The sequence below is a fragment of the Micromonospora sp. NPDC047730 genome (assembly GCF_043204765.1).
Taxonomy (GTDB): Bacteria; Actinomycetota; Actinomycetes; order Mycobacteriales; family Micromonosporaceae; genus Micromonospora.
Window position 1 is genome coordinate 112,908 of the sequence record NZ_JBIDCU010000016.1, and the last position, 54,367, is coordinate 167,274.

The 54,367-nt window shown below is 69.5% G+C and carries 48 protein-coding genes, 1 tRNA gene and 4 pseudogenes (1 of these 53 running past the window's edge); 31 read left to right on the forward strand and 22 right to left on the reverse strand.

Going from position 1 to position 54,367, the window contains the following annotated elements; translation table 11 throughout:
* The 6 genes from ACGF5G_RS28250 to ACGF5G_RS28275 form a co-directional block, all read left to right on the forward strand.
* Positions 1-13 carry the final stretch of an SDR family oxidoreductase gene (locus ACGF5G_RS28250; protein ID WP_393268175.1) on the forward strand. 779 nt of this gene lie to the left of the window's left edge, so the window shows 13 of its 792 coding nt (coding positions 780-792); the start codon falls outside the window, past its left edge; its stop codon occupies positions 11-13.
* A gap of 775 nt (positions 14-788) precedes the next feature.
* Complete coding sequence (locus ACGF5G_RS28255) at positions 789-2,489, forward strand: substrate-binding domain-containing protein (protein ID WP_393268178.1); 1,701 nt, start codon at positions 789-791, stop codon at positions 2,487-2,489.
* 277 nt (positions 2,490-2,766) lie between these two features.
* Complete coding sequence (locus ACGF5G_RS28260; RefSeq protein ID WP_393268180.1) at positions 2,767-3,411, forward strand: dihydrofolate reductase family protein; 645 nt, start codon at positions 2,767-2,769, stop codon at positions 3,409-3,411.
* Positions 3,412-3,745: 334 nt separating this feature from the next.
* A complete protein-coding gene (locus ACGF5G_RS28265; protein WP_393268182.1) occupies positions 3,746-4,171 on the forward strand; it encodes a hypothetical protein in 426 nt (141 codons plus the stop codon).
* Between the two features lie 340 nt (positions 4,172-4,511).
* Positions 4,512-5,126, forward strand: a complete 615-nt coding sequence (locus ACGF5G_RS28270; protein WP_393268185.1) for an RNA polymerase sigma factor — start codon at positions 4,512-4,514, stop codon at positions 5,124-5,126.
* The gene (locus ACGF5G_RS28275) at positions 5,119-6,027 is read left to right on the forward strand and encodes a CU044_5270 family protein (RefSeq protein WP_393268188.1); all 909 of its coding nucleotides are present in this window, start codon (positions 5,119-5,121) and stop codon (positions 6,025-6,027) included. The genes ACGF5G_RS28270 and ACGF5G_RS28275 overlap by 8 nt, the downstream gene beginning before the upstream one ends.
* Positions 6,028-6,098: 71 nt before the next feature.
* Here the strand turns inward: ACGF5G_RS28275 and ACGF5G_RS28280 are convergent.
* A pseudogene (locus ACGF5G_RS28280) lies at positions 6,099-6,221 on the reverse strand (ArsR family transcriptional regulator); the annotation flags it as partial.
* 519 nt (positions 6,222-6,740) lie between these two features.
* Here ACGF5G_RS28280 and ACGF5G_RS28285 point away from each other — a divergent pair.
* On the forward strand, positions 6,741-7,268 hold the full coding sequence (locus tag ACGF5G_RS28285) for a hypothetical protein (RefSeq protein WP_393268191.1): 528 nt from the start codon (positions 6,741-6,743) through the stop codon (positions 7,266-7,268).
* A complete protein-coding gene (locus ACGF5G_RS28290) occupies positions 7,244-7,387 on the forward strand; it encodes a hypothetical protein (RefSeq protein WP_393268193.1) in 144 nt (47 codons plus the stop codon). Before ACGF5G_RS28285 ends, ACGF5G_RS28290 begins: the two co-directional genes overlap by 25 nt.
* A gap of 109 nt (positions 7,388-7,496) precedes the next feature.
* Here the strand turns inward: ACGF5G_RS28290 and ACGF5G_RS28295 are convergent, their stop codons facing one another.
* From ACGF5G_RS28295 to ACGF5G_RS28325, 7 genes are all read right to left on the reverse strand, one after another.
* Positions 7,497-7,898 carry a hypothetical protein gene (locus tag ACGF5G_RS28295; protein ID WP_393268195.1) on the reverse strand — a complete coding sequence of 134 codons (402 nt, stop codon included), beginning with the start codon at positions 7,896-7,898 and terminating at the stop codon, positions 7,497-7,499.
* A gap of 189 nt (positions 7,899-8,087) precedes the next feature.
* Positions 8,088-8,234, reverse strand: a complete 147-nt coding sequence (locus ACGF5G_RS28300) for a hypothetical protein (protein ID WP_393268198.1) — start codon at positions 8,232-8,234, stop codon at positions 8,088-8,090.
* A 70-nt stretch (positions 8,235-8,304) separates the two neighbouring features.
* Positions 8,305-10,668 (reverse strand): transglutaminaseTgpA domain-containing protein, encoded by a 2,364-nt coding sequence (locus ACGF5G_RS28305; RefSeq protein ID WP_393268301.1) that lies wholly within the window; start codon positions 10,666-10,668, stop codon positions 8,305-8,307.
* 152 nt (positions 10,669-10,820) lie between these two features.
* On the reverse strand, positions 10,821-11,993 hold the full coding sequence (locus ACGF5G_RS28310; protein WP_393268200.1) for a DUF58 domain-containing protein: 1,173 nt from the start codon (positions 11,991-11,993) through the stop codon (positions 10,821-10,823).
* A 12-nt stretch (positions 11,994-12,005) separates the two neighbouring features.
* The gene (locus tag ACGF5G_RS28315; protein ID WP_357700432.1) at positions 12,006-13,001 is read right to left on the reverse strand and encodes a MoxR family ATPase; all 996 of its coding nucleotides are present in this window, start codon (positions 12,999-13,001) and stop codon (positions 12,006-12,008) included.
* A 27-nt stretch (positions 13,002-13,028) separates the two neighbouring features.
* Positions 13,029-15,653 carry a fibronectin type III domain-containing protein gene (locus ACGF5G_RS28320; protein ID WP_393268203.1) on the reverse strand — a complete coding sequence of 875 codons (2,625 nt, stop codon included), beginning with the start codon at positions 15,651-15,653 and terminating at the stop codon, positions 13,029-13,031.
* A 155-nt stretch (positions 15,654-15,808) separates the two neighbouring features.
* On the reverse strand, positions 15,809-18,760 hold the full coding sequence (locus ACGF5G_RS28325) for a tetratricopeptide repeat protein (RefSeq protein ID WP_393268205.1): 2,952 nt from the start codon (positions 18,758-18,760) through the stop codon (positions 15,809-15,811).
* Positions 18,761-18,982: 222 nt separating this feature from the next.
* Between ACGF5G_RS28325 and ACGF5G_RS28330 the strand changes: the two genes are divergently transcribed.
* From ACGF5G_RS28330 to ACGF5G_RS28345, 4 genes are all read left to right on the forward strand, one after another.
* Positions 18,983-19,069: transfer RNA gene (locus ACGF5G_RS28330), tRNA-Leu, on the forward strand.
* Between the two features lie 329 nt (positions 19,070-19,398).
* On the forward strand, positions 19,399-19,701 hold the full coding sequence (locus tag ACGF5G_RS28335) for a hypothetical protein (RefSeq protein ID WP_393268207.1): 303 nt from the start codon (positions 19,399-19,401) through the stop codon (positions 19,699-19,701).
* Positions 19,691-20,176, forward strand: coding sequence for an integrase (locus ACGF5G_RS28340; protein ID WP_393268318.1), 486 nt, complete (start codon positions 19,691-19,693; stop codon positions 20,174-20,176). The genes ACGF5G_RS28335 and ACGF5G_RS28340 overlap by 11 nt, the downstream gene beginning before the upstream one ends.
* Before the next feature lie 22 nt (positions 20,177-20,198).
* Positions 20,199-20,807 carry a tyrosine-type recombinase/integrase gene (locus ACGF5G_RS28345; RefSeq protein ID WP_393268304.1) on the forward strand — a complete coding sequence of 203 codons (609 nt, stop codon included), beginning with the start codon at positions 20,199-20,201 and terminating at the stop codon, positions 20,805-20,807.
* Here the strand turns inward: ACGF5G_RS28345 and ACGF5G_RS28350 are convergent.
* The gene (locus ACGF5G_RS28350) at positions 20,770-21,645 is read right to left on the reverse strand and encodes an alpha/beta fold hydrolase (RefSeq protein WP_393268210.1); all 876 of its coding nucleotides are present in this window, start codon (positions 21,643-21,645) and stop codon (positions 20,770-20,772) included. The genes ACGF5G_RS28345 and ACGF5G_RS28350 overlap by 38 nt on opposite strands.
* 71 nt (positions 21,646-21,716) lie before the next feature.
* Positions 21,717-22,943 (reverse strand): epoxide hydrolase family protein, encoded by a 1,227-nt coding sequence (locus tag ACGF5G_RS28355; RefSeq protein ID WP_393268213.1) that lies wholly within the window; start codon positions 22,941-22,943, stop codon positions 21,717-21,719.
* A gap of 383 nt (positions 22,944-23,326) precedes the next feature.
* Here ACGF5G_RS28355 and ACGF5G_RS28360 point away from each other — a divergent pair, with 383 nt between their 5' ends.
* The 6 genes and pseudogenes from ACGF5G_RS28360 (at position 23,327) to ACGF5G_RS28385 (ending at position 29,602) form a co-directional block, all read left to right on the forward strand.
* Positions 23,327-24,496, forward strand: a complete 1,170-nt coding sequence (locus ACGF5G_RS28360; protein ID WP_393268215.1) for a low temperature requirement protein A — start codon at positions 23,327-23,329, stop codon at positions 24,494-24,496.
* Positions 24,497-24,951: 455 nt separating this feature from the next.
* Complete coding sequence (locus ACGF5G_RS28365) at positions 24,952-25,770, forward strand: alpha/beta hydrolase (protein ID WP_393268216.1); 819 nt, start codon at positions 24,952-24,954, stop codon at positions 25,768-25,770.
* Positions 25,771-26,038: 268 nt separating this feature from the next.
* A pseudogene (locus ACGF5G_RS28370) lies at positions 26,039-27,410 on the forward strand (IS1380 family transposase); the annotation flags it as partial.
* Between the two features lie 221 nt (positions 27,411-27,631).
* Positions 27,632-28,096, forward strand: coding sequence for a peptide-methionine (R)-S-oxide reductase MsrB (gene msrB, locus ACGF5G_RS28375; RefSeq protein WP_393268218.1), 465 nt, complete (start codon positions 27,632-27,634; stop codon positions 28,094-28,096).
* A gap of 47 nt (positions 28,097-28,143) precedes the next feature.
* Complete coding sequence (gene msrA, locus ACGF5G_RS28380; protein ID WP_393268306.1) at positions 28,144-28,611, forward strand: peptide-methionine (S)-S-oxide reductase MsrA; 468 nt, start codon at positions 28,144-28,146, stop codon at positions 28,609-28,611.
* 379 nt (positions 28,612-28,990) lie between these two features.
* On the forward strand, positions 28,991-29,602 hold the full coding sequence (locus tag ACGF5G_RS28385) for an alpha/beta fold hydrolase (RefSeq protein ID WP_393268221.1): 612 nt from the start codon (positions 28,991-28,993) through the stop codon (positions 29,600-29,602).
* Positions 29,603-29,836: 234 nt separating this feature from the next.
* Here ACGF5G_RS28385 and ACGF5G_RS28390 read toward each other — a convergent pair whose 3' ends face one another.
* Entirely contained in the window at positions 29,837-30,253 is a 417-nt protein-coding gene (locus tag ACGF5G_RS28390) for a hypothetical protein (RefSeq protein ID WP_393268223.1), read from the reverse strand.
* Positions 30,254-30,455: 202 nt separating this feature from the next.
* The gene (locus ACGF5G_RS28395; RefSeq protein WP_393268309.1) at positions 30,456-31,208 is read right to left on the reverse strand and encodes a GNAT family N-acetyltransferase; all 753 of its coding nucleotides are present in this window, start codon (positions 31,206-31,208) and stop codon (positions 30,456-30,458) included.
* A gap of 1,024 nt (positions 31,209-32,232) precedes the next feature.
* Between ACGF5G_RS28395 and ACGF5G_RS28400 the strand changes: the two genes are divergently transcribed.
* A complete protein-coding gene (locus tag ACGF5G_RS28400) occupies positions 32,233-33,762 on the forward strand; it encodes an RtcB family protein (protein ID WP_393268226.1) in 1,530 nt (509 codons plus the stop codon).
* Positions 33,763-34,173: 411 nt separating this feature from the next.
* Here ACGF5G_RS28400 and ACGF5G_RS28405 read toward each other — a convergent pair whose 3' ends face one another.
* The gene (locus tag ACGF5G_RS28405) at positions 34,174-35,604 is read right to left on the reverse strand and encodes an MFS transporter (protein WP_393268229.1); all 1,431 of its coding nucleotides are present in this window, start codon (positions 35,602-35,604) and stop codon (positions 34,174-34,176) included.
* Positions 35,605-35,629: 25 nt separating this feature from the next.
* A complete protein-coding gene (gene wrbA, locus ACGF5G_RS28410; RefSeq protein WP_357464053.1) occupies positions 35,630-36,310 on the reverse strand; it encodes an NAD(P)H:quinone oxidoreductase in 681 nt (226 codons plus the stop codon).
* A 76-nt stretch (positions 36,311-36,386) separates the two neighbouring features.
* On the opposite strand from wrbA, the gene ACGF5G_RS28415 reads away from it, so the two are divergent.
* The gene (locus ACGF5G_RS28415) at positions 36,387-36,851 is read left to right on the forward strand and encodes a MarR family winged helix-turn-helix transcriptional regulator (RefSeq protein WP_357464056.1); all 465 of its coding nucleotides are present in this window, start codon (positions 36,387-36,389) and stop codon (positions 36,849-36,851) included.
* Positions 36,852-37,184: 333 nt separating this feature from the next.
* Here the strand turns inward: ACGF5G_RS28415 and ACGF5G_RS28420 are convergent, their stop codons facing one another.
* Positions 37,185-38,156, reverse strand: coding sequence for a LysR family transcriptional regulator (locus ACGF5G_RS28420; RefSeq protein ID WP_393268232.1), 972 nt, complete (start codon positions 38,154-38,156; stop codon positions 37,185-37,187).
* A 105-nt stretch (positions 38,157-38,261) separates the two neighbouring features.
* Between ACGF5G_RS28420 and dnaE the strand changes: the two genes are divergently transcribed.
* The 3 genes from dnaE (at position 38,262) to ACGF5G_RS28435 (ending at position 43,057) form a co-directional block, all read left to right on the forward strand.
* On the forward strand, positions 38,262-41,807 hold the full coding sequence (gene dnaE / locus ACGF5G_RS28425) for a DNA polymerase III subunit alpha (protein ID WP_393268312.1): 3,546 nt from the start codon (positions 38,262-38,264) through the stop codon (positions 41,805-41,807).
* Positions 41,804-42,124, forward strand: a complete 321-nt coding sequence (locus tag ACGF5G_RS28430) for a DUF6300 family protein (RefSeq protein ID WP_393268234.1) — start codon at positions 41,804-41,806, stop codon at positions 42,122-42,124. The genes dnaE and ACGF5G_RS28430 overlap by 4 nt, the downstream gene beginning before the upstream one ends.
* A gap of 348 nt (positions 42,125-42,472) precedes the next feature.
* Positions 42,473-43,057: a suppressor of fused domain protein gene (locus ACGF5G_RS28435; protein ID WP_393268237.1), complete on the forward strand. Its 585-nt coding sequence runs from the start codon at positions 42,473-42,475 to the stop codon at positions 43,055-43,057.
* 152 nt (positions 43,058-43,209) lie between these two features.
* Here the strand turns inward: ACGF5G_RS28435 and ACGF5G_RS28440 are convergent, their stop codons facing one another.
* The 3 genes from ACGF5G_RS28440 to ACGF5G_RS28450 form a co-directional block, all read right to left on the reverse strand.
* The gene (locus ACGF5G_RS28440) at positions 43,210-44,373 is read right to left on the reverse strand and encodes an IS110 family transposase (RefSeq protein ID WP_393268239.1); all 1,164 of its coding nucleotides are present in this window, start codon (positions 44,371-44,373) and stop codon (positions 43,210-43,212) included.
* Between the two features lie 310 nt (positions 44,374-44,683).
* Positions 44,684-45,088: an alpha/beta fold hydrolase gene (locus tag ACGF5G_RS28445; protein ID WP_393268242.1), complete on the reverse strand. Its 405-nt coding sequence runs from the start codon at positions 45,086-45,088 to the stop codon at positions 44,684-44,686.
* Positions 45,089-45,120: 32 nt separating this feature from the next.
* Positions 45,121-45,381, reverse strand: coding sequence for an alpha/beta fold hydrolase (locus ACGF5G_RS28450; RefSeq protein WP_393268243.1), 261 nt, complete (start codon positions 45,379-45,381; stop codon positions 45,121-45,123).
* Positions 45,382-45,406: 25 nt separating this feature from the next.
* Here ACGF5G_RS28450 and ACGF5G_RS28455 point away from each other — a divergent pair.
* A pseudogene (locus tag ACGF5G_RS28455) lies at positions 45,407-45,565 on the forward strand (IS5/IS1182 family transposase); the annotation flags it as partial.
* 290 nt (positions 45,566-45,855) lie between these two features.
* Here ACGF5G_RS28455 and ACGF5G_RS28460 read toward each other — a convergent pair.
* Positions 45,856-46,023 carry a hypothetical protein gene (locus ACGF5G_RS28460; RefSeq protein ID WP_393268245.1) on the reverse strand — a complete coding sequence of 56 codons (168 nt, stop codon included), beginning with the start codon at positions 46,021-46,023 and terminating at the stop codon, positions 45,856-45,858.
* Between the two features lie 318 nt (positions 46,024-46,341).
* On the opposite strand from ACGF5G_RS28460, the gene ACGF5G_RS28465 reads away from it, so the two are divergent.
* Positions 46,342-46,716, forward strand: coding sequence for a hypothetical protein (locus tag ACGF5G_RS28465; RefSeq protein ID WP_393268248.1), 375 nt, complete (start codon positions 46,342-46,344; stop codon positions 46,714-46,716).
* Between the two features lie 430 nt (positions 46,717-47,146).
* Here the strand turns inward: ACGF5G_RS28465 and ACGF5G_RS28470 are convergent, their stop codons facing one another.
* Positions 47,147-47,920 (reverse strand): transposase, encoded by a 774-nt coding sequence (locus ACGF5G_RS28470; RefSeq protein WP_393268249.1) that lies wholly within the window; start codon positions 47,918-47,920, stop codon positions 47,147-47,149.
* A 378-nt stretch (positions 47,921-48,298) separates the two neighbouring features.
* Between ACGF5G_RS28470 and ACGF5G_RS28475 the strand changes: the two genes are divergently transcribed.
* The 4 genes from ACGF5G_RS28475 (at position 48,299) to ACGF5G_RS28490 (ending at position 51,789) form a co-directional block, all read left to right on the forward strand.
* The gene (locus tag ACGF5G_RS28475; RefSeq protein WP_393268251.1) at positions 48,299-49,333 is read left to right on the forward strand and encodes an IS110 family transposase; all 1,035 of its coding nucleotides are present in this window, start codon (positions 48,299-48,301) and stop codon (positions 49,331-49,333) included.
* A 315-nt stretch (positions 49,334-49,648) separates the two neighbouring features.
* The gene (locus ACGF5G_RS28480) at positions 49,649-50,215 is read left to right on the forward strand and encodes an RNA polymerase sigma factor (protein ID WP_393268254.1); all 567 of its coding nucleotides are present in this window, start codon (positions 49,649-49,651) and stop codon (positions 50,213-50,215) included.
* A complete protein-coding gene (locus tag ACGF5G_RS28485) occupies positions 50,212-50,976 on the forward strand; it encodes a hypothetical protein (RefSeq protein WP_393268257.1) in 765 nt (254 codons plus the stop codon). Before ACGF5G_RS28480 ends, ACGF5G_RS28485 begins: the two co-directional genes overlap by 4 nt.
* Before the next feature lie 333 nt (positions 50,977-51,309).
* Positions 51,310-51,789: a GNAT family N-acetyltransferase gene (locus tag ACGF5G_RS28490; protein WP_393268260.1), complete on the forward strand. Its 480-nt coding sequence runs from the start codon at positions 51,310-51,312 to the stop codon at positions 51,787-51,789.
* A gap of 108 nt (positions 51,790-51,897) precedes the next feature.
* On the opposite strand, the gene ACGF5G_RS28495 is transcribed toward ACGF5G_RS28490, so the two are convergent.
* Together ACGF5G_RS28495 and ACGF5G_RS28500 are read right to left on the reverse strand one after the other, a co-directional pair.
* Positions 51,898-52,575, reverse strand: a complete 678-nt coding sequence (locus ACGF5G_RS28495; RefSeq protein WP_393268263.1) for a hypothetical protein — start codon at positions 52,573-52,575, stop codon at positions 51,898-51,900.
* Between the two features lie 239 nt (positions 52,576-52,814).
* Positions 52,815-53,234 carry a hypothetical protein gene (locus ACGF5G_RS28500; RefSeq protein WP_393268266.1) on the reverse strand — a complete coding sequence of 140 codons (420 nt, stop codon included), beginning with the start codon at positions 53,232-53,234 and terminating at the stop codon, positions 52,815-52,817.
* A gap of 96 nt (positions 53,235-53,330) precedes the next feature.
* On the opposite strand from ACGF5G_RS28500, the gene ACGF5G_RS28505 reads away from it, so the two are divergent.
* Positions 53,331-53,891, forward strand: coding sequence for a hypothetical protein (locus tag ACGF5G_RS28505; protein ID WP_393268268.1), 561 nt, complete (start codon positions 53,331-53,333; stop codon positions 53,889-53,891).
* Between the two features lie 43 nt (positions 53,892-53,934).
* A pseudogene (locus tag ACGF5G_RS28510) lies at positions 53,935-54,367 on the forward strand (IS5 family transposase); the annotation flags it as partial.

Sequence of the window (54,367 nt, forward strand, 5' to 3'; positions counted from 1 at the left end):
CCTGCGGGGGTAGTACCGCGACGGCAGTCATGGCGGGACTAATTGTGGTGACGAATGAGCGTTGTCGACGGCGCGGCGGGTTGTGGGGGCCTTATGGTGGCGGCACGGTCTCTACCGTCGACCAAATCGCCGAAGTCGTCGAACGACACGCCGAAACGCGAGTGGTTTTCGTGCTGGTGGAGCCGTGACATCATGCCTGTGTCGTCCGTCGCATCGGCGCGGCTCATAAGGGTTTCGGTGGAGCCACAATGACCGGGCTGACAGGGGCAGCGATGCCTGGTACCACGCCGCTGAGTTCGCATGATCCACGAACGGCGGGGCCCTACCAGCTGCTCGGGCGGCTGGGTGCGGGCGGCCGGGGCGTCGTCCACCCGGGCAGGGACGTGAACGACAACCGGGAGGTGGACGCGGACCCACCGTACGTGGTCAGCGAGTTCATCGATGGCCCGACCCTGGAGCGGCACGTCCGTGAGCGTGACCCGATCTCCGGGGAGGCACCGCACCGACTGACCGACCGTTGGCACCGCCACCGCGTCGACCGCGACCCGCCCGTCCGGCCTGGTCCATCGCGACCTGATGCCGGCCACCGTCAGTCCGGATGCGACGGTCCCGCGTGATCGACTTCGGCCGGTCCGGGCCCTGACCCACGAACACGATCCGGTCGGCCCGCAGGGCGGCTCGGCCGGGCTGGTGGCTGATGTCGACGCCGTCAGCCGACACTCTGGAGGGACCACATGGTTTCAGGTCGACCGACTGCTCGGCCGTGGCTGCCGTACACCGCAGCCATCGTGGCCGGATTCGCGGTCGTCACGGCGGCCTATCTGATCGTTCGGCCGGCGGCGGACGTCGGGTGCACGCCGCTGGAGGTCAGCTCGTCGATCGAGAAGGACGTGCTGCTCGGCGAGTTGGCGGAACGCTACAACAAGAGCGATCGGCGGTTCGGTGGCCGGTGCGCCGCGGTGACCGTACATGGGCTCTCGTCCGGTGCGGCGACGGACGCGCTGGCCGGCGAATGGTCGGTCAAGCAGCCCAACCTGCCACGGCCGCAGGTGTGGTTGCCGACGTCCACCCTGTGGACCGGGCAGTTGAAGTTGCGGGACGAGGCCGCCGGGCGTCCGGCGCAGACCCCCGGCCGGTACCCGTCGATCGCGAACAGCCCGCTGGTCATCGCCATGCCGCAGCCGAAGGGAGAGCTGCTCCAACAGCAGGGTCCCCTCGGCTGGGGCGAGATCCTGGGCTCGTCCGGGCGCTCGGGCTGGGCCACCTTCGGTCGCCCCGAGTGGGGGCGGTTCACCTTCGGCAAGGTCAACCCGAACCTGTCCACCTCCGGGCTGGCGGCCACGATCGCGAGCTACTACGCGGCCATCAACCGGGCCAGTGACCTTACCGAGCGCGATATCGCGAATCCGACGGTGACCCAGTTCGTCCGTCGCATCGAGGCCAACGTGTCCCACTACAGCGACGACATCGTGGATCTGCTGAAGGACCGCGCCGAGGCGGACCTGTCCGGCACGGCGGCCCCGACGGACATGAGCGCGGTGGTGACGCAGGAGGAGTTGGTCTACCAGTACAACGAGGGGGAGCTGAGCCCGACCCGGGGCGAGAAGCCGAGGGTCCCCCTGGTCGCGCTGTATCCGAAGGAGGGCACGTTCAACCTCGACCACCCGTACGTGGTGCTCCCCTCGGCCAGCCCGGAGCAACGTGACGCCGCTGCCGATTTCCTGGCGTTCCTCCAAGAGGCGCCGCAGCAGGAGAGCTTCAGCCGGCTGGGGTTCCGCGACCACCAGCAGAACGCGGCCCGCCCGCTGATCGCCTCCGTCGGCGGGCGCGGGGCCCAAGATCTCACCTACTTCGACCCGCCGGATCCCACCGTGGTCAAGGCGATCCTCACCGGCTGGGGCACGCTGCGCAAGAAGGCGAACATCCTCGTGGCCGTCGACACGTCCGGTTCGATGAACGCAAGGATCGGTGACCGGACCAGGTTCCAGGTGGCGACCAGGGCCGCCGCCAAGGGCTTTGGCCTCTTGAACTCCGAGGACCAGGTTGCGCTCTGGTCGTTCTCGTCCGAGACGAAACAGCGGCCGAAGTCGCCGTACAGCGAGGAGGTCCGGCTGTCGGCGTTCGACCAGAAGGCGCTCACCAATAAAATCAACAACCTCCACGTCGAGGGCGGCACCGCTCTGTACGCCACCGTACGGGCGGCACACCGTCACATGCTCGACCACTATGACCAGTCCCGGATCAACGCGGTGGTCGTACTGACGGACGGCAAGAACGAGTACAACAAGGACAGCAACCTCGCCCGGCTGCTCCAAGACGTCGCGTTGGATCCGGAACGACCGATCAAGATTTTCTGCATCGCCTTTGATGAGCAGTCCGATTTCGGGACGCTGGACCGGATCGCCAAGGCGTCCGCGGGCAAGGCGTTCGACGCCCGTGACCCGGCGAAGATCGACGACGCGTTCGTCAAGCTGGTCAGTAGCTTCTAGTTGGAATGCCCGGCACCGTTGTTGACGCGGGTGATCGGTGGTTTGCCGCCGAGTGAGGCGTGGCTGCGATGTTGGGCCATGAGACCTCCGTTTTGGTCGTGGGCGTCAGCACCTCACACCTCGCCGGAGGTCTCATCGTTTCAACCCGCCACGCCGTCAACAACGCTCATGGTCACTACTACGAGGTAGCTCAATTTCTGGCCGGGCACGGACGCAGCGATGAGTTTCTCCGGCCCGGAGAGTCTCACCAGCATCATCGACAACACAGGAGGAACGCGTGGCTCAACTACTGAGAGTGCAGAATTTCAACGTGTCGAGTGACGGAATCGGTGCCGGTGAGGGCCAGAGCCTCGAGCGTCCGTTCGGCCACGCCGACCCCGAGAGGCTGTTCGCCTGGGCCGGCGCCACGGCGAGCTGGCCCATGCGCACCGCCCCCGGGGGAAGTCGGGGCCTCGACGACTACTTCACGCGGGACTACGCACGCAACATCGGCGCCGAAATCATGGGCCGCAACAAGTTCGGGCCCCAGCGCGGGCCCTGGAGCGACCATGAGTGGCGCGGCTGGTGGGGTGACGAGCCCCCGTTCCGCACCCCGGTGTTCGTCATGACCCACCACAAACGTCCTTCGATCACGCTCTCCGACACCACGTTTCACTTCATCGACGGAGACCCGGCCACGGTCCTCGAGCAGGCGCGGGAGGCGGCGCAGGGCAAGGACATCCGACTCGGCGGTGGGGTTACCACCATCCGGCAGTTCCTCGACGCGGACCTCGTCGACACCATGCATGTGGCGGTTTCGCCGGTGAAGCTCGGGTCCGGACTACGACTCTGGGAGTCCCACGATGAGCTGCTCGACCGGTTCCATCTCGAGGTCGTGCCCAGCCCGAGCGGCGTGACACACCACCTGTTCTGGCGAAAGTGACCCGACGGCACCTGGGCAGCGGCTGCTTGGCTGCTCTGCGGTCCCGTTCGAGGGCAGCGCCCAGCTGAACAGGTGCGGACACGGCCCGTCGCGAACCGCGATCTGCCACCGCCGCTGCCCGCCTGATCCGCCAGCCTGACGACCACAGAGAGGCCATGGGCGGCATTCATGCCGCAAGGACGAACGGCACGACTCCGCCGAACCGACTTACGCGTCCTGCTCGGCGGGGACGGAGTCGGGCGTAGGGTCGACAGCGGCGCGGGCGGGCCATGCCCGACCGGAACGGGGGCCAGTGGGCGCGACGCGGCAGACATCGCTCCGGCGGTGGGCCGGCGTGCCCCGGTGGGTTCGGGTCGTCGCGATCGCCGCCGTCTGCCTCTTCGCGTACGGCGGGATCGTGCACCTGGGCGACCTGCTCGGCATCCGGCCGGGTGGTCCGAGCCAGTCCATCCCCACCTGGCTGACGCTGTACTTCACCTCGCTGACCGTGTTCGATCCGCTCGCCGGGCTGTTGCTGGTGCTGCGCCGGATCGAAGGGCTGCTGCTCGGCTGTGTCTTGTTGGGCAGCGACGCGGCGGCGAATGGGTACGCCAACTACGTGCTGGACACCGCGCCGGGCATCACGCCCGGCCGGATCGGGCAAGCGGTGATCACGACACTCGCGGTTGCCCTGATCGCGGTGGCGCCCCGGGTCGCGCCCTGGCTGCACCGGCCGCGACGTGCTGGCGAGTGCGCTATCCATGAACGTCGTCGGGTCTGATCGGTGCGGGGTCGGCCCCAGCGTTGTCGGCGTTCGCTGCCCGTGTCCCCATCAGCGGTCCACCGACGCCACCCGACCCGGCGACAACACCCCCACGGATCGTCGAACGACAGGGGCAGTAAGTCGTACCGGGCCGGGCGACCGAGGAGTCCCCGGCTGGGGACGATCAAAAGGTGACGGGGCAGTAGCGGCTCCCACTCCGAGTGTTGGCTCCTCGCTGGGTGCCGGCAACACTCCACCCGCCGGATAGGTTCACCCGGCACGAGCGCCAGCCTGTGAACCGTTTTCCCGCGACCTGCGGATAACAGGTGATGAATCCCGGCTCCGCGGAAGGTCGTGCATGAACCGTTTTAGACGAGTGAAGGCTGTCGACGTCGGCACGTTGACGGATGGGGCAGTCATCGAGCGATCCATCCGGGATGCTGAGAGCTTCGCGGTGATCTTCGACCGGCACGCCCCGTACATCCACCGCTACCTGGCGAGGCGGCTTGGTGCCGGGATCGCGGACGACCTGGCCGCCGAGACGTTCCTGGTGGCGTTCCGTCGCCGGGAGCGGTACGACACCGCCCGTCCGGACGCCCGGCCATGGCTCTACGGAATCGCGACCAACATCGTCAGCCAGCACCGACGCGAGGAGGAGCGCGAGTACCGGCTGCGGCAGGCGTACGTCCCCGCGACAAACGAGGCGTCGCACGACGACCGTGTCGCCACTGTGGTCACCGCGCAGTCGCTGCGCCGAATGCTGTTCGGCGCCCTGGCCGAGCTTTCCACCGGCGACCGGGATGTGCTGCTCCTGATCGCCTGGGAGGAGTTGACCTACGACGAGGCGGCCGCCGCGCTCGGGATTCCGGTGGGCACCGTGCGATCACGACTCAACCGCGCCCGCAGGCTGCTCCGCGACGCGCTGGGCGGCGATTCCACCATCACGATCGAGGAGGCAATGAGCAATGGATGACATGCGACTGCTCCAGCAAATTGGCCAGGAGACCCCGCCGGCCACCCCCGAACAGTTGGCCTCGGCCCGCGGCCGGCTTCTGGCCGCGATGACCGCCACGTCCCCTGCTCCCACGACGATTCGCCGCTCGAACCGACGGAACTGGCGACTCGTACTCAGCGGGATGGTGGCGGTGGGCGTCGCGGCGGCGGTCACCTCGGTGGTCGTGCTCGCTCCGGATCAGCTCGGCGGTGACGCGCCGGTTGCCAGGGCCGATGCCAGCCAGGTGCTGCGGAACGCGGCGGCCGTTTCGCTCCGGATGCCTGACCTCACCCCCCGATCCGACCAGCTCATCTACCAGCGCACTCAGAACCGCCAGTCGATCCGTGAGAGCTGGATGTCGGTGGACGGGACCCGAGACGGACTGGTCAGAGAAACTTCCGCTGGCGGCACCACGGAGACGGTCATTCCGGGCTGCCGGAACGGGCGGATGGCCGCGGTGAAGGGCGGCCAGGTGGTTCCGGGCCGGACCGAGCAGTGCGCCCCGGAACCCGCGTACCGCTCCGACCTGCCTACCGACGCGGCCGCCATGCGGACCTACCTGGCCGAGCACCGCAGCGGCGAAGCCGGTGACGTGAATGCCGCCGGCAAGGACGTGCTCTTCCTCGCCGAGAGCTATCTACGACCGCAGACGCGGGCGGCGCTGTACGAAGCCGCAGCAGCAGTCCCGGGTCTACGCGCCGTCGAGCACGTCACGGATGGCGCGGGCCGGCCGGGCATTGGAATCGCCTGGCCGTCCACGAACGGAGCGGAGCAGATGGTCCTCGTCTTCCACCCCGAAACCTATGCCTACCTTGGCACCTCGCGATACACGGCGGTGATCACCCACACCGTCGTCGACGAAGTCGGTCAGACCGGCTGACCTCCAGTACCACCCGGGCGGGCCGCCCGGCGCGGCCCGCCATCGGTGCCCGGCTGGTATCCCAGGTCCAGCAGTTCCGGCCGGGTCAGTGCGTAGAACGACCGGCGGCCCTCGGTCCGGTAGTCGATCAGCCCGCAGTCACGAAGGCATGCCAGGTGCTTCGACACCGTCCCCGGAGTGCAACCAATCGCCATGAGGTGATGACAGCGCCCAGGAAGGATGCTTCCTGATCGTCTACCCTGTCCCGATGCTCGCCGGACTGGAAGAGGTCGACTGGGCGGCCTACGAGGGTGCCTACGGCCCGGCCGAGGAAGCGCCGCACATCCTGCGCGCCATCGCCTCACCTGATCCGGAGACCGCCCGCGAAGGCCGCTACGAGTTCGCCTCCTCGCTGTGGCACCAGGGCACGGTCTACCCGGTGACGGTGATGGCCGTACCGTTCCTGGTCGAGCTGGCCACCACACCGGGAGTGCACCAGCGACCCGAACTGCTCCACGTGCTCGGCGCGCTCTGCGACCCCGAACAGAGCGACCCCGAACAGAGCGACCCCGAACAGAGCGACCCCGAACAGAGCGACCCCGAACAGAGCGACGGCGACCACCAGCCGGCGGTGTGGGCGGCCGTCGCCGAGCACAGCGACGTGCTGCTGCCCCAGCTGGCGGACGCAGACCCGGAGGTACGCGAGTGCGCCGCCTACGCGCTCGCGCGCTGCGGTGCCGCTGGTGCATTCTTGGGGGCCAGCCGCGGCCGACGCGGTTCCCGATCTCCTCGCCGCCCTGCCCGTCGCGCCGTGGGTGACGCCGGCCGCGCTTGCCGAGATCGGGCCAGCCGCGTTGGACGCCGTGCCAGCGCTGCGCGAGGCCGCCCACACCGGCCAGATACGGGCGGGCCACGCGGTGTGGCGCCTCACCGGCGATGCCGGACCGCTCATCTCGGCGGCTTCTGCCCGGCTGGCCTCGTCCCGGTCGAACCTGGCCTGGGAACTGGACCTCGTCGCGGACGCCGGGCCGTCCGCCGCGCCCCTCGTTCCGGCGCTGCGTGGCCGGTTGACCGGTGCGCCAGGGGCGATGTACCCCGAACGCGATGAGCAGATCGCCGCCGCGCGGCTGGTGTGGCGGGCGACCGGAGACATCCGCCCGGTACGGCAGCTGCCATCGATCCACCACCTCGTCGCCGATGAAGAGGTGCTCACGCCCACGAACAATCCGGAGGTCTCATGGCCCACCGTAACGCCCGGCTGACCGTGCACGGCCGGCGGCTGCACGCGGGCCGGTGCGTCTGGGCCGGCGACGCGGTGTATCTCGACGCGGCGGCGACGGGCGCGTGGATCGCCCACCCCGACTTCCACGTGGTGAAGTGACCGCAGCGGCCACGGCAGGGGTGCGGTGACGGCGTTCTGAGCAGGTGGTGCGGTGGTGGCTGGGCACGAAGACAACCCGCTGCCCATTGAGGGGGGCGCCGCCCGGTCGTCAGCGGGCCGCGCGGCGGCCACGCGCCCTGGCCGCCTGGCCGTACGTCGACAGCACCAGCGCGGTAGCGCCCCAGAGGACGATCGCCCAACTCGTCGGTGGAGTCCAGGCCGACAGCCAGCCCGCACTGTCCGCGGTGTTCAGCGGAGCACGCGGCTGCACCGACATGGCCGCCGTAGCGAAGCCGGCCGCCGCAAGGCCACACAGTACCGGCACCACCGCGCGGCGGAACACGACTGCGGTGAGCAAAGCCGTTACCAGCCATAGAGACGCCCCGGACAGGACAGCGGCGGTGGTGGTGGCGTGGTCGGTCGGAGAGGGCTGCTCACCGAAAAATGCCGCGGAGGAGATGAGGCCCGCGTACAGGGACCATGCGGCGCCGGGCAGCGCCAGGATCAGCATCAACCAGGGGTACGCCCAGTGGCCTGGCTCTCGGGGAGGGGAAGAGCCCGCAACGGCACCGTCGTGCTGGTCGTCATCCCCTGCGTTGGTCATGCCCCTGATCCTGGCCTGGCACGTGCCAGCCCGCCTGAGTCGCGGTACTCAACCTGGTGGCCCTCGTCAGGGAGCAAGTGTGGTTCCTCGATCGTGTTACGACGATCGCGGCGCAGGTCGCGCCTGGTGGGTGAGCGTGACCGTCAGCCCCTCATTCTCGGCCCGCCAGCCGCCGCACCAGGAGCCGACGTACAGGCCGACCGTGCCCAGCAGCAGCGCGACGAACCGCAGACGATGTGCCACCGGCCCTCCTGTCACGGTGCGGCACATCGTAGCCCCGGTCATTCATCCGTGGTGGCCTGCGTGACAGAGCTCAGCGCCGCCAGCGGAGGGGGCCGGGGCGGACCGACCAGAGGACGCGGCGCCACCAGGGGCGGGCGGCCCGCAGCGCGGTGACGTAGTCGTTGGCGATCGCGCCGGCCCGGGTGGCCTGCTCGGGCGTGACCGTGCCCGGGGCGAAGGCCGCCTGGTTGAGCAGGCCGGCCAGCTCGTCCACCCGGGCGTCGGGATCCCCGCCACCTGTCGTGGTGCGCGGCGGGCCGGTGTCTGCCGGTGCGGGACCGGCGGTGCCGACCGGATCGGCCGGGGCCCCGGAGATGCCGGCCCGGCCGTCGGTGAGGGCCCGGCGGGCGTGGGCGGCGACCTCGGTGGCGGCCAGGTCCCCGCCGACCGGCCGGCCAGCCAGCCGCAACGCGTCGGTGACCTCCCGCCAGGCGCCCGCGATGCGCTGGCCGGGGTCGCCCCGCTCCAGCCGCGCCCGGGTCTGCGCCCGGCGCATCACCAGCAGGACGACCAGCGCCGTAACGACCAGCAGCAGGGTGCCGCCCGTACCGCCGCCGACGAGCAGCGCCGTGGACGGTCCACCGGCGTCGGTCGGCCCACCCGGCGCGGCCACCGGCTCCGGCGGGGCGGTCGGCTCGACCGTCGGCTCCGGCACCTCCGACGGGGGCGGCTCGTCGGGCGTCGGGCGGAAGTCCTCCTCCACCGGGCGCGGCTCCTCGTCGGGTCGGGGCAGCGGGTCGAACGGCACCCAGCCGAGACCGTCGAAGAGGACCTCCGGCCAGGCGTACGCGTCGCCGGCCCGGACGGGGCCGTCGCCGGTGGACCGGAAGCCGACCACCACCCGGGTCGGCAGCCCGGCCAGCCGGCCCAGCACGGCGAACGCGGCCGCGAACTGCTCGGAGGTGCCGCGCTGGCCGCCGGCGTCGCGCGGTCCGAAGAGGAAGAAGTTCAGGTTCGGGTACGCGTGCCCGCTCGGCGCGTCCGCGACGAGGCGGTAGTGCTCGGCGAGGAACTGTTCCACGGCGGCTGCCCGCGCGTACGGGGCGCCGTTGGACTCGGCGAGCTGGGTGGCGAGCCGGCGCAGCGGCTCGGGCACCCCGTCGGCGATCCGGAGCACCCGGGCCACCTCGTCGCCGGCGGGCACGTCCGCCGTGCTGAGCAGGTTTCCGTCCGGCGTCTCCACGGCCGAGGTCACGGTGTAGCTCAGGCCCGGCGTCAGCCCCTCCGGCCGGATCAGCGTCCCGGTCGTCGGGTCGTACGCCACCCGCGCCCCGGTGACCTCGCGCGGCGTGGCGACGGCGGGCAGCAGCCGGCCGCTCAGTTCGGCGACGGTGATCTCCTGTCGTACCGTCCGCACGGTGCTGTCCGGCGCGGATGCCGTCGCCGGCAGGATCCGTCCGGCGTTGCGGTACGTCGCGCCGACCCGCCAGGTCACGCCGTCGTAGTCGCTGAGCACGGCCAGCCGGATCGGTGCCGGCCGGCCGCCGGTGTCCGGCCCGGAGTCGGGGGCGGGGTCGGGCGTCCCGGTCGGCGCGGGCGCGTCCGGGGAGTCGGTGCGGACGTCGAGCAGCTTCTGTCCGGGGTTGAGCGCCCACCCGGAGATGCGGATGAGGGGGCTCTCGTCGAGCGCCTCCACCTGCGGCGGCTCGACGTACCGGCGCGGGTCCACCGGCCGGCCGTCGACCTGGCCGGCGAGCGCCGGGCCGAGCAGGGCGGCCAGGCCGACGACCACCGCCAGCCCGGCGGCGGAGGCGGCGGCGAGCCGGGCCCGCACGGCGGCGCGGACCGCGGGTGCCAGCCCGGCGGTCGGGTCGTCGCCGGGCGTCGCCGCGCCGCCCGATGGTACCGCCAGGCCGAGCACCGCCACGGCCACGAAGGCCAGGGTGGGCCCGATCGCCGGGTCGGCGTTCGGGCCGACCACGTAGAGCGCGGCGGCGTAGAGCAGCACCGGCGGCAGGTAGCCGAGCAGCACCCGGCCGGCCCGCAGCGCCACCTCCGCCGCGGCGAGCCCGGCCAGCCAGGCGGCGACCAGCGGCACCAGCACCGTGTCCGGGGTCGGCTCGACCGGGATCATCGCCGTCAGCAGCCGGGGGATGCCGTTCGTGGCGGCGTCCGCGGTCACCTCGGCGAGACCGCCGGGCAGCTCGGCCCGGGTCCCGGTCAGCCGCAGCGACCAGGCCGTCCAGCCGGCCATCGCGGTCACCGAGACCGGCGCGACCAGCCACGACGGCAGCCGGCGGGCCGCCATGCTGACCAGCACCGAACCAATCGCGGCACCGAGCACCAGCCGGGTCAGCAGCGGGCCGGCGTAGACCCGGCCGAGCACCGCGCCGGCCAGGCCGATCATCGCGATCAGCGCCAGCGGCACCGGCACGGCCCGCAGCGCCCGCAGCATTGCCCGCCCCGGCCCGGCGGTCCCGCTGCCGCCGGTGCCGTCCCGGTCCGGCCCGGCGCTGCCCGCGGCCTGGCCGTTGCTGCCCGTGGCCTGGCCGCCGCTGTCGGCCGGCGGCGGCACCGCCGTGCCGGCGCGGACTCCGCCGGTCGCCCTCACCACCTGCGCACCCCGTCCCACTCGGCGGCGAACGCGGCGCCGTCCGGGGCGTCGATCACCACCAGGCCGGCCGCGCCCGACGGCGCCGGCTCCGCCGCCCCGAAGATCCCCACCACCACCGACGGGTACGCGGCGCGCAGCGCGCCCACCGCACCCAGGTCGCCCCGGCCGCCCGGACCGGTGAGGAAGACGAGCGTGTCGCCGAGCCGTTCCCGCCGCAGTCGGGCGGTGGCGGGCTGGAGGACGTCGTCGTCGGCGAGTTGTGCCGCCGCGAGTCGGTCCAGCGGCCCGCCGCCGTGCCCCGTCTCGTCGCCCGTGGTGTCCGGCCCGGACGGTTCCGGGGCGACCACCAGCAGCACCACCGGCAGGTCCTCGCGGACCGCGGCGGTCACCACCGAGGCGGCGGCCTCGCACGCCGACTCGAACGACTCGGCCACCCCGTCGACCCGCTCCGGGTGGGCGACCGCCCGGTTGTCCAGCAGCACCACGATCCGGGGCAGGCTGGTGTCGACGTTCTCCCGCACCATCAGCTCGCCGACCCGGGCGCTGGTGCGCCAGTGCACCCGGCGCAGCTCGTCGCCGACCACGTACTCGCGCAGCGAGTCGAAGGTGATCGACCCGTGCGGCACCTTGTCCACCCGGCCGTCCAGGCTGCGTCCCGCCCCGGTGGGCACCGCGTGCAGCGGATGGATGCGCGGGTGCACCCAGACCGGCACCGTGCCGCCGTACGGGCGGGCCAGCGCCACCAGGCCCAGCGGGTCGCGCCGGGTCACCCGTAGCGGCCCGACCGGCACCACGCCGCGGCGGGAGGTCGGTACGTCGTAGCGGACCGTGGTGTCGCGGCCCGGTCGCAGCCGCAGCAGCGGCACCGGGACCGACCGGTTCCCGCACCGGTCCTCGGCCACCAGGCTCGCCGCCGGCAGCCGGCCGGCGTTGCGGACGGTCAGCGTCATCGCGGCCGGCTCGCCCCGCGCCACCCGGTCGGGGTCCGCGCTGCGGGTCACCTCCAGCCGGGGCCGCCAGGCCGCGGTCGCCAGGGCGTAGCCGACGGCGGTGCCGGCCGCCGCGCCGAGCAGCGTCAGCTCGGGGTACGCGAAGCGGAAGCCGGCGCCGAGCAGCACGACGGCGGCGACGAGCAGCCCGACGCCTCGGGCGGTGAGCGCGGACACCGGCGTTGCCGGTCAGCCCTGGACCGGGGCGGGCTGGCCCGAGGGAAGCGGCACCGGCACCGAGGCGACCGCCTGGCGCAGCACCTCGGCGGCGGTCACCCCGCGCACCTGCGCGTCCGGGGTGAGCAGCAGCCGGTGCGCGAAGACCGGCTCGGTCAGCGCCTTGAGGTCCTCCGGCATGATCCAGCCCCGCCCGTCGATCAGCGCGTACGCGCACGCCGCCCTGGTCAGGGCGATCACGCCCCGGGGGCTGACCCCGACGCGCACCTGCGGGTGGGCGCGGGTGGCCGCGGCCAGCCGCACCGCGTACGTGTAGAGCGGCTCGGCGATGTGCACCCGGCGGGCCATGCGGACCATCTCCCCGACGGTGGCCGTGTCGGTGACCGCGGTGAGCGCCTCGGGGGAGCGGACCGTCGCGCCGCGCAGCACCTCCACCTCGACCGCCTCGTCGGGGTAGCCGACGGAGAGTTTCACCAGGAACCGGTCGAGCTGGGCCTCGGGCAGCCGGTAGGTGCCGTCCATCTCCACCGGGTTCTGGGTGGCCACCACCAGGAACGGCTGCGGCACGGGGTGCCGGACGCCGTCGACGGTGACGGTGCGTTCCTCCATCACCTCCAGCAGCGCCGACTGCGTCTTCGGCGAGGCCCGGTTGATCTCGTCGGCGATGACGATGTTGGCGAAAACCGGCCCCGGGTGGAACTCGAAGCCCCGGGTGGCCTGGTTGAAGATGGTCACCCCGGACACGTCCGAGGGGAGCAGGTCGGGGGTGAACTGGATGCGCCGCCACTGTCCCTTCACGGTGGCGGCGATGGCCCGGGCCAGGGTGGTCTTGCCGACCCCGGGCACGTCCTCCAGCAGCACGTGTCCCTGGGCGAAGAGCGCGGTGAGCGCCAACCGGACCACCTGTGGCTTGCCCAGCACGACCGCGTTGACGTTCTCGGCCAGCCGGGCGGCGAGGGCGGCGAAGCCCTGCACCTCCGGCTGGGTGAGCGGCTCGTGGGTGTTCACGGTCGGTGGTGCTCCTTGCCTGGGCGGTCAGCAGGTGGGCAGGACGTTGATGTTGTCGCCGCCCTCGAGGTTGAGCCAGGCCCAGGGGATGTAGTTCTTCCCGCTGTACTCGACCTGCACCCACCAGGTGCTCTGCTTCTGGTTGTTGTAGATCCAGGAGTCGACGTTCTCGCCCGACTTCTTGCAGTACGCCTTGAGCCGGGTGCCGGGCTTCGCCCAGCCGACCTGCCGGTTGTTGTCCTGCCGGGGCACCGAGAAGATCTCGTTGCCGTTGCGGCCGTCGACGTCGGAGTTGCAGTACGTCCGCTGGTCGCCGTCGGGGCCGTTGTTGCAGGTGGCGATCCCGTAGAGGGCGTCGGTGGCCTGGGCGCGGGTGGCGGTGCCCTTGCCGGCGGCGTTGCTCGCGGTCACGGTGAAGGTGTACGCCGTGCCCGGGGCCAGGCCCGTCATCGTGATGCCGGAGCAGTTCCCGGTTTTCGTCGGCTCGCCGTTCGTGCTCAGCGAGCAGGTCGCCTTGCCGCCGCCGGCGTCCACGGTGAACGTGACCGTCGCCGAGGTGGCGGTCGCCGACGAGCCGGTCACGGTGATGCGGGGCTCGGCCACCGTGCGGGCCGTGGCGGTGGCCTCCGGGCCGGGACCGGCCTCGTTGACCGCCTTCACCTTCACGGTGACGTTCTGGCCGTTGCCCAGCCCGTCCACGGTGGCCCGGGTGTCGGTCACCTCGCTGGTGCGCCCACCCACGTCCACCAGGTACTTCGTCACCGGGCGGCCGTTCGCCCCGGCCGGCGACCACTGCACGGCGACCGTGCCCGGCCGGTCGGCGACCGTGGTCGCCCGCAGGTCGGCGGGCCGGTCCGGCGCCGCGTACGGCACGACGGTGTTGCTCACCGGGGAGGCCGCCGAGCCGGCGCCCCGGTCGTTGACGGCGACGACGGTGAACGCGTACTGCGTGCCGTACTCCAGCTCACCGGCGGGCACCACCAGTTCCGTCTTGCGGGACTCGCCGGCCGGCGCGTTGGTGCCCGCCGAGGTGGCCGTCACCACGTACTTCGCGATGGTGTTGCCCTGACCGTTCGCCGCCGGCCAACGCACCAGCACCGTGCCGTCCGGCCGTTCCTGGGCGGTGACGCTGGCCGGCGGGTCGGGCACCGCGGCGGTCGGCGTCACCGGGTTGCTGGTCCGCGCCGGGCCGTCGCCCTTGGCGTTGACCGCGTGCACCGAGAACCGGTACGTCTCGCCGTTGGTCAGACCCTTGATCTCCACGGCCCGCTGGTTGGCGCCCACCTGCACCCGCTGGCCGGCACCCTCCACCACGTACCGGGTGATCTCCGCGCCGTTGGTCGGGGCCGGCCGCCAGCTCACCCGGGCCTGCGCATTGCCGGCGGCGGCGGTCACGCTGCGCGGCGCGCCCGGCTTGCCGACCTTGGGCTTCTTCGGCGGGGGCGGCGGCGGGGGAGCCGGCGGCGGGTCGCCACCGAGCACGTCGTTGGCGTACTTGTCGACCTCGCGGACCTGGTGCTTGTCGTCCACCACCCGGGCGGTCGCCGAGTCGGGGGCGTTGACGAAGAGGTGGTTCTCCCGCACCTCCAGCTCCAGCGGCCCCGTCCCCTTGCCGCGGATGGTGTCGACCAGTTGGCCGTTCGCGTCGAAGGCGTAGACCGTGCCCGACGCCTCGTCGGCGCAGTAGAACCGGCCGGCCCACGCCACCGCCGGGCTGAGCCGGTCGCCCGTGCCCGGCACGGTGAACACGCGCACCTCGCCGCCGTCGCCGACCACGTATACCCGCCGCTCGCCGGGCACGGTCACCGGCACCGCCGGCCCGCTGGTCCGCGCCGGCAGCGCGCCCGGGGCGCTCATCGTCAGCGGCGTTGGACGGACCTGGCCCCGCTGCACGGTGACCAGCGCGCCGGCGGTGCGGTCGAGCACCGCGACGCCGTCGTCCAGGGTGGAGACGACCAGTTCGTGACTGGCCTCCGCGACGTCGTACGTCTCGACCTGCTTCGGGCTGAGGCCGGCCCCGGCGGCGGCCGAGGCGGGCGCGGAGGGCAGCGCGGCGGCGGTGATCGCCGAGACGGTGCCCTCGCTGGGCACCGCGATCCAGAGCCGGCCCTCCCCGTCGAAGGACCCGCCGGTGATGCCCGGCGGGTAGCGCACGGGCTCGCCGACCGGCGTCAGGGACCGCGGGTCGAGCTGCCGGACGATGCCCTGCACGGCGTCGACGACGAACGCCGCGTCCTCGTGCAGGGCGACGCTGACCCCGAGGCCCGGGGTGGTGCGGGTGGTCGCGGTGATCTGCAGGGTGGCCAGGTCCAGCGAGCTGACCTGGCCGGTGTTCAGGTCCCGCAGGATCAGCAGCCGGTCGGTCTGGGTGACCTGCATCGGGTGTCGGCGGGCGGCCGGGATCTCGACCCGGGTGTCGACCCGCGCGGTGACCCCGTTGACCCGGGCCATCTCGCTGCGGGCGGTGCTCCACAGCCAGGAACTCGCGTCGTAGCTCGCCACCGCGTTGTCCGCCGCGCCGAGACCGAGGACGGTCAGCCCCATCGCGGCCAGCAGCGCCGCCACCGTCCCGATGGTGACCAGACCGCCCCGCATCCGGCGGGAGCGGGGACGCGGACCGCCGGCGTTCGCGGCGTCGTCGATGGTGGCCACTACCGGCTGCCTCCCGTGTCGTCCTGGCAGGTGGCGCGCCCTGACCGGCGACCCTCCCCTGAGCCGGGTGCCATCATATGGCCCGGCCGGGGGCGGGGGAACCCGCGCTGTCCCGCTGTGGACACCGAGCGTGCGCGCCGCGCCGGGGGTCAGCCTCAGGTCGTCGGCGTGTCGCCCTCCCGCTCGGTGCAGACCTGCCCCGACGTGGCGAACGAGTCCGTCGAGTAGACCGCCAGCACCGTGAAGCAGTAGTCCACCCGCGAGTTGAGGCCGTTGACCGTGTAGCTGGTCTGGCCGGGGTCCACCGTGGCCATCACGCCCAGCTTCTGCCCGGCCCGGCCGCCGGCCACCATGAACGGCACGCCGCCGCGCGCCGGGTCCGTCCAGCTCAGGGTGATCGTCGCCGAGTCGTCCCGCAGCGCCAGGTCGCCCGGCGGCGGGCCGGCCGCGTTCGGCGAGGCCGCCGCGGTCGTCGACGCGGTCGGTGAGGCGGGCCCGGCCGGCGGCGCCGCCTCCCGGCTGAGCACCAGCACGCCCACCCCGACGAGCGCCGCCACGGCCAGGACCGCGACGACCACGGCGACGACCACCGCCGTCCGGCTCCGGCCGCGCTCCTCGGGCTCCGCGACCATCGGGTACGCCGCCGGCGGCGGCGGGAAGGCCGGCACCTGGTAGGCCGGCCCGGGCACGGTGGACGGCGACGGGACCTCCTTCATGGGGAACGTCTCGTCGATGTCGAGGTACGCCGGCGCCTGCTCTCCGGTCCCCTGCTCCCGGCCCGGCTTCCGCTCCAGCGCGGGTTCCTGGTCCCGCTCGTCCTCGACGTCCTGGTCGCGGCCGCTCCCGGTGGCCGGCGGCTCGGTCAGCGCCTGTGGGGGAGCCGTGCTGCTCCACGGCGGCGCGGTCATGCTCCACGGCGGCGCCGGCGCCCCGCTCACGGGAGGCGAGGGCTGCGGCGGTGCGCTGACGGGCGGGTACCCGGGAGGCGCGCTGACCGGCGGTCCGCTGATCGGTGGCGCGCTGACCGGGGGAACCGGCGGTGCGCTGACCGGCGGCGTCGGCGGGGCGCTGACGGGGGGCGCGGGCGGCACGGCGACCTGTGGCGCAGGTGGTGCGCTCACCAGTGGTGCGCTGACCGGAACTGTGGGCGGGGCGTTGACCGGTGCCGTCGGCGCAGGCGGGTGCGGGGCCGTGGCGGCGACTTCGGACGTCCCGGGTGAGGCGGGGGCGGCCTCCGACGTACCAGGTGGCGCGGTGGTGGCCGGCGTGGCCGCAGCGGCCTCGGCCTGCTTCGCGTTGGCGGTGCGGGCGGCCTCCTCGGCGAGCAGGGGCTCGATCTGCCGTACCTGGATCGTGGGGTTGTCCCACCTGGGCCCGCGCGTCGACTGTTCCGGCGCCTCCGGCCCGGCCGACGCCGCGTCGTCCGGCACGGCCGGACGCGGTGCCTCGGCGTCGGGCGCCGGGCGTGCGGCGGCCGGGGCGGACGTCTGGGCGGTGGGGACCGACGGCGGGGTGGGGGGTGTCGGCGTCCTGTCGCCGGACGTCGGTGCCGCGGTCGGCCGACCGCCGGATGCCGGGGACGCGGCCGGTTCGGCGGTGGGTTCCGGTGCCGTGGAGGGCGTGGCGTCGGCCGTCGCCCCGTGGGCCGTCCGCTGCCGCGGTGGCACGGCGGGGACCGGCCGCGACGGCGCGACGGTGGGCGGCGTGGGCGGCACCGACACGGCGGCGGGGGCGGGAGGCGCCGCGTGTCGCGGGCTCGACGTCGCGGTCGTCGCCGCAGGCGGGGGAGACGAGACGGCGTGCGCCGCGTGCGGCGGGACCGGCGGCGGTGGCGGGATCGTCCTGGCGGACGGGGAGGTGCCCTCGGCCGCCGGTGCGGCGGGATGAGGCGGGCTCTGCGGCGCGGGCGCCGACGGACCATGCGCCACGGGCGGCTGCGCGGGGGCAGGGGCAGGGGCCCACGGAGACTGCGGCGGCGCTGCTGTACCGCTGGCGTGGTGCGGCGGTACCGCCGGAGGCGGCGGGATCTGTTGCGCCGGGACGGCGTGCGGAGTGGCCTGTCCGGTCGCGGCGGCGTGCGGCGGTACGGGCGGAGCCGGCACCCGGGCGGCGTGCGGCGGGTTCGGCACGACGGGCGGGGCCGGGGGAGCCCATCCGCTGTGCGGCGGGCTGGGCACCACCGGCGGGGGCGGAACCGGGGCGGCGCCGGTGTGCGGCGGGACGGGCACCGCCGGGGGAGGCGGCACCGGGGTGGCGTGCGGCGGCGCGGGCACCACCGGCGGGGGCGGCACACGGCCGGCATGCGGCGGACCCGGGTAGGGCTGGGCCGGCGGCTGGTGCGGCACCGGCGCGGCGCCGGTGTGTGGCGGGTACGGCGGCGCGGGCGGCGGGGTGGCGGTGGCCCGAGCCGGACCCGGCGGAGCCGGAACGGTGGGCGGCGGCGGGATCGGCTGGTGGTACGGCGGAGCGGGCGGCACCGTGGGTGGGCCAGCGGTCGCCTGCGGCGCGGGCGGAGGATGCACCGTCGGGGGCTGTGCGGCCGGAAACCGGGGTGGCTGGGGGATCGCGGTCGGCTCGTGGGGCCGCCACGCGGTGGAGAGGGCGGCCAGCGAGATGGTCGGCTCCGACAGGGCCGACAGGTCCGGCCGCGGGCCCGGCGCGGCCTGCTGAGGGGCGGGAGCGGCATCGCCGAGATACTGCCGGGCCGTGCGTACGGCCGGGTGGTCGACACCGAGCACGGCGGGGCCCAGGGAGGCGACGAGGCGGTAGTTGCGGCGGGCCTCGTGCCGGTTGCCCAACTCATGCGCCACCGAGGCCAACTCGAAGGAGAGCGCCAGCATCAGCGGGTCGGCGGGCGGCCAGCGTCGCTCGCCGGCGGCGTACGCCTCCTCCAGTGTCCGACGGGCAGTGCCCGGGTCGTCCGCCTCCCGGTGCAGGCGGGCCAGCAGGTGCGCGGTGCTCAGCACATCCGGGTGATCCTCGCCGTACGGCGGCCGGGCGGATCCGACGGCGTCGGCGAGCAACCGGCGGGCGGCGGTGAGATCGCCCGCGGCGCGCAGGGCGAGGGCCCGGTGCTGGACGGCGGCCAGGGGAGAGGGATGGGACACGTGGTCATGCTGCCGGGTCGGACCCGCCGGACGCTACCCGGGCCCGCCGGTCGGCGTCGGTCGTCCCGCGTCGTGGACCGGCCCGACCTGCACGGACGCACCGGCCGGAAGCCGATGTGCATGATCCACCCGGGGCGTGTACAGTAACTCCTCGTGCGGCCCGCCAGAGCGGCCTGCGGGTGATGAGATCCCCCAGGTCGGCGCGGTAGGCTGGACGAGTAAGTCCGGGTGGCGGAATGGCAGACGCGCTAGCTTGAGGTGCTAGTGCCCGTATAGGGCGTGGGGGTTCAAGTCCCCCCTCGGACACCATTTTGGTGGAGTTTCACCGAGTTTGAGTCAGGCTCGGTTCCGTGGTGGCGCACAGACGGCACCCATGCTGTAACAAGTGATCGTGGGCGCCGGCGAGCGGTACGTTGCTGCCGGCGTGTAGCGGCGTGTTCGCAGTTGGACCGGCCATGACACCACCTCGCCGCCGCGATCCAGAGCAGCTCATCGGCGTGCTCATCGCGGCCCCGCTTCCCGACCGACCGCGATCCCGCCAGGCCCCCATGCCGGTGCTACCCGCACCGCGTCCGCCAGCAAGCGCCTCGCCGGACGAGGTTCTGCTCGGTATGGCTTGCCCGGATCGTTCCGGCCGGGTGACCGAACGCGGCCTCATGCGCGCGCTGGGCTGGAACCCGGGTCACCGGATCAGCATCGGTCCGCGCGCCGGGATGTTGGTCGTCGCCTCGGCGCTGCCCGGGCCGCATGGGGTGGGCAGTCGGGGGGAGCTGCCGCTACCGGCCAGCGCGCGGCAGATGTGCGCTATCGCGCCTGGGCAGCCGCTGCTGCTCGCCGCCCTGGTCGCTCATGACGTGCTGGTGATCCATCCGGCCGGGATGGTCGCGCGGCTGCTGGCCGACCTGCATGCCCAGGTGATCGGAGGCCGTGGTGACAGCTGATCCTGCCCGCGTCGCCGCAGCCCGGCAGCTGCTGGCTCACCTCGGCGTCACCCTCGCCGATTTGCAGGCCGACCCCGGCCCGAGCCTGCCGACTCTCGCCGAGTACCTGCCCCATGTCATCGCGGCGGCTGGGCCGGGTGCCCGTCGCACCTACGGGACTTACTGGAACCGCATGGCCGCCGCTTGGGGCGATCTCCCGTTGGATGCCATCGCGGCCAGCGACATCGAGGCCGTGCAACGACAGGTCGCCGCGACGGCCCGGTCACGGCGTAACAGCCGCAGCGGCCGCCACGCCGGTGAACATGCCATCGCCGCTGCCCGCGCCATCTACAACCGGGCCATCGCCGACGGGCTCATCGACGCCGCAGCCAGCCCCGCCCACCGGGTGGTCAAGCCCCGCCGGCTGCCGAACACCCGCCGCGCCCTCACCCCCGACGCTCGAACAGATCAACCTCGCCGCCCGAACCAGCGGTAACGACGTCCTCCTCGACGCGCTTCTGCTGCGGCTGCATACCGAGACCGCCTGCCGCCGCGGCGGCGCGCTCGGGCTACGGCTGGCCGACCTGGACACCGACTGCGGGCTCCTGCGGCTGACCGAGAAAGGTGCCACCCTGCGCTGGCAGCCGATCACCCTCGACCTCGCCGCCCACCTCGACGAACACGCCCGCGCCCGAGGCGCGGTCCTGCCGACCGACCTTCTGCTGCGCTACCGCAACGGGCGGGCGATCACCAGCCGCCGCTACGACCACCTGTGGAAACGCATCGGCCAGCAGTTGCCGTGGGTGGCCGCCCAAGGAATCTCCACCCACTGGCTGCGCCACACCACCCTGACCTGGGTCGAACGGCACTTCGGCTACGGCATCGCCCGCGCCTACGCCGGGCACACCGACTCCCACCGGGCCGGCCACCACCACATACATCAAAGCCGACCTCCATGCCGTGGCGGCCGCGCTAGCCGCCATGGCCGGCCAACCACACCCGCTCGCCGCCGCCGCGGACCGCGCCTCCGAGCCGTGACGGCCAACGGAAAACTGCCGGCTACGGCCGGCCGGAGTCGAACGGGTCAGGTCAGGCCGGTTGGAGGAACTTCAGCAGTTGGCTCGTGAGTTCTGCGGGGCGTTCCTCGAAGATCCAATGGCCACAGTCCTCGATGACGCCGCCGCTCACGTTGACGGCGTAGTGGGCGGCTTGTCGGGATACCGCGTCCCCTAGGCTCGCCCGGGCGCCGAGGGCGAGCACCGGCATCGCAAGTTTCGTCTTGGCGTACTCGGCGTTGTCGGCGATGTCCTGTGGAAGGGCGCGAAAATACTCGAAGCTCGCCCGCAGGTGGGCATCGTCCTGAAGGTATCGGGCGTACTCGGCAACCTCGTCCGCGCCGATGCCGGTCTTCTGCACCTCCATCGAGTCGGTGAACCGATCGACCCAAAGCTCCTCCCGGCCGGCCACGATCTGCTCCGGCAGCCCGTTCGGGAGGCTGAAGAACCCGAAATTCCACAGGCCCGGCCCGCTCGGAGTGAGTGACGGAGCCTGATACAGGCCCTGGTCGGGGATGGGCGCCTCGGTGAGGACGAGCTTGCTCACCTGATCGCTATAGGCGGCGGCGTACGCGTACGCCGCCATGGCGCCGACGTCGTGGCCGACCAGGCAGATGTCCCGTTCGAGCCCGAGTTGGGCGAGGAGGTCGTGTACGTCCCGGGCGAGGGTCTTCTTGTCGTATCCGCTTGCCGGGGCGTCGCTCCCGCCGGCGCCGCGCAGGTCGGGCGCGATGACGGTGTACCGCTTGGCAAGCTCCGGCAGAACCTTGCGCCACATGAACCACGTCTGCGGATAGCCGTGCAGCAGGACCAATGTCCCACCCTGACCACCCCGTACATAATTGATGGTGATCTGACTGACCCGCGCCGTCTGTTCCGTGAATCCGGGTGGGATCCGTGCGCCGTCCATGCCTCCCCCTCGCAGTCGTCAGTCCGTTTCGCGTACCCGACACCACGGTCGGCATACTCGAACCGCATCGGCTAGCGGAGCGGGCGGAAACCGGCACGAAGCTCTTCGGTGAGGAGCTGCGGTTGTTCCCAGGCCGCGAAGTGCCCGCCCCGGTCGAGCCGGTTGTAGTGGATGAGATTGGGGTACGCCCGCTCCGCCCAGCTCTGCGGCGCCTGATAGAGCTCGTCTGGGAAGACGCTCACGGCGGTCGGCACGGAGACGCCCTTCGCGGACAAGAAGGACAGCTTGTTCTCCGCGTAGAGACGAGCCGCGGAAACCCCGGTGTTCGTCAGCCAGTAGAGGGTGATGTTGTCGAGGATGTCGTCTCGCGTGAGGCCGCCGGGTTGGCCGGCGAAGGCCCGGCAGATCAGCTCCAGGCTGGCTGCGTCATGGTCCAGCATGAAGCTCGCCAGAGCGATGGGCGAGTCCGCGAGTCCAGTCAACGTCTCGGGGCGCGTCCCCATCACGAGGGCGTACGCACCATGTTTCCAGAAGAAGTCGAGCTGCCGGCAGGCGCGCCGCTCCTCTTCTGAGAGGTTGGAGGGCAGCTTGCTGAGTGCCTTGTTTATCCCGGTGATGTCGGACTGGATCAGTGCATCGATGTCGGGGGGAACCGTACCGGGCATGTTGGTGTGAATGCCGAGCAGTTCCGGGGGCGCCTGCAGACCGATGAGGTCGGTGATGAGCGCGCCCCAGTCGCCGCCCTGGGCGACGAATCGGGTGTAGCCGAGGCGCTTCATCAGTTCGATCCAGGCGCGTGCGATGTGCTCCGGGCCCCAGCCCAGTGTGGTCGGTTTGCCGGAGAACCCGTAGCCCGGCAGGGACGGGATCACCAGATGGAAGGCGTCCGACGCGCTCGCGCCGTGTGCCGTGGGATCGGTGAGCGGGCCGATGATTTTCAGCTGCTCGATGATCGAGCCGGGCCAGCCGTGTGTGACGATGAGCGGCAGGGCGTCTTCGTGTTTCGATCGGACGTGGATGAAGTGGATGTCGAGCCCGTCGATCTCGGTGATGAAGTTCGGTAGTGCATTCAGCCTCGCCTCGACGTTGCGCCAGTCGTACTCCTTCTCCCAATAGCGCGCGAGCGCCTGGCTTGTTTCGAGCGGTACGCCCTGCGACTGATCATCGACGGTCTGCCTCTCGGGCCAGCGCGTGGCCCTGATGCGCGTGCGCAGCGCCTCGAGTTCCGCCTCGGGGACTTCAATCGTGAACGGACGGACACCTGCGATGCCCACCCGCTCTTCGGTCTTGACAGCCACATGGGCCTCCGCTCCTCGCCAGGGCATCCGAGTACCACCTCGATCGGGGCCTACACCTGGTTGTCGCATGAGTTCGGCGAGCCGAGCCGAGACGGGTGGGTACCGGATTTGTCCGGGTGCCCGACGGGGGGACCGCTGGATCGGGTGCCTGTGCCGTCGAGCGCTGCGGCAATACCGGCCTGGTGCTCGTTTCCTGCCGCAACGATTCGGGACGTGGGCCCGGGGTCGGGTGTCGACCACGAGACGCTGCGCAACTCGGTGGCTCAGCCGCGGCAGGAACCGGTGCAGCAGGGTGGGTCTCGGCATGGTGGCACGACCCGTTAGGTAATGATTACCAATGGTGGTGACGGCGTGGGGGTGGGCGATTGGCCGGAGGTGGCAGGTTGGCCCGGCTGTTCCGTACCGTGGGTCTGCTGGGGCTACGCTACCCCGGCGGGCCGGAGCTGAACGAAGAGCGGCATGCCACCTGGCTTGAACTCTTCTTCGACCTGGTATTCGTCCTGGCCCTGCTGGGCGTGACCGCGCGGTTGGACACCCGGGCATCGCCGAGTGTCCAAGAACTCGCCGTTGCCATCGTCCTCTACGTGCTCATCCAGTGGTCATGGATCGGCCAGTCCTTCTACGACACCCGCTACGACCCGGACGACACTCTGCACCGACTGCTCGTGCTGGCTGCGACGGTTGGTGCTGGCGCCATTGCCCTCGGCGTGCAGCAGGCCCCCTCCGGCCTGTTGCTGCCGGTCGGGTACCTGATCGTGCGTGGCTGTCTGCTCCTGATGTACCTGCGAGTCCTCGCAGCCGACCGGTCCGCCTGGGATCTGGTCGCCGTCTATCTCACCGGATTCGGTACCGGGTGGTTGCTCTGGGCTGGGTCACTGGCCATCTCCCCGACCGTACGACCGGCAGTGTGGATCACCGCCCTGGCTATCGAGCTGCTCACCCCGTGGCTCGGCCGCTGCTGGCTGCGCCGCCATCCCGTACACAGCACCCACCTGCCTGAACGGCTGGGGCAGTTCACCATCATTCTGCTCGGCGCCACGCTGACCAACCTGCGTGACGCGGTACCCACCGCCCACCCGCCCGCCCGCGTGGTGGCCGCCGCCTTTGCGGCCTTCCTTCTGCCAGCCAGCATCTGGTGGATTTACACCACCTACGTGAACAGCAGGCTCGCCGTGCCGCAGTTGGGCAGCGGTCAGGGCTACGCCTATCTCCACTCACCCGCTGGCGCGGCCGTGCTCTTCCTTGGATGGGCGCTGGGCGTTGTGGTGTACGAGATCGGTCAGTCGCGTCAGATGCCGCTCAACGCGCGACTCGTGCTGGGCGGGTCGATCGTCACGTGGATGCTGTGCGGGTTGGGTCTGCACCGCTTCGCTCTCGGTCGTATGCCCCGGCGCCGGTTCATCGTTGGCCTGGCGGGAATCACGCTGGCCATCGTGGTGACGCTGGTGGTCACCGAACCCGGCCTGCTGCTCGGGCTCACCTCGGCGCTCCTCGTCGGGTACGCCATCGTGGTCAGCCCGCAGATCGTCAAGGCCGCTAAAGGCTATCGATGAGATTCCTGCAGTATCGGTGGCGCCCACCCGAACGACTGCCCGCTCAGCCCTGTTCGACCCATTGCCCCAAGGGGCTAGTCGGGGGCTTGTCGCAACGCCGGTCAGTTAGGCGGTGAGGGCTTCGGTCACCAGACCAGGCGTCGCCGGCGGCCGGTTGTCCGACTCCGGCTGATGAGGACACGGCGGCTTCACCTGGTGGGTGACACGATCAGCAGCCGGCCTGGGCCAGCGCGTAACCGTCCGTGACTGGATGCGCCGAACTGACAACGCGTCCGGCGTTCACGTCGCTTCCGCTTCCGGCCGATGTGCAGACGGCTAGGATTTCACGGAAGCGACCGGCGACCCGGAGGCGGTGCAGACCGTGCGCGGGGCGGGCCGCGACTTCGTCCCTGCGGCGTGAGGTTACCGCTGTCCGAGGGTTCCGACGATTGCTGCAGCGGATCGGAAGGAGCATCATGAGCGAGCCGACGACCAAGGCCCTGCCGATCGTGCTGATCCACGGGCTTTGGATGACCGCCCGAAGCTGGGACCGCTGGGTGGAGCACTACCGGGCGAAGGGCCATGAGGTCTTCGTGCCGACGTACCCGGGATTCGAGATCGAGGTAGAGGCGTTGCGGGAAAGACCCGAGATCATCGCCGAGGCCTCTGTTCCCGCAACGCTCGACCATCTCAGCGAGGTGGTCGAGAGCCTGGACCGTCCGCCGATCATCATGGGCCATTCCTTCGGGGGGACCTTCACCCAACTCTTGGTGAACCGCGGGTTGGGCGCCGCCGCGGTGGTGATCGACTCGGCGCCACCCGAGGGTGTGCGGGTGAACCCGCCGGCCCAGACCAAGTCCCTGTTCCCAATCCTCAAGAACCCGGCCAACCGGCACCGCGCGGTGGGCTTCACCAAGGAGCAGTTCCACTATGCCTTTGCCAACACGGTCAGCCGGGAGGAATCCGACGCGGCGTACGACCGCCTCCACATCCCGGCGCCCGGAAGTTGGGTCTGGACCTATGGCCTGACAGCCAACTGGAGGCCGGGCCACCAGGAGACCTGGGTCGACTACGACCTGGATGACCGTGCTCCGTTGTTGTTCATCATTGGCGGCCAAGACCATTTGATGCCGCCCTCGGTGATCCGCTCGAACGCGAAGAAATACCGCAACTCCGAGGCGATGACTGAGATCTACGAGTTTCCGGACCGCTCACACTTCACCGGTGTCGAGCCTGGCTGGGAGCAGGTGGCCGACTATGCGCTCGAGTGGGCGACAAGCCACGCGCGAACGTGACAGGGCTGACCAACCGCAGACAGCGGCAAGTTGTGGTCCGTCCGGCAAGCGCCGTGCCCGCACTTTGGCGGGGATGCCAAGTATTGCGGATGCCTCACGCTCAGGCTTAGCCTGGGTGATTCATGGTGATCGCCGGGATGTGCTCTTCGTCGGCGTGTAGATGAGCGGAAGTGCCTGCCCTGCAAGGGAAACTTGTGATTGCGACATCTACAGGTTTCTCTCTGGGGGCGGCACTTCCGAGGTGCAGCTTACGGCGTAGTCGAGGGATCTGCGGGTCACCGCGGACGGTTCGGGTGTGGTCTCGCAGGTCGGTGCGGCGCTGTTGCGGTTGCTGGCCGATCGGGCCGGGTTGACCGCAGGGTTGTCGGCGGGGCTGGCCCGGGCCGGCTGGTGGCCGGTGCATGATCGGGGTCGGGTGCTGGTGGACCTCGCGGTGATGATCGCTGACGGCGGGGAAGCGATCGCGGACATCGACGTGCTGCGCCACCAGCAGGAGGTGTTTGGGCCGGTGGCCTCGGACACCACGGTGTGGCGGGCCCTGGACGAGATCGGCGTGGTGCAGCTGCGGCGCATCGCCAAGGCCAGGGCAAAGGTGCGGGCCCGGATGTTTCAACTGTTCGGCGGCCCACCAGCGGCACGAGCGGCCGGCCGGGACATCGGCACCGGGATCGTCGTGCTGGATGTGGACTCGACGATCGTGATCGCGCACAGCGACAAGGAAGGCGCCGCGGCCACCTACAAGCACAGCTATGGGTTCCATCCGATCCCGGTGACCTGCGACAACACCGCCGAACTGCTGGCCATCACGCTGCGGCCGGGCAACGCCGGGGCCAACACCGCCGCCGATCACCTCGACGTGCTCACCCAAGCAATCGCGCAGGTCCCCGCACCGCACCGCCGGCACCTGCTCATCCGCGGCGACTCCGCCGCAGCCACCCACGCCGTGCTCGACTGGCTCCACGAGCAGGACAACAAACGCGGCCGGCGAGTCGAGTACTCCCTCGGCTGGTCGATCGGCGGACCCGAACGCGCCGCCATCACCGCCCTGCCCGCCTCGGCGTGGTCGCCGGCGATCGACGCCGACGGCGGTGTGCGTGACGGCGCCGCCGTCGCCCAACTGACCGGCCTGCTGCACCTACCCGGCTGGCCAGCCCGGGATGCGGGTCATCATCCGGCGGGAACGCCCCCACCCCGGCGCCCAACTGACCCTGTTCGAGCACCGCGACGGCTGGCGCTACACCGCGTTCGTCACCAACACCGCCGTAGGAGCCTTGCAGTGGTTGGAGGCCCGGCACCGGGCCCACGCCCGCGTCGAGGACCGGATCCGCTGCGCCAAGGACACCGGCCTTCGCCGGCTACCCTCCCGCGAGTTCGCCATCAACGCCGCCTGGTGCACCGCCACCGCGATCGCCGTCGACCTCATCGCCTGGTTGCAGCTCATCGGCCTCGACGGCGACCTGGCCAAGGCCGAACCGAAACGGCTGCGCTACCGGATCCTGCACACCGCCGCCCGCCTCGTGCACGGCCAACGCCGCCGCTGGCTACGCATCCCCGCCACCTGGCCCTGGGGCCGAACAGATCACCACCGCCTTCAACCGGATCACGGCCATCCCCGCTCCCGGCTGACCCGCTCAGCCACCGCCCCAACAACCCGGAGGACCCCAGGAGACCACGCCCGCCGCCGCGACAGACGCCCCACCACCATGCCCGGAACCAGGCCACATCGGCAGGCAGCGATCAGACGTGACGGGCCGAAGGAGCCGGCGTCAGGCGCGAATCATCGAGGTTAGGCGGGGTACGCACTGGGGAGGCGTGTGCAGGCCCGTTGAGCGTTCTTGCCGACCTGTGGAGGGGAAGAACGGTGTCACACGAGTACCGCAAGAGCCCCGAGGCAGTTTCTCGGCTGTCGCCGGAGCAATACCGAGTCACTCAGGAAGCGGGGACGGAGCCAGCCTTCGACAACGCCTACTGGGACAACGAGGAGCCGGGGATCTACGTCGACGTCGTGTCCGGTGAACCTCTGTTCGCATCCGTGAATAAGTACGACAGCGGCACCGGCTGGCCGACCTTCACCAGGCCGCTCGAATCGGAGAACGTGGTCGAGGTCCGAGAGTCGAGCCACGGCATGTTCGGCACCGAGGTCCGGTCGGCGCACGGGGACAGCCACGTGGGCCACGTGTTCGACGACGGTCCCCCGGAAACTGGCGGACTTCGTTACTGCATGAACTCGGCGGCGCTTCGGTTCATCCCACGCGACGACCTCGAGCGTGAAGGCTACGGCGAGTACCGCAGAATTTTCGAGCACCCGGACGGGGAGCGACGGTGACCGAGACGACTGAGAAGGCGATCCTGGCCGGCGGCTGCTTCTGGGGCATGGAAGACCTCATCCGGAAACACCCGGGCGTGGTCGACAGCAGGGTCGGATACACCGGCGGAGACGTGCCGAACGCGACGTATCGGAACCATGGATCCCACGCCGAGGCGGTCGAGGTCGTCTTCGACCCCGCGAAATTGTCCTACCGAGAGCTTCTCGAGTTCTTCTTCCAGGCCCACGACCCGACAACGAAGAATCGCCAGGGCAACGACGTGGGAACCAGCTACCGGTCGGCCATCTTCTATTGCGACGAGCAGCAGCGAAAGGTCGCCGAAGAGACGATCGCCGACGTTGACGCCTCCGGCCTGTGGCCGGGCAAGGTGGTCACCGAGGTCACCCCCGCTGGCCCCTTCTGGGAGGCCGAGCCGGAACACCAGGACTACCTGGAGCGAAATCCCGCGGGTTACACGTGCCATTACGTCCGGCCGAACTGGAAGCTTCCCCCTCGCAAGGAGAACGCGAGTTAGCGCGCCGGTAGGTGTAGACGCCCCTGCCGGGAAGCTGCCGACGGGTGGATCTACCAGGCAGAACAGGTTGGTCACCGGGGAGCAAGACCTAGATCATTCCGTACCTGTTCCGGATCTTGTGACACGGCCTGACTGCCCGCTTACAAGCTCTGTGCAGCACGTCCGCGCTGATCCCGGACAGGTCGAGAGGCCGAGGTAGGGTGCATCGCTGCGCGTCGGTTGACGCGGCTCGTGGAGTCCTTCCCGTGTTCGCCCGATCCGGGCCCGTGGTTTACGCACTGCCGCCTAAAATCGGGTAAAGCCGACATCATGGGCGCGAGCTGCTGTACCTCTCTCGCAACTCTTCGGCGGTTCTGCGGTACCGGCCGGTCCGGCCGGCATGCCCGACGGGGACGAATCGGAAGGACAGCGGCATGAGCTACATCACCGCCAAGGACGGCACCGAGATCTATTACAAGGACTGGGGTGCCGGCCCCGTTGTCACTTTCTCCCACGGCTGGCCGCTGAATGCGGACGCGTGGGACGGCCAGATGCTCTCCTCATGCAGAACGGTTTCCGGGTCGTCGCGCACGACCGCCGTGGTCACGGCCGGTCAAGCCAGGCCTCCGGCGGAAACGACATGAACGGCTACGCAGACGACCTCGCGGCGGTCATCGAGGCGCTCGGCCTCACCGACGTCACACTGATCTCGACCGGCGGTGGTGAGGTCGCGCGCTACATCGGCCGCCACGGGACGAGACGGGTCGCCAAAGCCGTCCTTATCTCCGCCGTGCCGCCGATCATGGTGCAGACGCCGGACAACCCCGAGGGCCTACCCATCGCCGTCTTCGACGAGATGCGCGCCAACCTGATGAAGGACCGATCGCAGTTCTACCAGGACCTGGCGCAAATGTTCTACGGCGCCAACCGGCAGGGGGCGAAGGTCTCGAAGGGGATCCTCGACCAGTCGTCGCGGACGATGTCGAAAAACATGTCCATCGGGCCGTCGTGATGTGCGTCGGCGAAGATCAGCCAGGTGGCCCACTTGGGGTCAAGGTCATGCTCTGCGGTGAACTCCTGTGCCCAGGCGGCGAATGCCCGATCGCGCTGGACGAGGGTGTTGTCGAGATCGAACAACGCTAACCTCTGCATCGCCATACCGTATGGCAGCAGCAGGCCTTGACTAGCATGACGACGCCAAGATCAAGCGCACTCGCTTGCCGCGATCAGGGTGAGGAGCGTGGAGTCAGTGTGCCGTCAGTGCCGGCCTGCGGCGAACCCGCCACCACACCTCGACGAGGATCGGTGGCAGCGCGACCGCGGCGCCGGCGAACGCAAGTGCCCGGGTGCGCCGTTGCTGGATCTCTTCACGTAGTTCTTCGTAGGTGGCCTGGTGTTCGATGACGTCGCCGCGGGACCGTACGCATTCGTCGCCGGGCCCGATCAGGACATCGTGGTTGGCCGGGTTGGCCTCGAAGCAGGCGATCCTGGTCGGCTTCAGTTCCCAGTTGACGCGGTCCCAGTCGACGTCGACCCACGACTGCGACGTGCATACGTCGCCTGAGCAGGAGGTTCGCACCGGCAGCTCCCAGCCGGAACGCAGCATGAGAGCGCCGACGAACAGGCCCAGCAGGACAGAGCTGAGGGAGACGACTGCACGCATGTCAGGTTGGACCGCCGGCAGTCGTGCCTGGTTTCACCAGAGGCCCTCCAGAATGATCCTTCCCGCGCTCGCCTCGGCGTACTCCACCGAGACGAGCGCGAGATTGCGCTATCTACGTCGAATCCCAGCGGGTGTTCCGTGGTGAACCGCAGAGGTGGCCCGGGCCTTGGTCGGTGGACCTCAGCCCGGGTTCTGTCGGACCTCAGTTCAAGGCGACGTAGAGCCGTTGACCGGCGGGTCGGTAGCCGACGCGCTCATATACCCGCCACGAATCCTCGCCGGAGGCCTCCAGCCAGGCGATTTCCGCGCCTGTGGTGAACATCCGCCGGGTTATTTCGGCGGTGATCGCGCCCGCCAGTCCCTGGCGGCGGTAGGGCGTGCGAACGGCGATGCCGGCGACCTCGCTTACCGCGCCGGTGGGCGGGGCCGCCCCGCCACCTCCCGCACAGGTGCCGTCGTCGGTGACGGCCATGACGGCCACGCCGCCGGCGCCCTGCTGGCGCCGAAGCCGAGCTACGTCAGCCTCGGAGGCCACCGGGTCGCCGCCGAAGGCTTCGTTCTGCGCGCTGATCAGCGCGGCGCGCTGAGAGTTGGTGCCTGGTTCGTGTAGATCGAGGTGGTCGAGCGTGGGTGGTGTCTTCAATGTGCCGGGCACGCAGAGCAGGTAGGTGTGCCGGGCTTCCACGATGAAGCCGGTGGCGGTCAGAAGTGCCTCCAGGCCGGGGGCGCAACTGGTGACGTACTCCAGGCGGGGTTTGCGATCAGCCGCGCGGAAGGCTGCGACCAGGGCGGTGACGTCGGCCGCGGTGATGGCAGTACCGGGACGCGGCGTCGCGTAGTTGATGCTGGGACTGGTCGTTGTCGGATCCATCCCAATCACGAACGGCCCCACCTCTACGGGCGCGGGTCGGTTGGACAGGTTGGCGACGACGGACTGCTGGATGCGGACATCCATGATCAACGTAAAACCTCGATGCATGAGAAGCTGCGGTGGGCGGAAGAAGCGTTGGACCGCTCAACCGTGATAGAGCCGCGCGACGGTCATCCGTCGCGTGGTCGACACTCAGGCGGCCGCTCGGCCTACCCGGATCACAGGCGTCATTCCCTCATGCAGAGTGCCCACGCCGATCGCGTGGTCGGCTGCAAGGCTGCCGCAGTTGGCTTGAGCTTGTCAACCCTTGACCACTGCCGCATCCGCATCCACATCTGCCGGCTGGCGTACGGGCCTGCCGATCGGATGCCGTTACCTGACGCCGTCGCAGAATGTCTTCACCACGGTTCAGGCTCGGCCAACTCGATGCTCCCGCCGCCCCATTGCGGGCGGATGACGCCAACATCCTCAATTGCCGCGATCCGGGCGTCGGCCGACTACGTGCCGGTGACTGAGCGTAGGCGGCGGCACGGAGGCTGGTGGGCCGATGGCCAGTGGCACGCGGCTTCTCGGGTCGGGCGGATCCTTGTGCACCAATGCGTACCTGACGCTGTAGCGGAACCCGTACGTCGACAGAGGGCACGCTGGTGGGCCAGGTGGTCGTCGCCGTCTGGGTGGTAACGCCCTGGGTTCGTGGTGGACGGGGAACCGGAATGGCCCGCGACAGAACCGGTAGACGCGCGTATTCGATCGTGGCGAGTGCTCGACGAGGGAGCCCTCATGGGTTACCGAGCGTGACAGCTCGGTCGGATTAGGTGGGATCGGCGGCTGTCCGGTCTCGTCGAGCAAGCGGTGGCCATTCTGCGTCGTCTGCCGATTCGCCCTTCACGGGTGCTGGGGCGCTGTTCCCTGCGCGGCGTGCCCCAAGCGCCGACGAAATGGGTTCGCGGGTCGCGCCCTCTGCGGCCTATGCTGATTGCGACCTCGCGGCTGCTGAACCGTCAGGCGCACAAGCGGACACGGTCCGGGCTCGACCCGGATCCCCACGTGGCCATGATCGCGTGGCGGTGTCCCGTCCCTATCTTCGGCAGCATTCGAAAGGTCCCTTATGCCCGTTCCGCAGCGGCCAGACCCCCGTCTGGTCCGCACCGACGACTCCTGGCTCACCCTGCCCAACCCCGCGAATGTTCCGGTGGAGATCTGCGCCGGTCCCGAGGTGCCGCTGGAATCCGCAGCGATCGACGAACTGCTCACTGTGCTGGACACCGCCAATACGTTGTCGGAGTTGGCCAAGGCCACGCCCGGCCTAGACGTGGAACCCCGCATCGACCGGGTGGTGTGCACCCCGGATTTCCACAAGGGCGCCGGCATCCCGATCGGCACCGTGCTGCACACGGTCGGCGCGCTCATCCCGCAGGCGGTCGGCAACGACATCAACTGCGGGATGCGGGTCGAGGTCACCGAGGTCACCGTCGACCGCCTGCGCCCACACCTGGACACACTCGAGCGGAGACTGCGTCACCTGTTCTTCGAAGGCGGGCGCCGCATCGGCCTGACCGCGACGCAACGCGAAGGACTGCTCCGCGACGGGCTGCCTGGATTGCTCGACAGTGGTGTCCCGACCGACGCCGACGGCGCGTGGCGACAGGTCCGCCCGGACGATACGACTGATCTCAGCGGTCGGCTGCACGCGTCCGGGTTCCCGGTCGCGTCCGCGTCCGGGTTCCGTGACTGGATCACCAGCGGTGGCGGGACGAGCTACGACAGCATCATCGGCAGTGTCGGCGGCGGCAACCACTTCGCCGAACTGCAATACGTGTCGGTCATCCACGATGGCGCGGCCGCGCACGCCTGGGGCCTGGTACCAGGCCGGGTGGTGCTGATGGTGCACAGCGGCTCGCTGTCGCTGGGGCACCAGGCCAACGCCACCGGCCAGGACCAGGCCCGCGCCGCCTGGCCGCGCGGCGTACCGATGCCGCGCAACCGGATTCTGCCGATGCTGCTTGACGAAGCCGGCGCGCCGCGGCGGGAGCGGTACCTGACCGCGTTCGCGAACGCGGCGAACTTCGCCATCGGCAACCGGTTCTTCCTGGCGTTGATGCTGCGTGCTGGCCTTGCCGACGTGGTCGGCGAGATCGGCTCCCGGCTGATCTACGATGCGCCGCACAACCTGCTCTGGCCCGGAGACGACGGCACTGTCTTGCACCGCAAGGGCGCCACCCCGGCGGGCGGGATCATCGACCATCCGCACCGCGGCCCAGAACTGTGGGGCGAGCCGGTAATTGTGCCCGGCTCCATGGGCGCACCCAGCTACCTGCTCCGCGGGCTCGGCGAAACCCGCGCGCTGGGTAGCGCCTGCCACGGCGCTGGCCGTCGGATTCCCCGCGGCGCGGCGGCCCGCGGCGGCGACGCCGAACTGGACGCCTTCCTCCGCGAGTTCCGGGTCGTCACCCCGCTCAACCACCACGACCCGACCGTGGCCGCCCGCCGGGACATCATCGACGCCTGGCGCCGCGACCTCAAGCAGGAAGCGCCGTGGGCCTACAAGGACGTCGGCCCGGTCGTCAACAGCCTCCAACGAGCTGACGTCGCCCGACCCGTCGCCGAACTTCAGCCGATCCTGACCGTGAAGGGCTAACCAGGCCCCGCCTTTGACCCGGCTGGGGTCAGCCGGACAGCCCCTCACCGTGCGGGCTGCCGCCGCCCCGGAGCGCTGACGTGGTGGTGGTCCCCGCTGGGGCTTGCTCGCCTCCACCTCGCCGAGGTGAAGGCGAGCAAGCGCGGGGGGCCAGGTCAGGTGTTATGGCCGCCGGCGGCGTAGCAACTCCTGAGCCAGACGACGGCGGTATGCGAAAGACTCAATAAATCACTTTTGGGTGACGACGGACTGCTCCTGACGGCGTCCGGATCTGCCGAAAGTAGTGTGCGTGCGGCGATCGGAAACTAAACCCACAGGACGGTTCAAATACGCCGCCAGGTGAGGTCGCTCGCCGCACCCCTGCGGACGGACACAGAGGTGCGGCGAGTGAGCACGCGGCGTCGCCGGTGGTCAGCCGCGCCTGCGGCGCGGCAGCAGCAGGCTGATGACCGCGATCGCCAGGCCGAGCCCGGCCGCCATGAGGAAGACCAGGCCGTAGCCGGCGGCGAGGGCGGCGGTCGGGGAATTCCCGCCGCCCTCCGTCGCGGTTCTGGCGCTGGCGGCCGTCGCGAGCACCGCTAGGCCTACCGACCCGCCTACCTGACTTGCGGTGTTGGCTAGGCCGCCGATGATCCCCGCGTCGCCCTCGGGAACGTCGGCGGTCGCTGCGGCCATGAGGGTGGGGAAGGTCAGCCCGATGCCGACCGCGATGAGCAGCGTAGGCCCGAGCACACTGGTGAGGTAGCCGCTGTCGGCTAGGGCCTGGGCGAGCCAGCCGAAACCGGCCAGGAAACAGGCGCAGCCAGCCAGCACCAGGGGGCGCGCACCGGCTCGTGGCAGCAGGGCGGCGGCCCATCGCGCGATCACCACGAACGTCACCGCCGCGGGTGTCTGCCCGAGGCCGGCTTGAAGCGCGCTGTAGCCGAGTACGTTCTGCAGGAGTAGCGACGTGAAATACCACATCGCGATGGCGATTCCGCCGAACAGCAGCAGCATGCTGTTGCTGACGGCCACCCCCCGGATGCTGAACAGCCGCAGGGGCATCATCGGCTGGGCGGCGAAACGCGCCTCCAGCACGGTGAAGACGACGAGCAGGAGCAGGCCTGCCACGGCTGGCCCGACGACCTGCACGGACGTCCAGCCATGATCGGTGCTCTGCATGACCCCGTAGACCAGCGCGGCCAGCCCCGCCGTCCCCGTGACCGCGCCAGCAAGGTCGAGCGATTCCCGTCGGCCGGTTCGTGTGCCGGCCAGCGACATCATGGCCACTGCGATCAGCACCGCGCCGATCGGCACGTTGATGAGGAAGATCCACCGCCACGACAGGCCAGTGGTGATGGCACCGCCGGCGAGCGCGCCGGCCATCCCGCCCACACCGCCTGAGGCGGACCATGCGCCAAACGCCCGGGCCCGCGCCTGCGGCTCGGTGAAGTAGGTGTTGATCACGGCCAGCGTCGCCGGGGCCATCATCGCGGCTCCCACGCCCTGCGCGACGCGGGCCGCCACCAGGACCTCCGCAGCGGTTGCCAGGCCGCCGACCAGACTCGATGCGGAGAACAAGAGCAGCCCAGCCACCAGCATCCGGCGCGGGCCGAACAGGTCAGCGGCGCGGCCACCCAGGAGCATGAAGCCGGCGAAGGTAAGCAGGTAGCCGTTCACCACCCAGGCCAGGCCGGTGGGTGTGAAGCCGAGATCCTCGCGGACCGAAGGCAGGGCGACGTTAACGATGGACGCGTCCAGGATCACCATGAACTGGCAGGCACACGCCAGCGCCAGAAGCAACCAGGTGGATCCGGTGTGCGGCCTGGTCCGCTGAGTTGCGGTGCTGGTGCTTGTTGTCATGACTTCCTCCCGACTAACCCGCCGCTCACGCGGTCCGGGAGGCTGCCTCGGCCAGGGCTCCGTGGCTGTTCACGTTGCCCGCGGCGGCGTCGGCGACCACGTGGTCCCCTAGCATCTGGATCGTGATCTGGGCCAACCGCCGTCCCTGGTACCTGGCCGCTTCCAGCGCCGCGGCATCGGGGCCGTCTCCGGTCGGGCCGGTCACAGACGACGTGCCGTATGGGTTGCCGCCGGCGGCGGACACGACCGGATCGGTGAATCCGGGCGGAACGATCAGCGCCCCCCAGTGGTAAAACACGTTGCTCAGCGACAAAATCGTGGCCTCGCTGCCGCCGTGCCGGTTGAACGCCGAGGTGAAGGCTGTCACTGGCTTGTCGGCCAGCCTGCCTTCCCGCCACAGCCCGCCGGTCTGGTCGATGAACTGCTTGAGCTGTGCGGCTGGCGCGCCGAACCGGGTCGGCGTCCCGAACGCGAACGCATCGGCCCACGCCAGGTCCTCAACCGAGGCCTGGGCGATCGACGTGGCGGCATCGGCGTGCTGCCGCCACAGCGGGTTCTGGTCTATCGCGCTGTCGGGTGCCAGCTCGGCGACTCGCCGCAGCCGCACCTCGGTCCCGGCCGAGGCGGCGCCCTCGGCGACGGCCTGCGCGAGTGCGTGGACGGTGCCCGTCGCGCTGTAGTAGATGACGGCGACCTTCACGGTCATATCCGGCTCCCACGATGTAGAATTAGTTACGCGCATAACGTTATGCGCGTAACTAATTTCCTGTCAAGGGGAGCCCGTGGACTTCGAACGCGCCGACGCCATCAACCAGGCCATCCGCCTGCTGAGCCTGCGCCACAGAGCCAGGGCCGCGGCGTTGCTGGCTCCGCTCGGCCTGCACCCCGGCCAGGAGGCACTCCTGCTCGAACTCGACCGGACCGGCCCGAGAATCCAGGCCCAGCTCAGCGAGGCCCTCGGCTGCGAGCCGCCCAGCGTCACGCTCATGACCCGCAAGCTCGAAGCCGCCGGTCACATCCGCCGCAGACCCGCCCCCTCCGACAAGCGCGCCAGCATCGTCGAACTCACTGACAGCGGCAAAGCTTTGGCCGACAAGGTCAAGCACCTGTGGTGCGCTCTGGCGGAGGAAACGGTAACCGGCCTGCCCGCCGAAACGGTGGCAGACCTACCCGGCATCCTCAACACCATGACCGGCAACGTGGACACCAGGCGCCCGGTCACCCACACGGCCGCCGGCACGGTCTAGCCACCTACTCCGGCGAGTCCCCGGCCGACCTCGACGAGGCTGTTTGATCCGGGAGGTTGGGCGATTCCGCTGCCCCGTCTACCAGCGCACCAGCGGCATCCGGTAGCCGCGATCCGATCACTACGGGGCGCGACAGCCCGTACCGGCGGCTCGGTGCGGACATGCCGATGAGAGTGAATCCCAACGCCTCGGCCCGGTCCAAGTGGTGGCCGTCGCCGCGGCGTTGCCGCCCCTATCAGCTTTGGGTTGCCAAGGCGATATTCGATGTCGCGCTGGCGTTCTTCGCTGTCGCACCGGCTTGCGTGTCTGGGCTGGTTGATGCGGCCGTAGTTCTCACGGCGAGGCATGCGGCATTGCCCATTTCGGTGCCCAAGTCCCTGCGTCATCGTGCTGGCGCTGTATGGAGCGGATGTAGTTGCGGAGTGCGGCAAGTCCAGGGTGTGGATTGTTGCGGTGCCAGATCAGCGAGTGCGGGTAGACAGGCGTCGGTTCGCGGACTGGGATGCGCCGTAGGTCGTAGTGGGCTGGCCAGAGCAGGCGGGTCTGCTCACCGACGAGGCTGGCCAGGGTCGAGGAGTCCGCCAGCACGTCCAAGAGGTGGTCGGTGCCGAAGTTGGGGCCGACTCGCTCGATGGTGAGCCCGAACGTGGCAGCGAGATCGTCGTAGTAGGCAGCCCACTCGGTTCCGGGGACGATGCCGGGTATCCAGATTCGGTGTCCGGCGAGGTCGGCGGGCGTGACCGCGCGGGCGGCGGCGAGTTGGTGGGTCGGTCCGGTAAGCAGTTGGTGGGGATCGTCCAAGACTCGCGCTGCCGTGACGCCTTCCCGGAGTTGCTGTTCGGGCGCGGTGACAGCCCGGAATGAGGCGTCGATTGCTCCAGATCTGACGGCGGCGATAGCTGCGTCGACGTCGGAGTCCACGAGAGTCACGACATCGAGCTCGGTGTCAGGGTGCGCCCGGTGGAAGTCGCGCAGGAGCGCTGCGGGTCCGATCCGCGGATTGAGCACGTCGACGCGCAGCGCGCGGCGTCCGGGACGCACAGAGGCAACGGCACGTGCTTCTACTCGGAGAAGCTCGCGGGCGTGCGGAAGGAACGCCTGCCCGTCGACGGTGAGCTGGGCGCCTCGAGCAGTGCGGTTGAACAGCGCCACGCCGAGGTCCTTCTCCAGCATGGCGATGCGCTTGGAGACGGCCTGCTGGCTGATGCTCAGCCCGGCGGCGGCCTCGCTGAAGTACCGGTTTTCGGTGACCGCGACGAAGGCGCGGACCGCGCCGACATCAAGATCCGCAGCAACCTGGTCCACAACCACAGGTTGTGAGTTGTCGGTGTGTTGGCTGTTGGACAATCGCGCCTGCTCTCCGGTCGAATACTCGGGCGCAGCGAATCCTACAACCAGGAGGTGTGGTCGCTGGTGGGGTCCTTCGTGCATCTCCATGTGCACACGGAGTACAGCATGCTCGACGGGGCTGCCAAGGTGGGTCTGCTGATGGAGGAGGTGTCCCGGCGGGGGATGCCGGCCGTGGCGATGAGTGACCACGGCAACGTGCACGGGGCGTACGAGTTCTATCAGACGGCCTGCAAGGCGGGGATCAAACCGATCATCGGCATCGAGGCATACGTCGCGCCCACCTCGCGGCATCATCGGCAGCCCGTGTACTACAGCGACAACCTCGCATTGCGCCGGTCCGACGAAGAGACCGGCGAGGGCGGCGACGTGTCCGGGCGGGGCCTGTATACGCACATGACGATGTGGGCGGCTGATGCTCAGGGCTTGCGCAACCTGTTCCGCCTCCAGTCCCGGGCCTGGTTGGAAGGCCACGTCCAGAAGTACCCGCGCATGGACCACGACCTGCTCGCCGAGCACGGCCGGGGCATCATCGCCACCACCGGCTGCCCGTCCGGTGAGGTGCAGACCAGGCTGCGCCTCGGCCAGTACGACCAGGCCGTCAAGGCCGCCGCGCGGTACCGCGACATCTTCGGCAAGGACAACTACTTCCTGGAGTTGATGGACCACGGCCTCCCCATCGAGCGCCGGGTACGCGAAGAGTTGCTCAAGCTCGGCAAGCAACTCGACCTGCCACCGCTGGCCACCAACGACTCGCACTACGTCATTGAAAGCCAGGCCCAGGCGCACGACGCGCTGCTGTGCGTCGGCACCGGCAAACGGCTCGCAGACGCCGACCGTTTCCGGTTCAGCGGCAGCGGCTACTACCTCAAGTCCGCCGAAGAGATGCGCGCGCTGTGGGACGACGAGGTACCCGGTGCCTGCGACAACACGCTGCTGATCGCCGAGCGAATCGGCGACTACGGAGAGGTGTTCGCCAGCCGGGACCTGACCCCTCGCTTTCCCGTCCCAGAGGGCGAGAGCGAGTCCAGCTGGCTGCGCAAGGAGACCCTGCAGGGGGCGCGCCGGCGTTACGGCGAGCACCCGCCGCGGGAGGTGCTGGACCGCATCGACTACGAGCTGTCGGTTATCGACGCCATGGGCTTTCCCGGCTACTTCCTGGTGGTCGCCGACATCTGCCGGTACGCCCGCGAGCACGGCATCGGCCTGGGCCCCGGCCGCGGCTCGGCCACCGGGTCGATCGTCGCCTACTGCACCGGAATCACTCAGCTCGACCCGATCGAACACAAGCTGATCTTCGAACGCTTCCTCAACCCCGAGCGCGTCACCATGCCCGACGTCGATCTCGACTTCGACGACCAGCGGCGCGACGAGATGATCGACTACGTCACCCGCAAGTACGGCGAGGACCGGGTCTGCCAGATTGTCACCTTCAATACCATTAAGGCGAAGGCCGCCGTCAAGGACGCGTCCCGGGTGCTAGGTCTGCCGTACGCCCTGGGGGACCGCATCACCAAGGCCTTTCCCGCGGCGGATGGCGGCAAGGAGATCCCGCTGGCCGCCATCCACGACACCGGGCATCCCCGCCACGGCGAGGCGGCCGAGCTGCGCCAGATGTACGAGCAGGACCCGGACGTCAAACGGGTGATCGACACCGCGGTTGGCCTGGAGGGCCTCACTCGGGGCACCGGCATCCACGCCGCCGGCGTGATCCTCTCCAGCCAGCCCCTGATCGACGTGATCCCGCTGGTCAAACCGAAGGCCGGCGGCCCGGTCATCACCGGCTTCCCCTTCACTCAAGCTGAAGACATGGGCCTGTTGAAGATGGACTTCCTCGGCCTGCGAAACCTCACCGTCATCGGCGACGCGATCGCTAACATCCGCGCCAACAAGGGCATCGACATCGACATCCTCGACGCCCCGCTGGACGACGCCGAGACCTATGAGCTGCTGGCGCGCGGTGACACGCTCGGGGTCTTCCAGTTGGACAGCGGCGGTATGCGGGTCCTGCTGAAGCTCATGCAGCCCACCACGTTCACGGACATCGCCGCGGTCAACGCGCTGTACCGGCCCGGCCCGATGGAGATGAACGCCCACACCAACTACGCCCTGCGCAAGACCGGCAAGCAGTCGGTCGAGCCGATCCACCCGGAACTCAAGGAGGTGCTCGAGCCCATCCTCGGTGACACCTACCACCTGGTCGTCTTCCAGGAGCAGGTCATGGCCATCGCGCAGCAGCTCGCCGGGTATTCCCTGGGCGCCGCCGACCTGCTACGTCGGGCGATGGGCAAGAAGAAGAAGGAGGTCCTGGACGCCGAATGGGACCGCTTCTCGGCCGGGATGCGCACACGCGGCTATTCCGACGAGGCGATCAAAGCGGTCTGGGACGTGCTGGTCCCGTTCAGCGGTTACGGGTTCAACAAGTCGCACACCGCGGGGTACGGCCTGGTCTCCTACTGGACCGCGTACCTCAAGGCCAACCACCCCCAGGAGTACCTCGCCGCGCTACTCACCTCGGTCCGCGACGACAAGGACAAGATGGCCGTCTACCTGTCGGACTGCCGACGGCTGGCTATCAACGTGCTGCCGCCCGACGTCAACGCCAGCCAGCTGGACTTCACCGCCGTGGGCTCCGACATCCGCTTCGGCCTGGGCGCCATACGCAACGTCGGAGCCGGCGTCGTGGACGCGATCGTCACCACTCGAGAGACCGAAGGTCCCTACACGGATTTCAACGACTTCCTCGCCAAGGTCCCAGCCATCGTCTGCAACAAGCGCGTCATCGAATCACTGGCCAAGGCCGGCGCGTTCGATGGCCTGGGGCACCACCGCAAAGCCCTGGTCGCCGTGCACGAGCAGGCCGTCGACGCGATCATCGAGGTCAAGCGCAACGAGGCCCACGGCCAGGACTCGCTGTTCGGCGAGCCGGGCCAGAGCGGCGCCTTCTCGATCGCGATCCCGCAGGGAGAGTGGGACAAGGCCGCCCTCCTCGCCTTCGAACGCGAGATGCTTGGCCTGTACGTCTCCAGCCACCCGCTCGACGGCGCCGAACACGTACTGGACGCCAACCGCGACACCACCATCGCCGATCTGCTCAGCACCGGGCGGCCGGACCGGGCGACCCGGGTCAGCGGCATCATCTCCGGCCTGCAACGCAAGGTCACCAAGCAGGGCTACCCGTGGGCGATCATCACCCTCGAAGACCACGACGCGGCCGTGGAGTGCCTGATCTTCCCCAAGACCTACACCCAGTACGGCGACGCACTAGCCCAGGACCGCGTCATCTCCGTCCGAGGCCGGATCAACGTACGCGACGAAACGACGAGCATCTACGGCGAGGAGGTCACCCTCCTCGATGTCTCCCAGGCGGACACCGAACCGCCCCTGGTCATCTCTATCCACGTAACCCGAGTGAACCCGCAGCTCATCCGAGAACTCGAACACATCCTGGCCGCCCATTCCGGCCGGACCCCCGTGCACCTACGCCTTCACCGACACGGCGCCGAAAGCATGCTGTTGAACCTCAAGCGCTTCCAGGTCACTCCAGGGCCGGCCTTCTACGGTGACATCAAGGCGCTGCTCGGCGCGGACGCGATCGGTCGTCCATGACCCACGACTGGCCGTGCCACCGATGTGGCACCGATAACGTCCTCGCCGTCCTGCACCTTCCCCACACCTGGACGAACACATCCGGAAACCAGGTCCCGGTCGTCAGCAAGTACGTCCTCTGCGCACGCTGCGATGCGGACGATCCCCTCACTGGATCGATAGTCACATACTTCACCGTTCAGAGAACCGCGCAGCCGGAAGACGTGGCTCGGCTCGCGCGGGATCTGCTCCGCTGGATCGGTCAGGCCCGACCGGCAATACCGGACGAGAATGCACTCAAGGCCGAGGTCGACGCCTGGTACCACGGCGAGCTGTGACCAATCGCCTCGGTAGCGCCTCATGGATCCGTGAGTCGGACGATCCCAACAACTGGCTAACCGCGGAGTGCACTCTCATGCCGCTGTCAAGGCGCGCGGTCGCTGGCGGGCTCGTCACCGTCTGTGTCGGCGAAAGGGTGCTGGTCTCCGAACCGCGGCGCACCAACATGCCGATGAGCGGACGCCGCGTGTTCGGCGACGGCGGCCCCTGTGGCCGCGGCGATTGCATGGGTCCCGGCACCCCACGGACGAGTACTCGCTCGCTGCCGGCATGATGCTCGGAGATCGCCATGGGCCCGTGCCAAGAGCGCATCGCGGCCCTATACGTAAGGCAAGGAGACGGCTGCTGTGACACCGAAGCGGCGACGGCGGCTAGCGGCTGCGGGGGCAACCGAGGCGCACGTGCGGCGCTTCTTCACCGGGCATAACGTGGAGATCGTCAACTATGACCTCGGGGCCGGACGCCGCAGAGCGGTGCCAGACTTTCGGATCATGGTCATCGGTCCTGGGCCTCGCAGCGACACTTGGGCGTATGTCACCGTTGGCTGCTGGTCGGCCGTCAACAGCGACGGCCACGGAATCGAGTTCGTGATGACGTCCAAACAGCGGCAAGCCGCCATGGTTGATTTGATCGCCATGGTCGCCTACTACCACGCGGCCCACCACCTCGACCACTGGCACACGATGCCGATCGGTGGCCCCTGGCTACCTGGCTCGGCGTGCGATCATCTGCTCGTCAGCCTGCCCTACCTACACGGCCCGGACCTGGAGCTATGCGCATTGCCGGACGGACATGCCCGGCTGTTGTGGCTGTTGCCGATCACCGCGGCCGAGAAGGCGTTTCGTCAGCAGCACGACACCGAGGCCTTGGAACAACGATTCGACGACGCCGGAATCGATCCGACAGATCCGTTGCGCGCATCAGTTGCCTGAACGCCACGACAACCACGGCATGCGTCGATCCTCAGAAGGCGCGCCCACGGCATCATGCTCAGCCGGATCCGTCACTGAGCCAGCCACACGAGGTGACGCGGCTGCGGCAGCCGTCACCAAGGTCAGGTGCACGAATCTGGCACCCCTCTGTGTCAAGAGGCTGCGGCGAGGGTTGTTCTAGGCTGGGGTATGGCGGGTCCGGGAAGTGACTTTTCCGAAGTGTCGATCTTGGGGTTTGGGTCGGCCGCGCTGGATTGCAGAGTCGCCCCCGCGTGTCCTCCCGGGCCCGTCTTGACCAGCTTCGCGTCGGCCACCAGCTGCCGGTAGACGATGTCGGACAGGCGCCGTTTCAGTGCCCGTAGGGCCTCCATCGGGGTCTTGCCCGCGGCCAGTCTGCGCCGGTAGTAGCGGCGTCCTTCGGTGTCACGGCGCAGCTGGACGATGGCCATGATGTGCAGGGCCCGGTTGATGCGCCGGTTCCCGGCTCTGGAGAGCCGGTGCCGGTTCTGGTCGCCGGACGAGGCGTCGATCGGTGCGGTGCCGTTCCACGAGGCGAAGTGGGCGCGGCTGGTGAACCGGGCGATGTCGCCGATGTCGCCGAGCAGGCGGGCCGCGCCGGACGGTCCGATGCTGGTCAGACTCATCAACCGACTGCCGGTGCTGTTGACAAGGTCGGTGAGTTCCTGTTTCGCGGTTTTGATCTTCTTGTCGATGACGACGAGTTCGCCGATCAGTTCGGAGGCCAGCCGGCGGCGGGTCTTGCCGACCACGTCACGTGGGCGCACGGTGCCCAGCAGGGCACGGGCCTGCTGGGCGGAGAGGTCCTTCTTCGCGCCGCCGGGCACCAACTCGAGTAACAGGTGATGCAGCCGGGAGACCACTTCGGTGCGGGCCCGGCCGAGCTGGTCGCGGCGGTCGACGAGCAGCCGTAACGCGACCGTGGTGTCGTCGGTGACGACCTGCCGCAGGCCTTCGGTGCGCAGGGCGACCACGGCGACGCTGCGGGCATCGACCGGGTCGGTCTTGCGGCCCTGGCCGGTGGCGAACACGCGGGCTCGGGCGGACAGCTTCGCGGGGACGTCCACAACGGTCTCGCCGTCAGCGACCAGGCGTTGAGCGATGTGCCGGCCGATGCCGTTGCAGCCCTCGACCGCCCAAACGCGGTCTTTGTGCTTACGGCCGGCAGCGAGCATCGCCTGATAGCCGTCGCGGTCGGTGCCGAAACGGCCCTGTCCGAGCGTCTTCTCTCGAGCGTTGATGATTTCGATGGTGGCGGAACGCTTGTGCGGGTCCACGCCGATGATGACCCGGGCCATCGTGTCCTCCCTCGATCCGACAGTGTTCGTCGACGGGAGGGCAGCGCTACCTTGAGCCGGGCAGTCCCCTCTTGAGCCTCTCTCCGCCGCGGTGACCGGCGGGGCGCACGCCAGATGAGAGCCACACCAACCTGCGGTGGGCAGCCGCGATGAGAGCGACCCCACCGGTCACCTCGACCAAGCCTGGCCTGGCTGCGGTCGTACCACCAGTCAATAGGTAGCCGCGATCCGGTCGCTACACGGCGTGGTAGCCCGTACCGCGGCTCGTGGTGCGGACATGTCGAGATGTGAGCATGTCTACGGGTGGAGGTCACGAAGCGGTGCAGGCGTTCGTGACGGTCTTGGTCCACACCTCAGGGTGGGTGTACCAGAAGTCATGCGGTACGCCAGGGACGGTTGAAAACCTCCCGCGCGGAACCAGCGCGGCAAGCTGCGCCAGTGACCACGGCGGGCGGATGTCGTCGCCGGCTGCGATGAAATGCATCGGCACGCCGCAGGCGGCCAGTCCGCGCCACAGATCGGATTGATGAATCCAATCGGTGAACGAATCGCTGAGAGCCGCATGCACTTCGGGCACCCAGTCGATGTCGACAACGGGCTCCGCGGCCTTACCGGCTTCGTACGCCTCGGACCACGTGCGGTCACGCTGGGGACCCCTACCGGCGATGCCGACCACCGCGGCCACCGCCTCTGGATGTTCGATCGCGTAGCGCACACCCAGATCACAACCCCACGAATGGCCTACGACTATCCAGTTCCGACGCCGACCGCCTCACGGATGCCCTCAAGATCAGCAATTGCTTCTTCCATGGTGTGCGGGCCGCCGCCCGAGCGGCCAACGCCGCGCGGTTCGGGGTACCAGGCGCGGTGGCCCAGCGGCGAGATTTCATCACGTTCCAGATACTGCACACAACCTGGGCCGCCGGTCAGGACGACGACGTCAGGCCCGTGGCCCGTCACGCCAACATGCAACGCGGTAGCTCCAATTTGAATCATCCGCGACTCCATGTCCGCGAAGCTACCAACAACAGCCGTACGCTCATGCCTCGGCTGGATCATGCTGCACCGGCGCCTGGCCCGTGACTACGAAGCCCTACCCGACAACTCCGCCATCATGATCCGCATCGCGATGATCGACAACCTCACCAAACGCGTCGCCGACGAAACCACCCCAACCTGGCGAGGTATCTGAAGGTGGCATCACCCGCAAAATACGTGAATCGGACGCCCTCTTAGCTCAGCCCGGCCCGCTCCGGCGTGACGGTGGCGTTGTGGGTGGGCACCGACGTCATCCACCTGCTCATCGCCGGTGCCCAGATCAGGTCCGTGTATTCATACCTGTCCGTCGTTGACCTTGCCGGCCTGCTCTGGCAGGGCGGGCGGCCAGTGGTGAACAACCTCTGCCGCAGGCCCTACCCGGCGAGGCGGTCGAGGTCGACCGGACCGTCCGCCGCGGTGGTCACGTGTCCCTGGGCCAGCACATCATTCTGGCCGTGCACCGTCGTAGCCGGCGTCAGCCAGCGCCGGGACATTGAGGTGCGCGACGGACCAGTTCAGGGCGACGGTCGCGCCGGGGTCCGGGCGCAGCTCAGCGTGCAGATGGCTGGGTATCGCGTCGGAAGTCCAGATCGGCAGTCCGTCCGGAATCATGACCGCCTGGATGTTGGCGCCGAAATCGCGGTGCTTCCGGAGTGCCAGGCGTCGATCGTGCTGCCTTTGACGCTGGTGGTCGTCTCGGCCAGCCGGTCGCTGTCGAACACCCGTCGAGGATGACGAACGTCCAGTCGTCGTCGGCGGCCCGGCGCAGGGCGTCGTGCAGGTCAGGTCGTTGCGCGGCCAGGACCGCGGTGCCTTCGGCGATGTAGCGGTACGCGGTCGCCTGCCGATGTGGGCCGAGGAGTCGTGCTTCCGGGGCGGGGCCGGGGAGGAGACGGTTGACCACTTCCAGGGGTGGGGGATCATGGGAGGGTGACGTTCGCGGTGCATTACCTCGTGCCGGCGGCCGGTCTGCTGCCCGTGCCGGACGGCGACGATGTGCTGGTGTTCGACGCGACGCTCGCCGTCGGTGCGGGGGAGCGCACCGTCGTGTTCTCGGTGTTCGCCGAGGGCGCCGGCCTGCGGATCGCCACCGACCTCGATTACACCGCGCTGCTGCGCCGTGAGCCGGCCGAGGTCGGTGCCGTCGCGGCGGTCGACGCGTGGGTGCTGGAGCGGGCGCCGCGCGCGATTCGGCTGCACGAGCTGTTGCTCGACGTGCTGCCGCCGCGGGCGGACGCCGAGCGTTGGTTGGCCGCCCGGGACCCGGCCGGCGATTACTGGCGGGTGCTGGGGCGGCCGCGGTGAGGCTCGGTTCGGCACCCGCAGGTCGGCCCCGGCCTCGGTCGACACCGTGTGGACGTGCACGAGCGAACAGGTCGCACTGATCTGGCTCCCCTCTGTGTCAAGACACCGCCGGGAGGAGAGTTCTATCCTGGGTCTCGGCGGGTCCGGGAAGTGACTTCTCCGAAGAGCCGGCTGGGGGATGAGAGTCGGTCACGTTGGAGCCAGTAGTCGTTCCCCGTTGTCCTCCCGGGCCCGCTGCCGTGGCCACCGCGTCGCTGATCATGCACCGGTAGACGATGTCGGACAGGCGTCGTTTCAGGGCTCGCATCGCTTCCATCGATGTTTTGCCGGAGGCCTTCTTGCGGTCGAAGTAGGCGCGTCCTTCGGTGGGATTGCGCAGCTGGACGGTGGCCATGATGTGCAGTACCCGGTTGATCTGCCGGTTCCCGGCTCAGGAGAGCCGGTGTCGTACCTGCTCGCCGGAGGACGCGTCGATGGGGGCGGTGCCGTTCCAGGAGGCGAAGTGGGCCCGGCTCGGGAACCGGGTGATGTCACCGACCTCGACCAGCAGCCGGGCGGCGCCGGACGGTCCGATGCCGTGCAGGTCCATCAACGTGGTGCCGGTGGAGGCGACCAGGTCCTTGAGTTCCTTGTCTGCCTCCTTGGAGCGCCGGTAGACCCGCTCAAGGTCGCTGATCAGCTCCGCGGCGACCCGCCGTCGGGCCTTGCCGACGACGTCACGGGGTCTGACCGTGGCCAGCAGTGCCTTGGCCTGGGCAGCGGACAGACTCTTCTTCGCCCCACCGGGGATCAGCTCGAGGAGCAGTTGGTGCAGCTGGGACACCATCCGGGTGTGGTCCTCGCCGAGGGAGCGGCGCCGGTCGACCAGGATCCGCAGCAGGGCCAGCTGCTCGTCGTTGACCACCGGGCGCAGCCCGGCCATGCGGGTGCCGACCAGCGCGATGGAGTGGGCGTCGGTGGCGTCGGTCTTGCGGCCCTGCCCGGTGGCGAACACCCGTGCTCTGGCGGACAGCTTCGGCGGGACGTCGACGACCTGCTCGCCATCGGCCAGTAGCCGGTTGGCGATGTGCCGGCCGATGCCCTGGCAGCCCTCGATCGCCCAGACCCGGTGCGGCCATTGGCTGGCGTACTTCCTCATCGCCGTGTAGCCGTCGCGGTCGGTGTCGAACCGGCCGCCGCCGACGACGGTCTCGTCGCCGGCCATGACCTCGATCGTGGCAGAGCGCTTGTGCGGGTCCATCCCGATGACCACACGATCTGACGTGACACTCAACGCGTCCTCCGATGCTCGATCCACCTGGGTTGTCGAGCCGGGAGGGCAACGCTACTTCGAGCCGAGCAAACCCCTGACTTGTCTACTGGAGTCAGATGCGCGGGTCTGCAGCCCGTAGCGTCAGGGCGCTGGTCGGCACTGGCTCGCAAACCCCTTGCCGCCCTCGGGCTGGCTCTTCAAGAGCGTGCCGCCGCTGGCCGGCGCCCGGCCGTGGCGTGGCTCAACAGAGGCGTGCTCAACGATTTCCCCAAGTCAGGCTGCCCGCCACGGTGATCCTCGTTCGCTATGGCGAAAGGAACCCGGCTCTCCGTGACCACGATCGGCATCGACCCGCACAAGTCCTCCTTGACCGCTGTCGCCCTCGACGAGACCGGTCACCTGCTGGCGACAAGGCGGATCACCGTCAACGCCGCCGCATACAAGACGTTGACCGACTGGGCCGCCCGCTGGCCGCAACGCCGCTTCGCTGTCGAAGGCGCCGCTGGGCTGGGGCGGGGTATCGCGCAACTGCTGGCCGCCGCCGGCGAGCACGTCGTCGACGTCCCAGCCACCCTGGCCGCTCGAGCTCGACTGCTGGACACCGGCGGCACCCGCAAAACCGACGCCGCGGACGCTGCCAGCGTCGCTCACGCCGCCATGCGGCACCAGCGGCTGCGCCACGTCGTCGCCGAGGACCATCACACCCGGCTGCGGTTGCTCTCCGAACGCCGTGACGACCTGGCTCGCGAACGCGTCCGGCTGCTCAACCGGCTTCACGTGCTGCTGCGTGATCTGATCCCCGGTGGCGCGGCGCTGGACCTCACCGCGGACAAGGCCGCCGCGCTGCTACGCACGACCCGGCCGCTCACCGCCACTGACAGCTGCCGCCGCGACCTGGCTCGTGAACTGATCGCGGACCTACGCCACCTGGACCGGCGCCTGCACACCAACCAGGCCCAGATCCGGCAGATCCTGAGCGAGACGCACTCCACCATCACCGAAATCCGCGGCGTCGGGCACATCATCGCCGGGAAGATCCTCGGCCACGTCGGTGACGTCACCCGCTTCCCGACGGCCGATCACTTCGCCAGCTACGCCGGCACCTCGCCCCTCGAGGCCTCCAGCGGCGAACGCCGCCGCCACCGACTCAACCCCACCGGCAACCGGCAACTCAACACCGCCCTGCACACCATCGCGCTCGTCCAAGCCCGCGACGCAGGCCCTGGCCGCGTCTACTACCAGCGCAAACTCAGCGAAGGAAAGACACCCAGCGAAGCCCGCCGCGCGCTCAAACGACGCCTCACCAACGTCCTCTACCGGCACCTCATCAAAGATCAACTCAAACTCGCCACAGGCACGGGTTGACACACAGAGGCGCTCTTGAGCCTCTCCCCGCCCTAGGCGACGCCCGGGCCGCGCAGGCCAGATGAGAGCCACACGACGAGCGTGGGCAGCCGAAATGAGAGCGACAGCCCGGGCGCCTCGACCGAAGCCTGGCCGGGCCACGGTCGCAGGTCAATGAAACAAGTAGCCGAGAAGAGTGCGTTGATAGCTTATCGATTGATGCAGCGCCAGAGCCGCCGGGAACGCTACATGATCACTGTCCTGAGGGACCTGTACCGGCTCAACCTCTTGGAGTTGTCGCCGTAAGTTTCGGAGTGTGGCCGGACACTACGTGGTGTGAGAGAAGACCACACGTCTGAGCGGTATGAACAGCGGTTCGTGGCGCTGTGGACCGAACACGGACCACGGGTGATGGCGTACGCGTTGCGACATGTTGACTCCGATTCAGCGCAGGATGTGGTGTCGGAGACGTTCCTGGTGGCATGGCGGAAGCTCGCCAGCGTCCCGGACGAACCCTTGCCGTGGTTGCTCGTGGTCGCCCGCAACACCATCTCCAACCTGCGTCGGTCAGGGCGTCGGCAGGCGCGGGTGGCCGTCGAACTAGAAAGGTTGCGGCAGGTCGCGGAGCCGGCGGCCGCCGCCGACGTTCTCGCCACGGAGCGCGCGACCGTACTGACCCAGTTGGCGGCGCTGACCCCCAAGGAGCGGGAGGCGCTACTGCTGATCACCTGGGACGGCTTGACCCCGGAGCAGGCGGCGCGAGTGGCGGGCTGCTCACTCCCGGCGTTCCACGTGCGTCTGTTCAGGGCGCGGCGGCGACTGCGCGTTGATGGCGAGCCGGATGCGCCGCCCCACGCCGACGCCGCCCAACGTCCACTGCCACTCGCAGGAGGCACCAAATGACCACGGACCGTGACACGATGAACATCGTTCAGAGACTCAAGCCGGTTACCACGGTCGATGACCATTGGCCCGCATCGGCGAGGAAAGCGGCGCTGGAACGTCTGTTGATCGCCACCGCCGCCGAACCGCCGGAGGCATCTCAACGGTCGCGTAGGCGACGAGTCGTGCTCACTGCCGCGTTGACCGCCGGGCTTGTCGTGTCGAGTGCGAGCGTCGCCGCCGCCGGAGGACTGCTGCCTGAGTCGTTCACCAAGCCGTTGTCGTTCTGGGCTACCGAAACCGGCGGCGTGGTGGACGTCCAGACAGCACGACGAGTTGCCCAGGCACCGGGCCCCGACGGCACTGTACTGACCATCTGGTCAGCCAAGGGCCAGGGCGGCACCACCTGCATCGCTCCGATGTTCGAGCCACCCGGTGACCTCGACCGGCCAGCCCCGACAAGTTTCACGCTTGCCGGTGGGCAGTGTGCTGACGGCGACCAGGGCAAGGAGTCATTCAGCAGCATGGGCGGGTCGGCGGACGGCCAGGGAATACACACGATGTGGACGGCCGCCGGGAATGCGGTACGGGCGGAACTGCGACTGCCCGACGGCACTGTACGGTCAGCCGTCCGCGCCGAAGAGCTGTTCTTCTTCTGGTATCTCGCCAACGAGAGCGTCGACCCGCCGGTCTTGGTCGGGTACAGCGCTGCCGGAGTGGCGATGGCGGAACGGTCGCTGCCCAACCTGAAGACGCTCGGGCGCCCCAGCGCCGGCGGTTGAGTCTCAACGACGCGCACCAACCCGGGCTTCCCAGTAACGCCACCATCTCCGAATCGGTCACGCAGCATTCATGGCCCTCGTAACAGAGTTATCTCCCGTCAACACGTCACCCAACACGGTGAACGTTTATGGCCTCGTCGACCCGATGCCCTGATCTGCCGCTGTCAAGGCGCGCGGTCGCTGGCGGGCTCGTCACCGTCCGTGTCGGCGAAAGGGTGCTGGTCTCCGATCCGCGGCGCACCAACATGCCGAGATGAGTGCATGCAGCCGATGTGCTGCTCGCGCGAGGACAACGGGGCAGCCGTCCACCGATCGGTGTGGGACCATCACGCTGTGCCTGAGTTGATCGTACGGGACATGACGAGGAACGAGTTCGAAGAGTGGCGTGACCGTGTCATCCGGTCATTCGCGGATGAGCAGGTAACAGCCGGTAACTGGCCCGCGGACGAGGCCATCGAGTTGGCCACCAAGGCAAACGACGCCCTGTTGCCGGATGGCTTTGCGACTGCCGGAATGCTGTTCTTGAGGGCCGCGCTTCCCGACGGCACATGTGTTGGCGTGTCGTGGCTGGGCTTGACGCACCCGCGCGGTACGCCCGACTGCGCGTTCATCTACGACATCGAGATCAATGAGGCGTACCGCGGAGCTGGCCACGGACGCGCGCTCCTAGCTGCGGCCGAGGACGCCGTGCGCTCCCGTGGCCTGGGTCGCCTAGAGCTAAACGTCTTCGGCGACAACGCCCGCGCTATCCGGCTGTATGAGACTTCCGGCTATCGCGTCCAGACACAACAGATGCGCAAATCGCTCAATTGACCAAGAGTCAGATTGTTTCCCGCCGCCGGAGCACTGATCTGCCGCGAGGCGCGCGCCGACAGGGCGCGTTGTGCTCGCCGCTGGCGACTGGCGTACGGGCAGGATTGACTACGAGTCTTGGACGAGGAAACACCCGTGCCGGCCGTCGGTGGAGATGAACGCGAACGCCACCGGTGCGGCGCCGAGGTTGAGGTAGAACGGTTTCCAGTTCGCATCGAGGCGCAGTAGGGGCCGCCACGGCCCGCTCTTGGGCCAGTCGTGCTCGTTGAGCATCAGCGCCGTCCCGCCGATCTTGTCCTGGTCCAGTGCCTGGAAGTAGCCGCCCCGTTCGTCTGGCGGCAGCGCCATGTAGGCGTCGTACGGCAGGTGCTCGGGGTCCTCGCCGCGAATCAGCTCGACGGTGTACTCCGCCGGCGACCCGTCGCCGTGGTAGAGGGTTGGGCCGCTGGTCAGTGGGCTGGTCGCCCCGTCGAAGACGCCGCCGGGCTGGATGATGACGGCGTTCTCGCCGCTGTCGGGGAAGATAACGTCCGGGTCGAAGTGCTCCACGTCGCTGCCGTGGTCGCCATGGGTGACGAACACGTAGGCCAGCCGCCCCGGGCCGGCACCGGCGAGCTCGGGCTCCAATGCGATCTGGCAGACGAACCGCATCGGGGTGTCCCAGCCTTGGCTGACCGGCCACTGCGGTCCGGTAAGCCAGACGGGCTGACCGCCGAACTTGGTGACCGGCTCGGTCACCGGTGCCTTGGCTTGGTGATAGTTCGCGATCCGCCATACGGCAGCCATGGCGGCGACCGTAGCAGATAGCCCCAGCACCCGGCCCGCAGCCAATCGTGACAGCGCTGGTCGGGTGATGGCGGGTCGACAGCGATGATCGCCGGTAGATATAGCATCAACCTCGACCTGCTCCTGAACGTGTCCTCATTTGCCGCCGACAGCGCGTCGGAGACGACCGGATCTGCCGATGTCAGTGCGTCGTGCGATCTCCTGCCGAAGAGGGCCGCAACCAAACTCCTCCAGCGGTCCTACCAGTTCGACTGCGATCGAAGTGCCAGCTTGATGGCGTAGGTGTCATTCACGTCAATGTCGGCGATCGCCTGCATAGCGGCCGCGGGCCCTCCTCGGTCGTGAAGCAGGCGCACCAGAAGGTACAGGGCAGTTTTGTCACCGCGCTGGGCACGCTCACGTAGCACACCGTCGTGGCCTTCCTCGTACAGGAACCGGTCCAGATGGCGCCGCGCGTGCACGTCGATCTCAGCCCGATCGACCAAATCGCGCAGCAGTCCGGCCTTGGCGAGCAAGTCCATGTGCCACAGGTGCGCGTTGTGTCGGTAAGGGTCGCGGCTGTAACACTCGGCGAATTCGCTAACCAGGGCGATCGCCGTAGCCCAGTCACCGCGCGCCTCGGCCGCTTCCGCCGATGCCTGGTCGAACCGCGCTGTCACCACACCAGTATGGCCCTCCGGTCGCGTTGCACTCTTCTGCCGCGATCCGCGCAGGCGACCCCGACGGCCTCGTCGAAATGGCTCTATGCTGCTGCGATGCAACCCCGCTTGATCAACCAGGTGTGGCTGCCCGGCATTCGGCATGTTACGCAGGCAACTGGCCTTGGCTGGGCGGTTACCGAGTCCGCCAGCGTCACCGTGAACCTGTTCGACCACGACCTGCGTCGCGTAGCGCGATTCGCGGTGCCTCTCGACGACCCGCAGGTGAACGTCGTTGCCACTAGCCGGCTCGTCGCAGCGGGCGATAAGCACCAGATTGTTGTTCTTGACCACAACGGCGCAGTTCACTGGCGTAGCAGCTGGGATCGACTCGGCGGCAGTGCCACCATCGGCGCCGACTTCGACCTGGACAGCGACGACATCCTCTGGGTCCGTCTGGCCGGCACCAAGGAACTTGTCGCCATCCACGCCGCGACCGGCAAGGAGATCCACCGCACGCCGCTGCCCGGCCCCGAGGCTGCCTGGTTCGTGCACCGACCCGCGGACACCTGGACCGGCTTGACGCTGCCCCATCCCGAGCCGTCACCCTCCATGCTCATCGGTCTTAGAGGTCCTAACAAAATGATCTCCGGGCCTGTCGTCCTTTGTAGAGACTGATCTACGATGTCGGGCCGTGAGGCGTGGTGAGCAGCCGCCGTGGATCGTGCCGGACGGGCTGTGGCAGCGCATCGAGCCGCTGCTGCCCGAACCTGAGCGCAACCCGCGGCATCCGGGACGCAAGCGGATCCCGGACCGGCAGGTGCTGTGCGGGATCTTGTTCGTGCTGCACACCGGTATCCAATGGGAGTTCCTGCCGCAGCAGCTGGGATTCGGGTCGGGGATGACCTGCTGGCGGCGGCTGGAGGAGTGGAACCGGGCCGGGGTGTGGCAGCGGCTGCACGAGCTGCTGCTGGCCGAGCTTCAGGCAGCCGGGAAGCTGGACTGGTCCCGCGCTGTGATCGACTCCTCCCATGTACGGGCCGCCCGACGTGGCCCAAGAGCGGTCCGAGCCCGGTCGACCGCGCCCGCCCGGGCTCGAAGCACCACGTCCTGACCGAGGGCGCCGGCATCCCCCTGGCCGTGTCGCTGACCGG

Bases quoted from the DNA above. Each gene is read 5' to 3' on its own strand.
- ACGF5G_RS28270 (WP_393268185.1), top strand. From the start codon at position 4,512: ATGAACCGTTTTAGACGAGTGAAGGCTGTCGACGTCGGCACGTTGACG.
- ACGF5G_RS28275 (WP_393268188.1), top strand. From the start codon at position 5,119: ATGGATGACATGCGACTGCTCCAGCAAATTGGCCAGGAGACCCCGCCG.
- ACGF5G_RS28290 (WP_393268193.1), top strand. From the start codon at position 7,244: ATGGCCCACCGTAACGCCCGGCTGACCGTGCACGGCCGGCGGCTGCAC.
- ACGF5G_RS28295 (WP_393268195.1), bottom strand. From the start codon at position 7,898: ATGCTGATCCTGGCGCTGCCCGGCGCCGCATGGTCCCTGTACGCGGGC.
- ACGF5G_RS28305 (WP_393268301.1), bottom strand. From the start codon at position 10,668: ATGCTGCGGGCGCTGCGGGCCGTGCCGGTGCCGCTGGCGCTGATCGCG.
- ACGF5G_RS28350 (WP_393268210.1), bottom strand. From the start codon at position 21,645: ATGGACGGCGCACGGATCCCACCCGGATTCACGGAACAGACGGCGCGG.
- ACGF5G_RS28365 (WP_393268216.1), top strand. From the start codon at position 24,952: ATGAGCGAGCCGACGACCAAGGCCCTGCCGATCGTGCTGATCCACGGG.
- msrA (WP_393268306.1), top strand. From the start codon at position 28,144: ATGGAAGACCTCATCCGGAAACACCCGGGCGTGGTCGACAGCAGGGTC.
- ACGF5G_RS28385 (WP_393268221.1), top strand. From the start codon at position 28,991: ATGCCCGACGGGGACGAATCGGAAGGACAGCGGCATGAGCTACATCAC.
- ACGF5G_RS28390 (WP_393268223.1), bottom strand. From the start codon at position 30,253: ATGCGTGCAGTCGTCTCCCTCAGCTCTGTCCTGCTGGGCCTGTTCGTC.
- ACGF5G_RS28395 (WP_393268309.1), bottom strand. From the start codon at position 31,208: ATGGATGTCCGCATCCAGCAGTCCGTCGTCGCCAACCTGTCCAACCGA.
- ACGF5G_RS28400 (WP_393268226.1), top strand. From the start codon at position 32,233: ATGCCCGTTCCGCAGCGGCCAGACCCCCGTCTGGTCCGCACCGACGAC.
- ACGF5G_RS28405 (WP_393268229.1), bottom strand. From the start codon at position 35,604: ATGACAACAAGCACCAGCACCGCAACTCAGCGGACCAGGCCGCACACC.
- wrbA (WP_357464053.1), bottom strand. From the start codon at position 36,310: ATGACCGTGAAGGTCGCCGTCATCTACTACAGCGCGACGGGCACCGTC.
- ACGF5G_RS28430 (WP_393268234.1), top strand. From the start codon at position 41,804: ATGACCCACGACTGGCCGTGCCACCGATGTGGCACCGATAACGTCCTC.
- ACGF5G_RS28440 (WP_393268239.1), bottom strand. From the start codon at position 44,373: ATGGCCCGGGTCATCATCGGCGTGGACCCGCACAAGCGTTCCGCCACC.
- ACGF5G_RS28450 (WP_393268243.1), bottom strand. From the start codon at position 45,381: ATGGAGTCGCGGATGATTCAAATTGGAGCTACCGCGTTGCATGTTGGC.
- ACGF5G_RS28460 (WP_393268245.1), bottom strand. From the start codon at position 46,023: ATGATTCCGGACGGACTGCCGATCTGGACTTCCGACGCGATACCCAGC.
- ACGF5G_RS28470 (WP_393268249.1), bottom strand. From the start codon at position 47,920: ATGGCCGGCGACGAGACCGTCGTCGGCGGCGGCCGGTTCGACACCGAC.
- ACGF5G_RS28485 (WP_393268257.1), top strand. From the start codon at position 50,212: ATGACCACGGACCGTGACACGATGAACATCGTTCAGAGACTCAAGCCG.
- ACGF5G_RS28495 (WP_393268263.1), bottom strand. From the start codon at position 52,575: ATGGCTGCCGTATGGCGGATCGCGAACTATCACCAAGCCAAGGCACCG.
- ACGF5G_RS28505 (WP_393268268.1), top strand. From the start codon at position 53,331: ATGCAACCCCGCTTGATCAACCAGGTGTGGCTGCCCGGCATTCGGCAT.